57 protein-coding genes and 2 pseudogenes (2 of these 59 only partly in view) are annotated in these 54111 nt (G+C 70.7%); 27 read left to right on the forward strand and 32 right to left on the reverse strand.

Annotation, left to right across the window (positions count from 1 at the left end; genetic code table 11):
- Both ACSHXC_RS34850 and ACSHXC_RS34855 read left to right on the forward strand, forming a co-directional pair.
- Window positions 1-91, forward strand: the 3' end of a protein-coding gene (locus tag ACSHXC_RS34850; RefSeq protein WP_438295342.1) for a cytochrome P450. 1100 nt of this gene lie to the left of the window's left edge; only the last 91 of its 1191 coding nucleotides appear in the window; its start codon lies beyond the left edge, outside the window; its stop codon occupies window positions 89-91.
- Window positions 92-96: 5 nt separating this feature from the next.
- A complete protein-coding gene (locus ACSHXC_RS34855) occupies window positions 97-315 on the forward strand; it encodes a ferredoxin (protein WP_438295343.1) in 219 nt (72 codons plus the stop codon).
- A 52-nt stretch (window positions 316-367) separates the two neighbouring features.
- On the opposite strand, the gene ACSHXC_RS34860 is transcribed toward ACSHXC_RS34855, so the two are convergent.
- The 4 genes and pseudogenes from ACSHXC_RS34860 to ACSHXC_RS34875 form a co-directional block, all read right to left on the reverse strand.
- Entirely contained in the window at window positions 368-988 is a 621-nt protein-coding gene (locus tag ACSHXC_RS34860) for an L-threonylcarbamoyladenylate synthase (protein ID WP_344373947.1), read from the reverse strand.
- A gap of 105 nt (window positions 989-1093) precedes the next feature.
- Window positions 1094-2269, reverse strand: a complete 1176-nt coding sequence (locus ACSHXC_RS34865) for an alanine--tRNA ligase-related protein (RefSeq protein WP_438297005.1) — start codon at window positions 2267-2269, stop codon at window positions 1094-1096.
- 385 nt (window positions 2270-2654) lie between these two features.
- Window positions 2655-3914 (reverse strand): alpha/beta hydrolase family protein, encoded by a 1260-nt coding sequence (locus tag ACSHXC_RS34870; protein ID WP_438295344.1) that lies wholly within the window; start codon window positions 3912-3914, stop codon window positions 2655-2657.
- Between the two features lie 107 nt (window positions 3915-4021).
- Window positions 4022-5026 (reverse strand): annotated as a pseudogene (locus ACSHXC_RS34875) (zinc-dependent alcohol dehydrogenase family protein).
- Between the two features lie 166 nt (window positions 5027-5192).
- Here ACSHXC_RS34875 and ACSHXC_RS34880 point away from each other — a divergent pair.
- Window positions 5193-6116: an AraC family transcriptional regulator gene (locus ACSHXC_RS34880; protein WP_438295345.1), complete on the forward strand. Its 924-nt coding sequence runs from the start codon at window positions 5193-5195 to the stop codon at window positions 6114-6116.
- 401 nt (window positions 6117-6517) lie between these two features.
- On the opposite strand, the gene ACSHXC_RS34885 is transcribed toward ACSHXC_RS34880, so the two are convergent.
- The 4 genes from ACSHXC_RS34885 to ACSHXC_RS34900 form a co-directional block, all read right to left on the reverse strand.
- Window positions 6518-7018, reverse strand: coding sequence for a histidine kinase (locus ACSHXC_RS34885; protein ID WP_438295346.1), 501 nt, complete (start codon window positions 7016-7018; stop codon window positions 6518-6520).
- Between the two features lie 146 nt (window positions 7019-7164).
- Window positions 7165-8892 (reverse strand): TIGR03767 family metallophosphoesterase, encoded by a 1728-nt coding sequence (locus ACSHXC_RS34890; protein ID WP_438295347.1) that lies wholly within the window; start codon window positions 8890-8892, stop codon window positions 7165-7167.
- Window positions 8893-9147: 255 nt separating this feature from the next.
- Window positions 9148-9846: an alpha/beta fold hydrolase gene (locus tag ACSHXC_RS34895; protein WP_438295348.1), complete on the reverse strand. Its 699-nt coding sequence runs from the start codon at window positions 9844-9846 to the stop codon at window positions 9148-9150.
- The gene (locus ACSHXC_RS34900) at window positions 9843-10289 is read right to left on the reverse strand and encodes a MerR family transcriptional regulator (RefSeq protein WP_438295349.1); all 447 of its coding nucleotides are present in this window, start codon (window positions 10287-10289) and stop codon (window positions 9843-9845) included. The genes ACSHXC_RS34895 and ACSHXC_RS34900 overlap by 4 nt, the downstream gene beginning before the upstream one ends.
- Before the next feature lie 109 nt (window positions 10290-10398).
- Between ACSHXC_RS34900 and ACSHXC_RS34905 the strand changes: the two genes are divergently transcribed.
- Complete coding sequence (locus ACSHXC_RS34905) at window positions 10399-11187, forward strand: amidohydrolase family protein (RefSeq protein ID WP_438295350.1); 789 nt, start codon at window positions 10399-10401, stop codon at window positions 11185-11187.
- A 127-nt stretch (window positions 11188-11314) separates the two neighbouring features.
- Here ACSHXC_RS34905 and ACSHXC_RS34910 read toward each other — a convergent pair whose 3' ends face one another.
- On the reverse strand, window positions 11315-11911 hold the full coding sequence (locus ACSHXC_RS34910; RefSeq protein WP_438295351.1) for a DUF2867 domain-containing protein: 597 nt from the start codon (window positions 11909-11911) through the stop codon (window positions 11315-11317).
- Window positions 11912-12007: 96 nt separating this feature from the next.
- On the opposite strand from ACSHXC_RS34910, the gene ACSHXC_RS34915 reads away from it, so the two are divergent.
- Window positions 12008-12565, forward strand: coding sequence for a TetR/AcrR family transcriptional regulator (locus ACSHXC_RS34915; RefSeq protein WP_438295352.1), 558 nt, complete (start codon window positions 12008-12010; stop codon window positions 12563-12565).
- A gap of 78 nt (window positions 12566-12643) precedes the next feature.
- Here the strand turns inward: ACSHXC_RS34915 and ACSHXC_RS34920 are convergent, their stop codons facing one another.
- On the reverse strand, window positions 12644-13039 hold the full coding sequence (locus ACSHXC_RS34920; RefSeq protein ID WP_438295353.1) for an SH3 domain-containing protein: 396 nt from the start codon (window positions 13037-13039) through the stop codon (window positions 12644-12646).
- 197 nt (window positions 13040-13236) lie between these two features.
- On the opposite strand from ACSHXC_RS34920, the gene ACSHXC_RS34925 reads away from it, so the two are divergent.
- On the forward strand, window positions 13237-13914 hold the full coding sequence (locus tag ACSHXC_RS34925; RefSeq protein WP_438295354.1) for a peptidylprolyl isomerase: 678 nt from the start codon (window positions 13237-13239) through the stop codon (window positions 13912-13914).
- Window positions 13915-14008: 94 nt separating this feature from the next.
- Window positions 14009-14272, forward strand: coding sequence for a DUF6225 family protein (locus ACSHXC_RS34930; RefSeq protein WP_438295355.1), 264 nt, complete (start codon window positions 14009-14011; stop codon window positions 14270-14272).
- Window positions 14273-14446: 174 nt separating this feature from the next.
- On the opposite strand, the gene ACSHXC_RS34935 is transcribed toward ACSHXC_RS34930, so the two are convergent.
- The 3 genes from ACSHXC_RS34935 to ACSHXC_RS34945 all read right to left on the reverse strand — a co-directional run bounded on the left by ACSHXC_RS34935 (window position 14447) and on the right by ACSHXC_RS34945 (window position 17262).
- Entirely contained in the window at window positions 14447-15559 is a 1113-nt protein-coding gene (locus ACSHXC_RS34935) for an alpha/beta hydrolase (RefSeq protein ID WP_438295356.1), read from the reverse strand.
- A gap of 204 nt (window positions 15560-15763) precedes the next feature.
- A complete protein-coding gene (locus ACSHXC_RS34940) occupies window positions 15764-16720 on the reverse strand; it encodes an IS481 family transposase (RefSeq protein WP_438294072.1) in 957 nt (318 codons plus the stop codon).
- A 104-nt stretch (window positions 16721-16824) separates the two neighbouring features.
- A complete protein-coding gene (locus ACSHXC_RS34945; RefSeq protein ID WP_438295357.1) occupies window positions 16825-17262 on the reverse strand; it encodes a DUF4345 domain-containing protein in 438 nt (145 codons plus the stop codon).
- An 89-nt stretch (window positions 17263-17351) separates the two neighbouring features.
- On the opposite strand from ACSHXC_RS34945, the gene ACSHXC_RS34950 reads away from it, so the two are divergent.
- The gene (locus ACSHXC_RS34950) at window positions 17352-17957 is read left to right on the forward strand and encodes a TetR/AcrR family transcriptional regulator (protein ID WP_438295358.1); all 606 of its coding nucleotides are present in this window, start codon (window positions 17352-17354) and stop codon (window positions 17955-17957) included.
- A gap of 26 nt (window positions 17958-17983) precedes the next feature.
- On the opposite strand, the gene ACSHXC_RS34955 is transcribed toward ACSHXC_RS34950, so the two are convergent.
- Window positions 17984-19867 carry an ABC transporter ATP-binding protein gene (locus ACSHXC_RS34955; protein ID WP_438295359.1) on the reverse strand — a complete coding sequence of 628 codons (1884 nt, stop codon included), beginning with the start codon at window positions 19865-19867 and terminating at the stop codon, window positions 17984-17986.
- A 226-nt stretch (window positions 19868-20093) separates the two neighbouring features.
- Between ACSHXC_RS34955 and ACSHXC_RS34960 the strand changes: the two genes are divergently transcribed.
- Complete coding sequence (locus ACSHXC_RS34960) at window positions 20094-20993, forward strand: JmjC domain-containing protein (RefSeq protein ID WP_438295360.1); 900 nt, start codon at window positions 20094-20096, stop codon at window positions 20991-20993.
- Between the two features lie 111 nt (window positions 20994-21104).
- Here the strand turns inward: ACSHXC_RS34960 and ACSHXC_RS34965 are convergent, their stop codons facing one another.
- A complete protein-coding gene (locus ACSHXC_RS34965; protein WP_264197750.1) occupies window positions 21105-21236 on the reverse strand; it encodes a hypothetical protein in 132 nt (43 codons plus the stop codon).
- A gap of 204 nt (window positions 21237-21440) precedes the next feature.
- Between ACSHXC_RS34965 and ACSHXC_RS34970 the strand changes: the two genes are divergently transcribed.
- The gene (locus ACSHXC_RS34970; protein ID WP_438295361.1) at window positions 21441-24560 is read left to right on the forward strand and encodes a lantibiotic dehydratase; all 3120 of its coding nucleotides are present in this window, start codon (window positions 21441-21443) and stop codon (window positions 24558-24560) included.
- Window positions 24557-25825 carry a lanthionine synthetase C family protein gene (locus tag ACSHXC_RS34975; protein ID WP_438295362.1) on the forward strand — a complete coding sequence of 423 codons (1269 nt, stop codon included), beginning with the start codon at window positions 24557-24559 and terminating at the stop codon, window positions 25823-25825. Before ACSHXC_RS34970 ends, ACSHXC_RS34975 begins: the two co-directional genes overlap by 4 nt.
- A 171-nt stretch (window positions 25826-25996) precedes the next feature.
- On the opposite strand, the gene ACSHXC_RS34980 is transcribed toward ACSHXC_RS34975, so the two are convergent.
- Both ACSHXC_RS34980 and ACSHXC_RS34985 read right to left on the reverse strand, forming a co-directional pair.
- Window positions 25997-26296 (reverse strand): hypothetical protein, encoded by a 300-nt coding sequence (locus ACSHXC_RS34980; protein WP_438295363.1) that lies wholly within the window; start codon window positions 26294-26296, stop codon window positions 25997-25999.
- A 162-nt stretch (window positions 26297-26458) separates the two neighbouring features.
- Entirely contained in the window at window positions 26459-26704 is a 246-nt protein-coding gene (locus ACSHXC_RS34985; RefSeq protein ID WP_438297007.1) for a chaplin, read from the reverse strand.
- Window positions 26705-27004: 300 nt separating this feature from the next.
- Here ACSHXC_RS34985 and ACSHXC_RS34990 point away from each other — a divergent pair, with 300 nt between their 5' ends.
- The 3 genes from ACSHXC_RS34990 to ACSHXC_RS35000 all read left to right on the forward strand — a co-directional run bounded on the left by ACSHXC_RS34990 (window position 27005) and on the right by ACSHXC_RS35000 (window position 28457).
- Entirely contained in the window at window positions 27005-27640 is a 636-nt protein-coding gene (locus ACSHXC_RS34990; protein ID WP_438295364.1) for a hypothetical protein, read from the forward strand.
- The gene (locus ACSHXC_RS34995) at window positions 27637-28068 is read left to right on the forward strand and encodes a hypothetical protein (protein ID WP_438295365.1); all 432 of its coding nucleotides are present in this window, start codon (window positions 27637-27639) and stop codon (window positions 28066-28068) included. Before ACSHXC_RS34990 ends, ACSHXC_RS34995 begins: the two co-directional genes overlap by 4 nt.
- Before the next feature lie 101 nt (window positions 28069-28169).
- The gene (locus ACSHXC_RS35000; protein ID WP_438295366.1) at window positions 28170-28457 is read left to right on the forward strand and encodes a hypothetical protein; all 288 of its coding nucleotides are present in this window, start codon (window positions 28170-28172) and stop codon (window positions 28455-28457) included.
- Window positions 28458-28536: 79 nt separating this feature from the next.
- Here the strand turns inward: ACSHXC_RS35000 and ACSHXC_RS35005 are convergent, their stop codons facing one another.
- Window positions 28537-29034, reverse strand: a complete 498-nt coding sequence (locus tag ACSHXC_RS35005) for an NUDIX hydrolase (protein WP_438295367.1) — start codon at window positions 29032-29034, stop codon at window positions 28537-28539.
- A 172-nt stretch (window positions 29035-29206) separates the two neighbouring features.
- Here ACSHXC_RS35005 and ACSHXC_RS35010 point away from each other — a divergent pair, with 172 nt between their 5' ends.
- From ACSHXC_RS35010 to ACSHXC_RS35020, 3 genes are all read left to right on the forward strand, one after another.
- Complete coding sequence (locus ACSHXC_RS35010) at window positions 29207-29551, forward strand: hypothetical protein (protein ID WP_438295368.1); 345 nt, start codon at window positions 29207-29209, stop codon at window positions 29549-29551.
- 335 nt (window positions 29552-29886) lie between these two features.
- Entirely contained in the window at window positions 29887-31362 is a 1476-nt protein-coding gene (locus ACSHXC_RS35015; RefSeq protein WP_438295369.1) for a condensation domain-containing protein, read from the forward strand.
- Window positions 31363-31559: 197 nt separating this feature from the next.
- Window positions 31560-32549 (forward strand): alpha/beta hydrolase, encoded by a 990-nt coding sequence (locus tag ACSHXC_RS35020; RefSeq protein ID WP_438295370.1) that lies wholly within the window; start codon window positions 31560-31562, stop codon window positions 32547-32549.
- Window positions 32550-32596: 47 nt separating this feature from the next.
- Here the strand turns inward: ACSHXC_RS35020 and ACSHXC_RS35025 are convergent, their stop codons facing one another.
- From ACSHXC_RS35025 to ACSHXC_RS35050, 6 genes are all read right to left on the reverse strand, one after another.
- Window positions 32597-33028: a hypothetical protein gene (locus tag ACSHXC_RS35025; RefSeq protein ID WP_438295371.1), complete on the reverse strand. Its 432-nt coding sequence runs from the start codon at window positions 33026-33028 to the stop codon at window positions 32597-32599.
- A 43-nt stretch (window positions 33029-33071) separates the two neighbouring features.
- Complete coding sequence (locus ACSHXC_RS35030) at window positions 33072-33461, reverse strand: nuclear transport factor 2 family protein (RefSeq protein WP_438295372.1); 390 nt, start codon at window positions 33459-33461, stop codon at window positions 33072-33074.
- Window positions 33462-33717: 256 nt separating this feature from the next.
- Complete coding sequence (locus ACSHXC_RS35035; RefSeq protein ID WP_438295373.1) at window positions 33718-34368, reverse strand: hypothetical protein; 651 nt, start codon at window positions 34366-34368, stop codon at window positions 33718-33720.
- 91 nt (window positions 34369-34459) lie between these two features.
- Window positions 34460-35878 (reverse strand): FtsW/RodA/SpoVE family cell cycle protein, encoded by a 1419-nt coding sequence (locus ACSHXC_RS35040; protein WP_438297009.1) that lies wholly within the window; start codon window positions 35876-35878, stop codon window positions 34460-34462.
- Window positions 35879-36093: 215 nt separating this feature from the next.
- The gene (locus ACSHXC_RS35045) at window positions 36094-37452 is read right to left on the reverse strand and encodes a cytochrome P450 (RefSeq protein ID WP_438295374.1); all 1359 of its coding nucleotides are present in this window, start codon (window positions 37450-37452) and stop codon (window positions 36094-36096) included.
- A gap of 249 nt (window positions 37453-37701) precedes the next feature.
- Window positions 37702-39249 carry an MFS transporter gene (locus tag ACSHXC_RS35050; RefSeq protein WP_438295375.1) on the reverse strand — a complete coding sequence of 516 codons (1548 nt, stop codon included), beginning with the start codon at window positions 39247-39249 and terminating at the stop codon, window positions 37702-37704.
- A gap of 308 nt (window positions 39250-39557) precedes the next feature.
- Between ACSHXC_RS35050 and ACSHXC_RS35055 the strand changes: the two genes are divergently transcribed.
- Both ACSHXC_RS35055 and ACSHXC_RS35060 read left to right on the forward strand, forming a co-directional pair.
- Window positions 39558-40871, forward strand: a complete 1314-nt coding sequence (locus tag ACSHXC_RS35055; protein ID WP_438295376.1) for an AAA family ATPase — start codon at window positions 39558-39560, stop codon at window positions 40869-40871.
- Window positions 40868-42211: a vWA domain-containing protein gene (locus tag ACSHXC_RS35060; RefSeq protein ID WP_438295377.1), complete on the forward strand. Its 1344-nt coding sequence runs from the start codon at window positions 40868-40870 to the stop codon at window positions 42209-42211. The genes ACSHXC_RS35055 and ACSHXC_RS35060 overlap by 4 nt, the downstream gene beginning before the upstream one ends.
- Before the next feature lie 24 nt (window positions 42212-42235).
- Here ACSHXC_RS35060 and ACSHXC_RS35065 read toward each other — a convergent pair whose 3' ends face one another.
- On the reverse strand, window positions 42236-43048 hold the full coding sequence (locus ACSHXC_RS35065; protein ID WP_438295378.1) for a class I SAM-dependent methyltransferase: 813 nt from the start codon (window positions 43046-43048) through the stop codon (window positions 42236-42238).
- 177 nt (window positions 43049-43225) lie between these two features.
- Entirely contained in the window at window positions 43226-43951 is a 726-nt protein-coding gene (locus tag ACSHXC_RS35070) for a dienelactone hydrolase family protein (protein WP_438295379.1), read from the reverse strand.
- A gap of 163 nt (window positions 43952-44114) precedes the next feature.
- Here ACSHXC_RS35070 and ACSHXC_RS35075 point away from each other — a divergent pair, with 163 nt between their 5' ends.
- The 5 genes from ACSHXC_RS35075 (at window position 44115) to ACSHXC_RS35095 (ending at window position 46960) form a co-directional block, all read left to right on the forward strand.
- On the forward strand, window positions 44115-44633 hold the full coding sequence (locus ACSHXC_RS35075) for a DUF6817 domain-containing protein (protein WP_438297011.1): 519 nt from the start codon (window positions 44115-44117) through the stop codon (window positions 44631-44633).
- A gap of 202 nt (window positions 44634-44835) precedes the next feature.
- Window positions 44836-45051 carry a hypothetical protein gene (locus tag ACSHXC_RS35080; RefSeq protein ID WP_438295380.1) on the forward strand — a complete coding sequence of 72 codons (216 nt, stop codon included), beginning with the start codon at window positions 44836-44838 and terminating at the stop codon, window positions 45049-45051.
- Window positions 45052-45127: 76 nt separating this feature from the next.
- Window positions 45128-45706, forward strand: coding sequence for a hypothetical protein (locus ACSHXC_RS35085; protein ID WP_438295381.1), 579 nt, complete (start codon window positions 45128-45130; stop codon window positions 45704-45706).
- Window positions 45707-45833: 127 nt separating this feature from the next.
- Complete coding sequence (locus ACSHXC_RS35090) at window positions 45834-46397, forward strand: cysteine hydrolase family protein (RefSeq protein WP_438295382.1); 564 nt, start codon at window positions 45834-45836, stop codon at window positions 46395-46397.
- A gap of 11 nt (window positions 46398-46408) precedes the next feature.
- Complete coding sequence (locus ACSHXC_RS35095) at window positions 46409-46960, forward strand: hypothetical protein (RefSeq protein WP_438295383.1); 552 nt, start codon at window positions 46409-46411, stop codon at window positions 46958-46960.
- Window positions 46961-46964: 4 nt separating this feature from the next.
- Here the strand turns inward: ACSHXC_RS35095 and ACSHXC_RS35100 are convergent, their stop codons facing one another.
- The 3 genes from ACSHXC_RS35100 to ACSHXC_RS35110 all read right to left on the reverse strand — a co-directional run bounded on the left by ACSHXC_RS35100 (window position 46965) and on the right by ACSHXC_RS35110 (window position 49359).
- Window positions 46965-47960: an FAD binding domain-containing protein gene (locus tag ACSHXC_RS35100; RefSeq protein ID WP_438295384.1), complete on the reverse strand. Its 996-nt coding sequence runs from the start codon at window positions 47958-47960 to the stop codon at window positions 46965-46967.
- Complete coding sequence (locus tag ACSHXC_RS35105) at window positions 47957-48547, reverse strand: (2Fe-2S)-binding protein (protein ID WP_438295385.1); 591 nt, start codon at window positions 48545-48547, stop codon at window positions 47957-47959. Before ACSHXC_RS35105 ends, ACSHXC_RS35100 begins: the two co-directional genes overlap by 4 nt.
- 104 nt (window positions 48548-48651) lie before the next feature.
- Complete coding sequence (locus ACSHXC_RS35110; protein WP_438295387.1) at window positions 48652-49359, reverse strand: SDR family NAD(P)-dependent oxidoreductase; 708 nt, start codon at window positions 49357-49359, stop codon at window positions 48652-48654.
- A gap of 102 nt (window positions 49360-49461) precedes the next feature.
- On the opposite strand from ACSHXC_RS35110, the gene ACSHXC_RS35115 reads away from it, so the two are divergent.
- Window positions 49462-50292 (forward strand): helix-turn-helix transcriptional regulator, encoded by an 831-nt coding sequence (locus ACSHXC_RS35115; RefSeq protein ID WP_438295388.1) that lies wholly within the window; start codon window positions 49462-49464, stop codon window positions 50290-50292.
- A 268-nt stretch (window positions 50293-50560) separates the two neighbouring features.
- On the opposite strand, the gene ACSHXC_RS35120 is transcribed toward ACSHXC_RS35115, so the two are convergent.
- Window positions 50561-50992, reverse strand: a complete 432-nt coding sequence (locus ACSHXC_RS35120) for a nuclear transport factor 2 family protein (RefSeq protein ID WP_438297013.1) — start codon at window positions 50990-50992, stop codon at window positions 50561-50563.
- A gap of 105 nt (window positions 50993-51097) precedes the next feature.
- Here ACSHXC_RS35120 and ACSHXC_RS35125 point away from each other — a divergent pair, with 105 nt between their 5' ends.
- Window positions 51098-51667: a PadR family transcriptional regulator gene (locus ACSHXC_RS35125; RefSeq protein ID WP_438295389.1), complete on the forward strand. Its 570-nt coding sequence runs from the start codon at window positions 51098-51100 to the stop codon at window positions 51665-51667.
- Window positions 51668-51789: 122 nt separating this feature from the next.
- Window positions 51790-52700 (forward strand): annotated as a pseudogene (gene nadE, locus ACSHXC_RS35130) (ammonia-dependent NAD(+) synthetase).
- Between the two features lie 8 nt (window positions 52701-52708).
- Here the strand turns inward: nadE and ACSHXC_RS35135 are convergent.
- Complete coding sequence (locus ACSHXC_RS35135; protein WP_438295390.1) at window positions 52709-52987, reverse strand: hypothetical protein; 279 nt, start codon at window positions 52985-52987, stop codon at window positions 52709-52711.
- A gap of 95 nt (window positions 52988-53082) precedes the next feature.
- A protein-coding gene (locus ACSHXC_RS35140) for an efflux RND transporter periplasmic adaptor subunit (RefSeq protein ID WP_438295391.1) crosses the window boundary here: on the reverse strand, window positions 53083-54111 show its 3' portion. 303 nt of this gene lie beyond the right edge of the window; 1029 of the gene's 1332 nt are visible here — the last part of the coding sequence; the start codon falls outside the window, past its right edge; the stop codon is at window positions 53083-53085.

Here is a 54111-nt window from a genome sequence, read left to right on the forward strand (position 1 = left end):
CCGCTTCCCCGGGCTGAAACTGGCCGGCGACGTGACCTGGAAGTCCGAGATGCTGGTCCGTGGCCCGCGCGTCATGCCGGTCGCGTGGTGACCGCCATGACCTGGACCGTACGCGTGGACCCGCAGCTCTGCCTGGCCTCGGGCATGTGCGCCGGAGCCGCCCCGGACGTGTTCGCGCTGGACGGCGAGCACGCGCGCGTGCTGCCGGACGGGATCGAGCCGGACGAACGCATCCTCGACGTCGCCGACGCCTGCCCCGCCCAGGCGATCACGGTGCACGACGGGAGCGCCGTCATTGGGCCCCGCCGCGACTGACCGACGCCGCGACTGACGATGCCGCGGTGAACGGGTGCCCGGGCGCGGGCGACTACTCGAAGCGTGAGGTGTCGCCGGCTCCCCGGCGCACGATCTCCATCTCTCCGCCCGAGAAGTCGATGACGGTCGTCGGCTCGGTGCCGCAGTCCCCGGAGTCGAGGACCGCGTCCACCACGTGGTCGAGGCGCTCCTTGATCTCCCAGCCCTGCGTCATCGGCTCGTCCTCGTCGGGCAGGAGCAGCGTGCTGGACAGCAGCGGTTCGCCGAGGTCGGCGAGCAGGGCCTGAGCGACGGCGTGGTCGGGGATCCGCACCCCGACCGTCTTCTTCTTCGGGTGCAGCAGCTGGCGCGGCACCTCCCTCGTCGCGGGCAGGATGAAGGTGTAACTGCCGGGCGTCGCCGCCTTGATGGCACGGAACACGTCGTTGTCGATCTGCACGAACTGACCCAGCTGCGCAAAGTTCTGGCACACCAGGGTGAAGTGGTGGCGGTCGTCCAGCTCGCGGATCGACCGGATCCGGTTGATGCCGTCTCGACTGCCCAGCTGGCACCCCAGCGCGTAGCAGGAGTCCGTCGGGTACGCGACGAGCGCGCCGGAACGGATGCTGTCCGCCACGCTGCTGATGGTGCGCCGCTGGGGGTTCTCGGGGTGCACGTCAAAGTACTTTGCCATCCGCCGAGTCTAAGGTCCGGGCGCCTGGGGGCCGGAGCGCCCGGTTCCGGCGGTTTCCAGGTGTCGGCGCGGGGCCGCGCCCCCAACGCGGTCCCGCGCCGAGGGTCATCCCGGCGTGCCGCCCCGGAGGCCGAGTACGAGGTCGCGGGGGAGGCCGTGGGTGTCGTGGAGGTAGCTGTAGTGGTCCTCGGTGAGCGGGCCGGAGTAGCGGGGCTGGGACAGGACGCGGCGGCCTCGTTCGAGAAGCCGGGTGAAGCGCCGCTCCTCGTCGGCCAGTACGTCGCGGACCGGGCCGGTGTTCCCGCGCTGCCCGAAGTGGTCCAGCGTGTGCCGGACCAGGTCCTCGGGCAGATCGCCGAGCGTGCGGGACGGATCGACCCGCCACAGGGTGGTGAGCACCCGCCGGATCAGCCGCCGCAGGACATATCCGCGCCCGGTGTTGGACGGCAGGACACCGTCGCCGATCACGACGATGCTCGACCGCAGATGGTCGCAGACCAGCCGCAGCGACTGCTCTTCCAGCCGCCAGAGCGAAGGCAGCGAGCCCAGCCACGGCTCGAACAGGTCGGTCTCGAAGACCGATCCCTTGCCCTGGAGGAAGGAGACGAGCCGTTCGAGGCCGAGCCCGGTGTCGACGTTCGGCCGGGGCAACACGTCGAGGGTGCCGTCGTCGCGGCGGCGACAGCGCATCATCACGTGGTTCCATACCTCCACCCATCGCTTGTCTCCGGTCGGTGTGGACCGCGGTGGTGTCTCTCCCGTCCAGATGAAGATCTCCGAGTCCGGACCGCAGGGACCGGTGGGGCCGTTGGACCACCAGTTCTCCTCAGTGGTCAGCTCGACCGGCACCCCGAGCTCCTGCCACAGGTGCAGCGATTCGGTGTCGGGGCCCGAGTGCTCGTCGCCGCCGAAGACCGTGGCGTACAGCAGTCCCGGATCGATACCGAAGCCGTTGACCAGCAGGTCGTGGCCCCAGCCGAGGCTGTGCGAGCTTCCGTAGTCGCCGAGGGACCAGGTGCCGAGCATCTCGAAGACCGTCAGGTGGATGTTGTCTCCGACCTCCTCCAGGTCGGTGGTGCGAAGGCAGCGCTGGACGTTGACCAGGCGCCGGCCGAGCGGGTGGGGCCGGCCCTCCAGGTAGGGGGTGAGCGGATGCATGCCGGAGGTGGTGAACAGCACGGGGTCACCGGGCGGCGGCAGCAGGGACGACCCCGTGATGCGCCGGTGGCCCCGGTCCTCGAAGTACTCGACGAAGGTGTGGATGACACGCTCGGTGTTCATGGTGTTCATGGCTGCGGTTCCTTGGCTGTGGGGCAGCCGGAAAGGGACCGCGGACATGGGACGCGACAGAGATCCAGCAGCAGGAATCCAGGACTGGGATTCCGGACCATGAATCCGACGATCCACCGGCGGGCCGTTTCCGGTCGCCGGGGGAGTGGGGAATGAGGTCAGGCGGCGGCAACCGGCGAGCTGGTCGCTCGCGCGGTGGCGCTGTCGATACGGCTGATGACCTTCATGCCGTCCACGGTAACGGGCAGGTGGCCGGCTTGCACACGTATTCCTTTCGGGGCGGTGGAGCGGTCGCTGTTGTGGTCAAAGGCCGCGGTCAGCGGCGCTTGGTGGCACCCGGCCCCGCCACGGGGCCGGGCCGGCGGGCTGCGAGGGGCTACTTCACGAACCGCACCTCGGGGAAGCGGGCGGAGGGGCCGTCGAGCAGGTGCCGGTTCTGCCCGCGCAGCCATCGGTCGAAGAAGGCCGTGATGTAGGCCTCCTGCGCGGCCACCGAACGCTCCGGTTCGACCGTGCCTATGGTGGCGGCGACGGTCTGCGCGGAAAGCCCCAACTGGCGTGCCAGTTGCGGTATTTCGGACTGCATGTCGGTGTAGCTCGCATGCTCGGCGCCGGTGAGCGTCAAGTCCCTGAGCCACCCCTTGCTGTGCTGCCACACCGCGTCCCAGGATGCGACCGTGTGGTGGTCGTTGCCCTCCTTGCCCATCAGCAGCAGGGGCCGGTCGACGCCGTCCGTCCCGACGGAGGACGGGTTGGCCGGGTCGTCGTCGCGCTGGGTGTAGCCCATGACGCCGTCCAGGTTGGCCGCGGCCTTGATCCTGGGATCGTCGTGCATGGTCTGCGCGGCCGTGAACCCGCCCGCCGACTGCCCGAACATCCCCACGGCGTTCAGGTCGAGCGCGCCCCGCAGCCGGCCGGGCAGCCGTCCCAGCTGGTCCAGTACGAACCGGGTGTCGGCGACCCGTACCGCCACGGTCTTCTTCAGCAGCGCGGTGACCTGTGCCTTTCCCGCCTTGTCGGCCTTCTCGAACTCCTGGGGCAGTACCGTCTTCTCCACCCGCCCGCCCGGGAACTCGACCGCGGAGGCGTCATAGGTGTGGTCGATCATCACCACCACGTAGCCGCGCGAGGCGAGCTCGTCGCACAGGGTGGTGCCCAGGGTGCGGGGGTCCCCGACGCCCGGCGAATAGAGCACCACCGGGAAGCCCTGCGCGCTGTGCCATGCGACCGGTGCTTCCGTATGGGCGTGGCTTCGGGTGGCCGCCCAGTCCGCCCGGCCCTTGGGTATGTCCGTGAGATTGTTCAGCGCATCGAACCCCGCTGCCTCACCCGGCAGCATCTGCGGAGCCCGCGCATGCCCGGACACGTCCCGCGCCGGGTAGCGGATGCTGACCATCAGTTCGCGGTGCGGTTGCGAGCCCACCCAGGGGTCGGGGCGGCCGCGGTCGGTGAGGTGCAGGGAGGTCGTGCCGACCGGATACGCACCCGTCGGCGCGGGCAGCGACATCCGCGCCGGGGCCGACGGGCCCGGCGGTGCGGCGGGCGCCGCGACGGCCGCGGAAGCGCACGTCAGGCACGCGGCGACAGCCAGCGCGGCGGTGGACAGGAATACTCTGCGGGAAGACGAAGTGGTCATGGATCAAGGCTGGCGCAGCCGCCCCCTTCCCACCATCGTGGAGCCCCCCGCTTCGGGGGTTCGGATTTTCCGAACCCCCGTGACCTTCCCGGTCCTTGGCGCCTACCTCATACCCGCACCACGATCTTCCCGGTGTGGGTGTTGGACTCCATCAGCCGGTGCGCGTCGGCAATGCGTTCCAGGCCGTCGAAGGTCTCGGCGATCACGGGTTCCAGCGCGCCGCTCGTCAGGCCCGAGCCGATGAAGGCGGCGGCACGGCGGCGGAATCCCGGGTCACGGGTGAGCGCACCATTGGCGTACGTGTGGACGGTGAGCGGCCAGTTCATCGACAGCTCGATAGGGCGCCGGTCCAGCCAGCCGTACAGGACCGCCGTTCCACCCGGCGTCAGGGCGTCGCCGAGGGCCGCGAAGCCCGGGCCGCCCACCGCGTCGAAGACCATCCGGGCGCCCGTGCCGCCCGTGATCCGCTTGACCTCCTCCACCAGGTCCTCGGTGTCCGTGGTGATCACATGGGCCGCGCCTAGCTCCACCAGCCCCCGGCGCTTGGCCTCGCCGCGCGTGGCGGCGATGGGGATCGCTCCCAGTCGCAGGGCCGTTTGGACAGCGGCCGTACCGACACCACTGGACGCCCCCGTGATCACCACATGGTCGCCGGGGGCGAGCCCGCCGGTCTACACCATGCCGCCGTACGCGGTTGTGTAGGTCAGCCACATAGCAGCGGAGGCCACCGCGTCCACACCGTCCGGGCTGCGCACCACGGACTCCTCGGGCAGGACGATGTGTTCGGCATACACACCGTGGACGCCGAAGTCGAAGTTGGCCGCGGACATCACCGCGTCGCCCGGTGCGAACGCGGTCACCTTCTCGCCGACCGACTCGACCACCCCGGCCGCCTCGTAGCCGAGCCGGGAGCCGGGCAGCGTCGGCGGGTAGTAGTAGGAGCCCGCGCGGAACAGGGCTTCGGCCCGGTTCAGGCCGATCGCCTCCACCCGGATGAGGACCTCGCCGGGCCCGGGCTGCGCCAACGGCACGTCCTCGACACTCAGCACCTCGGGCCCGCCCGTCTCATGGAAGAGCACGGCTCGGGTGAACGTCCTCTCATCAAGCGTCATGGGTGCAGGGGGAGTTGGCGCATGGGTCTCTGGGCTGCTCGCTGCGTTGTTGGTAGTCATGGGAATGACCGTACGGACGGGGTGAGAGACGATCCATATCCAAGAACCTCCCGTTCATGTCCGATCGTCTTCCACTCGTCTCCGGCTGCTGCGCTAGGGTGCCGTGATGGACGTACTGAGTGATGCGATCGCCGCCATGCGCACCGGGCGCCCGCATTCGTCGCGCACCGTCAAGCGAGGGCCCTGGGGTGTGCGGTTTCCCTCCTCCGACGGTGCCGGATTCCATGTGGTGCTCCAGGGCTCGGCCTGGCTGCTGCCGCCCGACGGCGGCGAGCCCGTGCGGCTCGGGGTCGGCGATGTCGTCTTCCTCGCCCACGGATACGGCCACGCCCTCGCCGACCATCCCGAAACACCCCTGGAGGAAGCCGAGTTGGAGCCGGACGGCTCCTGGCCGAGGCTGCGTCACCGCGGGCCGGTCCGGGGCGACGACACGCTCATGCTGTGCGGCGCCTACCGGTTGGACAAGGCGCGGGCCCACCCGCTGCTCACCGACCTTCCCCCTTACATCCACCTCCCGGCCCGCCTCGGTGCCCACGACCGGCTGCGGGCGGCCGTCGACCTGCTCGGAGCCGAACTGGCCGACCCCCAGCCCGGATCCGATGCCATCGTGCTCGCACTCCTCGACACCCTGTTGCTGTATTTGCTGCGCAGTTGGTGGCTGGCCGAGCGTCCCGAGGGGCCGACCGGGTGGGCGGCCGCCCTGAACGACCCGGCCATCACGGCCGCGCTGCAGGCCATGCACAGCGACCCGGCCAGGCCCTGGACCGTCCAGGAACTCGGCACACGCGCTTCGCTCTCCCGCGCCGCCTTCGCCCGCCGGTTCACGGCGCTCGTGGGCCGGCCCCCGCTCGCCTATCTGACCTGGTGGCGTATGACGACGGCGGGCCGACTGCTGCGGGCGAGCGACGCCCCGCTGGGAGCGGTGGCCGAACAGACCGGGTACGCCTCGGAGTTCGCCTTCGCGAAAGCATTCAAGCGGGAGTACGGCGTGGCGCCCGGCCGGTACCGCAAGCAGGCGAGCACGGCCTGATCCATCAGTGGTGGCAAGGCCGGCCCGGCGAGTGAGGGGGCTCACCTGGTGGGGGGAGTGCCAGGGAACCGCCGTCCCACTCGCCGGGCGCCTTCCCGGTGGCGGCGCAGGCTGCCTGGAACTCCCGCGACGGCTGCCCTGCCAGTGATGGTGCGCACCGGGAGCGGGTGGTGGTGCGTTCGGGGCCGAGCGGCCGGGACCGCTCTTGCTGCCAGGAAGACCGGTCTCTCGTTTCTGCCCTCACCATCGCAGCGGGCAGGGGCCGTGTACAGGTCGATTCTGGACGGGGATGGACGGCGCTCCGTCTGCCCGGGATCCTCAACTCACGCCATCTGTACGGCTGTTGAGCGTGTCGTACGAGCTGCGTTCGCGGCGTGGACGTGCGAAGCCTCCTGGGCGGGTCAAGCCTTCTCGGTGTCCTGGGCGGCCCGCTCGGCCGCCTCGACCTGGGCGGCGAACTCCTTGGCGGACAGGCGTTGCAGGGTGCCGTCGTGGCGCCGGGCCAGCTCGTCGGCGGGCTGCTGTGAGGACTCGTGCAGATCGACGACCAGCATGGCCATGCCGTCCTCGACCCTGCTGCTCAGCACGATGAGGCCGGCTCCGTCCTCCAGCAGCTGACGGTTCTCCGCCGCGTTGGCCAGCGTGGCTCCCGCCGCGCTGCCCAGCAGTACGCCGATCGGTCCGCCGAGCAGCCCCACCAGGCCGCCGACCAGACCGCCGCCCACTGTGGGCACCCCGGCGCCGCGCACATGGTTGTCCGGTACGTCGAGCAACCCCTCGGCCGAGCGCTCCAGAATGGCCGCCTGGCGCAGCCCCGGCAGTGACACGGCCTCCGCGAAGGCCGACCGGCAGCGCGCCGGATCGGTGAACGAGACCAGCAGAACATGGTGGGTGTCCGCCATGGCGGGTGTACTCCCTCGTCGTGTGACGCGCGGCTGTCGGCACTCCCAGTGGAACGCCCGCCCGACGGCCCCGCCAGGTGGGCACGGCCGTCGGAGAACCGGGCCGCTCACCGCGGGGCCGTCGAGCGCTCGCGGGGGCCGTGCCGCTACTTGCCCGGGTGCGCCAGGATCAGCTCGGTGTTGTGGTCGGCGGAGGAGCCGAGCTTGGCGGCCGGGGTGGCGTACGGGTCGTTGTACGACAGCTCGCGGTACAGGGCCGCCAGGCCCCGGTCGGAGGTGTCCGCGAAGTCCGTCGTATAGGGCGCGGCGGATTCGATGAGGGTGGTGAACAGCGACAGGGTGCCGTCGCCGTTGTCGGCTATCTCGATGATCCGGGCGTGCTGCGGGTAGTCGACGTGGGACGCGGTGTTGATCTCCCAGAAGGCACGCTCGGGGACCGCGTGGCCGTGCGGGGTGATGCGGTTCTCGTGGGTGTGGCCGTTGACCCAGGCCACCACGTTCGGATAGCGCTGGAGCAGCGAGACCAGGGCATTGCCGTCATGGCGCCCCTCGAAGGGGTGGTACGGGTCGGGCAGCAGGTTGCCCATCGTGGTGCTGGTGTGGTGGCTGAACAGGACGATGAGCGAGTCGCTCGACCCGCCGCGCACCACGTGCCCGTCGGTGTCGTACCAGCGGCTGCTGTGCGACTTCAGCACCGACTCGAGCCAGTTGAGCTGAGCCGTGCCGAGTGAACCGTCCGCGAAACCGGCCCTGTTGGTGGTGTCCAGGCTGATGCCGAGCACGCCGGCCGCGAGCGGGAACGTGTAGTACAGGTGCCCGCTGCTCGCCGCGTCCGAGGTGAAGCCGTGGCCGACCGGCCCGGCGCCGGTGTACGCCGGGTTCAGGTGCGCCTTGGCGAACTCGGCCGGGGTGAAGGGGCGACGGCGCTCGTCGGGGGTGACCTTGCGTATCGCACCGCCGTTGCCGAGCAGCTTCCCCAGCAGGATCACGGCTTGGGCCGGGTCGTGCCGCAGGGCGTACGCGAGCTTGGCCGCGGTGGCGTCGTCGCAGCCCTCGATCTTCCGGTCCCCGGTGTACAGGTCGCCCAGAAGGCCGAGGTCGGGCAGGCTGCCCTCGATGCTGTCGTCGTGGTTGCCGACGGTCGTGTACCAGGGCACGCTCAGGCCCGGAGCGTTGAAGGGGCGGCCCGCGCCCGACAGGAAGCCGGGGATCTGCGGGAGTCCCTTGGCCTTGTAGGTGTCCTGGAAGGACGACTCCGGGTTCCAGTAGTCCGCGTTGCCCGAGTTCTGCACGCCCTCGTAGCGCGAGGGGTCGCCGCTGCTCGGGGTGATCCGGCCGCCGCTCATGACGGACAAGTACCAGTCGAGCTCGATGAGTTCATGGTTGTCGGTGTTGTCGCCGGTGGCCATCACCATGCCGAACGGCAGCCCCGTGTACGGGCCTTGGCGCACCGAGTTGACCCGCTCGACCAGCGACGAGGCACCCCGCACCGTCAGGGCTTCCTGCGGGCGGTGCGCGCTGTCGTTGTACTGGGCCAGGTACTCGAACCGCACCGGCGACTCGGTGTCCGCCAGGTGCAGGTCGGTGAACTGGACGAAGGAGGCGAGCCCGGTCCGGCGGTCGTCCCGGCCCGAACCCGCCGCGGCCAGCTCGCCGCGGACCACGAGCGGCCAGCCCGGGCCGGCCACGAGGCGCTTGTACGAGCCGCTGCCCACCGGTATCGCGGCCTGCTCCAGCGTGGTTCCGCCGACCCGTACCGCCCGCGCGGCCGTGGCCGCCAGCGCCCGGTCCTGCGCCGTCGCCGACCACAGAGCGGCCCCTGCGGCAACGGCGGACATCCTGGAAACGAACTGACGGCGGTTCATCCCGCGCATGGGTATCCCCCTGGTGGCACTGGCAGTTGAGGGCACGGCAGCTTTCGGCCACGACCGTGCGGCCACACACTACTGGCGGGTAGCTGTATGTACAGGTGCTGGGAGGAAACTTGAGGGAAACAAATCGGGGAGCGTGCGTCTGGAGCGGCACGCGGGCCGCACCCTGGAGCTCACCACATGGCGCGCACTACGCCGCGCAGCCCGTGCCCGCTACGGGCGTAGACCATCGCCGACCATGGGCGGGGCCCGCTGCCGTCACCTCCCCGCTTCGTCCAGGAGTATCCGGGCCAGCTCGGCCGGCCGGGAGAACATGGGCCAGTGGCCGGTGTCCATTTCGGCCAACCGCCAATGCCTGCTGGTGAGCAGCGCGGCCACGCCGTCGCTCGGCTCGGCTCCGTCGAGCAGGCACTTGATGTACGTCGCCGGGAGTTCGCCGAGCGGGCGGGTCAGCACGGCGGGCTCGGTCAGCGTGGCGCCCGGGTGCGGCGTCGAGCCGTCGACGATCCGGGTGATCTGCTCCGTGCTCAGCCCCTGGCCCTCGAAGTCCGGCTCGGTGAGCGGCGCCCAGAAGCCGCCGTTCTCGGCTATGGATGCCTCCACCGCGGCCTGCCAGTCCAGACCGCCGGACACGAACGAGCTGCCGTCGGCCGGGACGTTGGAGTCGACGAAGACGACCCGCGCCAAGCGGTCACCGATCCGCTCGGCGGCCTGACCGACCGGAATGCCCGAATAGCTGTGCCCGACCAGTACGACATCGCGCAGATCGAGGCGCTCGACCTCGCCGACGATGTCCTGGACATGGGTCTGCTGCCCAGCCGGCACACCCTGCTTCTCGGCGAGGCCGGACAGCGTCAGCGGGTGGACGCCGTGGCCGCCCGCGAGCAGCGGCGGCGCCACCTCGTCCCACGCCCACGACCCGAGCCACGCTCCCGCGACCAACACGAAATTCGTCATGGCTCCACCGTAGAGGCGGGGTCTGACAACCGGCCCTGTGCCGACTCCTGGGCCCGCTCCCGCACGGGGGCCGGCTCGGACTCCACCGAGCCCAGAGCCCCTTCCGCGGCGGCGATGGTCCGCACCAGGGTCTCTCGCGCCGAGGCGATCCGGGCCGACCGCTCGTCCAGCGCGCTCAACTGCCCACGCAGAGCGTCCAGTACGCCGGGACACGGCATCACCGCGGCGTCCGCGGTTGTACAGGGAAGGACCTGGCGAATGACGCGGGTCGGCAGTCCCGCAGCAAGCAGCGCTCGGATCCGCAGCACGGACTCCTCGGCGGCGCCATCGTAGAACCGGTAGCCATTGGGCCGGCGCTGCGGCCTGAGCAGGCCCATCCGCTCGTAGTAGCGCAGCAGGCGCTCGCTGGTCCCGGTCCGTTCGGCCAACTCACCGATGAGCACGCCCGCTCGTCCTTCCGCGCTTGACCTTCCAACAGTGTCAAGGAGCAACAGTGGGCCGGCCGGCCGCATTCCCCCGGCCCGCGTTACCGCGTCACCGGGAGGACGAACAGTGATCATCGACGCCCATGGGCATGTCCACGACCCGGTGGAGACCCACCTGCGGCTCCTGGACGAGGCAGGCGTGGACCGGACGGTGCTCTTCGGCACCCGGCCCCACCCCGAGCGGGCCACCGACCTGCCTTCCCTGCGCCACGAGATGAGCGCCCTGGACCGGGCCCTGAGCGGAAGGGGCGACCTCAACGACGGATACCGCACCGCGCGGCGCGAGCTGGACGAGGCGCTTGCCGCGCACCCGGAACGCTTCATCGGGTTCGGTTCCGTGCGCCTGGACCTGCCCGCGGAGGAGATCGCGACGGCGGTCGAGCGCGACATCGTGGGAGGCCGGCTGTACGGCATCGGAGAACTCACCCCGCCTCCCGGGCAGGCCGGCCGGCTCGCCCCGGTACTGGAGGCCGCGCACGACCACGGCGGGCTGCCCGTCGTCGTGCACGGCTTCGCCCCGACCACTGCCGAGGACCTGCACACCCTGTCCGAGCTCGCCGCGCGCTACCCGAAAGTGCCGCTGATCGTGAGCCAGCTCGGCGGGCTCAACTGGATGACCGCCGTCGAACTGGCCCGGGACACCCCGAACATGTACCTGGAGCTCTCCACCGCCCACATCGTCTTCGCGGTGAAGCTGGCCATCCAGGAACTCCCCGAGCGCACCCTCTTCGGCTCGGACGCGCCCTACGGCGACCCCCTGCTCGCCCGCACCACCGTCGAGCGCGTGACCCCGCCCGGGGAGCTGCGCGACCTCGTCCTCGGCGGAACCCTGGGCCATCTGCTCGGAATCCTCTGATCCGGCGCCGCCACCAGGGCGCTCCCCGGCGAGCAGGCCGAGAGAGCGACGGAGCGGTACGCCTGCGCACCGGTGCCTCGTCACCGCCAACCGCCCGAATCGGCCGGGGTGCCGACTGCCCAAGTCGTCAACCGGGCGGGTTCTCACGGGAGTTGGACTCCCACTCGGCCCCGATCGACCGGATCAGCGCCGGGTACACCCAGACGTACCGGAAGGGCTTGATGGCTGCCATGTACAGCGTGCCGAGGAGTCCGTTCGGCTTCACCAGGACGGCCATCTGGCCGTGGTAGCTGCCCGATCCGTCCGGGACCCAGCCGATGTGCAGCACCGCCTGCACCGTCTTGTTGGCCACCTCGGCCGCCCACTCGTCGTGCGTCTGGTAGACGGAAGTGAACGGGAGTGACCGGAAGGCGGGCCCCTGCGGCCCCTCGCGGAGGTCCGCCGGAAGCCGGTCGCGCAGGGTGCGTACCCGGGTGCCCACGCCTTCGCCGGGCTTGTCCCAGCCGAACAGTTTGCCCAGCTTCCGTCGGACCGCGAAGAGGAAGCGCTGTACGGGGGAGGAGTCACGTGCGTCGTTGCCACTCGTGAACTGGCGTACCAGGCGGTCGAGTTCGTCCGGTCCGCCCGGTGTCGGCAGTGCCCACACGTCTTCGAGTGTGAAGTCGGCCGCGATCTCGTGGATCCGCCAGGGGCGGGACGTGTGCGCGGTTGCGGGGAGTTTCATGAACGAGCCCCTATCTATACGATGCCGTATAGATCGAGGCTAGCACCGGTTGTACGGCACCGTATGGACAGGGGTCGGCGTGAGAGGAGACACGGCATGGGTGCGACTCGCACGCCGCGGGGGAAGTGGATCGAAGAGGGGCTGCGGGCGTTGTCCGCCGGCGGCCCGGAGGCGGTCAGGATCGAGTTGCTCGCGCAGGCCCTCGGTGTCAGCAAGGGCGGCTTCTACGGCTACTTCAAGAACCGGGACGCACTGCTCACCGAGATGCTCGACACCTGGGAGCGTGAGGTGGCCGAAGCGGTGATCGAGCGGGTCGAGAGTGGCGGGGGAGACGCCAGGACCAGGCTGGAGCGGCTGTTCGCCATGGCCACCGGGGGCCGAGGTCCCACGATGGGGGTCGTGGCCGAGCTCGCGATCCGGGACTGGGCCCGGCGCGACGACGACGTCGCCCGGCGGCTCCGGCGTGTGGACAACCGCCGGATGGAGTACCTGCGCTCGCTGTTCGGTGACCTCTGTTCCGACGAGGGCGAGGTCGAGGCCCGCTCGATGCTCGCCTTCTCGCTGCGTATCGGCGAGCACTTCATCGCCGCCGACCACGCGGGTCGCAGCCGCGCGGAGGTCATGGAGCTGACCCGGGAATGGCTCCTGAGGTAGCCGTCCACTGCCGCAGGACCTGAAAGGCGAGGGCGCCAACAGCCGCTTGCCATACGGCTGTTGGCGCCCCGTGTCAGCTCATCTGCAGTACGGCACGCGGCTGAGGTTCTGCACATAGCGTGCCGAGACCCAGCCCTGCTTGCCTGCTCCGAGCTTGTACCAGAGCCTGTTGCCGCCCACGCTCTGGCCGATCTTCTTGCACTCCGGCGCGGTGGCCATGCCGTTGGGCAGCAGGCCGATTCGCTTGGAGGTGGTGCTCGGTTCCTGGCGGATCCACACCCCGCCCTTGGCGACGACCTTGCTCATGGGCTGGGCCGCCGGTGCGGCGGCGGGCGCCTGCTGAGCCGAGCCGCTGACGGGCTGCGGCGTCGGATTCGCCGCCGAAGCACCGCCCGCGCTGAGCAGGATTCCCGATCCTGCGAGTGCCGCCACCGCGCTCGCGGTGACGATCCTGCGCATTCCAGATACGTACACGCTTTGCCCCTTTCATTCCTTTTGCGAATGTTACTCCCCATAAGGCAGTCAAGGGTGGCGACCCGTTCTACTGGGATCGAAGAACTTCCTTAATGTGTAAGTCGGTTGATGTGCCAATAGGAGTTTCCCGTGGTGTCCCGGGGTGGAAGGGATGATGCGGCCATGCCATGCTCATCCCTCCGGAAGGAAGCCCTCCAGTGCTCCGCAGACAAGGCGCGTTGCTTGCCGCCGTCGTTCTGATACCGCTCGCCACGGCAACGCAGGCCGGTGCCGCCACGGGAACGCAGGCCGCCCCGGCACAGCCGGCCGCCGCGTGCACCTACACCCCGGCCGTCCCCGCCGACAACTACAAGGGGATACCGGACTTCGACCCGGTCAAGGCCGCCCGGCCCTTCAACGCCACCCTGCGCACCAGCCAGGGCGTCATCACCTTCAAGGCGCTGACCGACAAGGCTCCGTGCACCACCAACTCCTTCCGCTTCCTTGCCGAGAAGCGCTACTTCAACGGCACCCACTGCCACCGGCTCACCACCGCGCGGCTGTACGTGCTGCAGTGCGGCGACCCGACCGGCACGGGCAGCGGCGGCCCCGGATACTCCTTCCCGGACGAGAACCTCACCGGTGCCACCTATCCGGCGGGCACGGTGGCGATGGCGAATGCCGGGCCGAACACCAACGGCAGCCAGTTCTTCTTCGTCTGGAAGGACACCAAGCTGTCGCCCGCCTACACGCCGTTCGGCCAGGTCACCTCCGGGCTCGACGTCCTGCAGAAGATCGCGGCGGGCGGCGAGGACGACCAGAACGGGCCGGGCGACGGCTACCCCACGCTGCCGGTGAACATCAAACGCGTCGACATCAAGCGGGGCAACCACTGACCGGGGCCCCCGACCAGTAGGCCAAGCGATTGCCGTTGCGTTTTCGCTGGCGAGGGAGCGCGGGGCGCGGCGGGGGCGCGGCTACTCTCCGCCCATGACGGACACCTATGACCACACCCCGCAGGTATGGACCGCAGGCCGCTTGCGGGAAGCTCTCGCCGGCCTGTCCGACGACACCCCCATCCACATCGCCGTCGCGGACGGCCCCGGCGACTTCGAGGGCTACAGCGAGTACGCCCTCGTCGACCTAGAGCCGGTCGAGAAGGACTTCGGCGAGGACTCGGATGCCAGGACCGAAGTCGAGTACACGCTGTTCGCCGACTACAAGGCCGGCCAGTACCACGTCGACCTGGTCTGACCCGCCCCACCGCGTACGGGCCGGGGGCAGGCGGTTTCCTTGCCGCCTGCCCCCGGCCCACCCGTACCCCTCAGGAGCGGAAGTCGCGCTCCCAGCGGCCGTGGTCCGGGCCGGAAATCACGTCGGCGACAGGCGAGTCGGACGTGTGGAGCAGGTGGTTGTTCCCTCGGCGGCTCAGTCGGCGGCGAGGCGGGCGCTCAGCCATTCCAGGGTGGGCGGGATCTCCCGGAGCCAGGTGTTGAAGTTGTGGCCGCCGGAATCGAGCGTGATCGAGGAGACGTGTGCGGGCCGCTTGACCTTCGCGATGAACTTCTGGGTCTCCTTGAGGTTGCTCTCGCCCTGCTTGGACGTGGTGACCAGGAACGACGAGTTGCCCTGGGGCAGATGGTCGAGGCTCCACAGGAGATCGGACCGCTTCTCCTCGTGCTTGTTCCCGTGGAAGAGGTCACCCGAGTCCGAGTCCACCTCGGGCTGGTAGTCCGCGGACAGACCGGCCCCGGCCGCGTACGCCTCCGGGTGCTGCAGGGCGATCTTCAGCGCGCAGTAGCCGCCCGTCGAGTCGCCGATGAACCCCCAGTTCTTCGGCTTCGTGCCGACGCGATACGTACCGGAGATCGCCTTGCGCACGTCGTCGGCGAAGAACGTCTCCGTCTGGGGGCCGCCCGGGATGTCGATGCACTGGGTGTTGCGCGGCGGGGCGACGGTGGGCCGCATCATCACCAGGATCATCGGCTGCGTCTTCTTCTCCTTGGACAGCGTCCACGCCGTCTTCGGGTAGTGCAGCCCCTTGATGAGGTTCTCGGCGGTCCCCGGGAAGCCGGTCAGCACCACGGTGGCGGGGAAGGACTTCTTCTCGTACCCCTTCTGGAAGTACTCCGGCGGCAGATACACATAGGCCGGGGTGACTATCCGGGACTTCGCCCCCTGCACCGTGACCCGCTGCACCTCGCCGCCGATGCTCGGCTTTCCCGCGCCCGGGACGTCGACCTTCTGCTTCCCGTCGACCTTCACACCCGGACTGGCGGCCGCCTTCGCGTCCAGGACCCCCACGCCGTCCTGCCGGCCGAACAGATCGGCCCACGAGTCGTAGAAGAGGAACGACTTGTTGGCCGCGAGACCCACGGAGGAGAAGAGGAGCAGCTGGACCGCGCACATCAGGCCCACCCGCGCGACTACCGGCCGCCACCCCTGCCGCGCCAGCCGGGGCCACAGCCACACGACGACGAGGGACAGGAGCACCGTGCAGAGCACGGCCAATGTCAGAACGGTGGTACTTGTGAGCCCCATGGATCAAGAACACTCTCTGCACGAGATCGTCCTGGACGCGGCGCCCGGCGGCCACCGTCCAGCCGCACCGACTCGGGGGTGCGCACCGAACTAGACCGGTATCCGGCGCGATCCGTTGCCTCGTGATCACCAACCTTTCGGAGGCGTACGGTATGTGCCGAAATTGGTCAGCCGTTCAGGTGTCCGGTCGGCCCGTGCGTGGCCCTAGGTGTATTGACTCGCAGGGTTGTTGACGCGGGTGATGGGCGGGTGTCCGTCGAGTGCGGTGTGGCAGCGGTGGTGGTTGTAGGTGTGGAGGAAGTCTGTCAGGGCCGCTGTCCGCTCGTCGTTTGAGGTGTAGGGCCGCAGGTAGGCCCACTCGTCCAGCAGGGTGCGGTTGAAGCGTTCGACCTTGCCGTTGGTCTGCGGCCGGTAAGCGCGCGTGAGTTTGCCGGTCGCGCCGAGGTCGGTAAGGACGGCTTTCCAGGCCAGGCCCTTGCGGTAGGCCCTCGCATTGTCCGTCAGGACCCGCTCGATGCGGGGGATGCCCTGGCTGTGGAAGAACGCGGCCGCGCGGGTGAGGAAGCCCGCGCAGGTCGCGACCTTCTCGTCAGGGTGGACCTCGCTGTAGGCCAGGCGGGAGTGGTCGTCGACGGCGGAGTGGATGTAGTCGAAGCCCATGGCGGAGCGGGTTGCCCGGCCGGCCTGACGGCCCAGGGTCTTGTGGCCGCCGCCGTCGGGGATCCGGCCGAGTTTCTTGACGTCGACGTGGATCAGCTCGCCTGGGCGGTCGCGTTCGTAGCGGCGGATCACGGTGCCGGTCGGGCGGTCGAGCCAGGAAAGCCGGTTCAGCCGGTGGCGGGTGAGGATCCGGTGCACAGTGGATGCGGGCAGTCCCACGATTGGGCCGATCCGGGCGGGCCCGAGCTTGCGGGTCCGCCGCAGGCCACAGACCCGCTCTTCCAGTGCGGCCGGTGTCCGGTGCGGGGTTGTGGCCGGTCTGCTGGGCCGGTCGGCCAGGCCCGCGTCGCCTTCGGTCTTCCAGCGTCGGACCCATTTGTGGGCTGTGGGCCGGGATATGCCCATCTCGGCCGCCACATGCGCGACAGGACGGCCGGAACGGACACGTTCGACCAGCAGCCGCCTGCCGTGCATGGTCAGGCGGGCATTACGGTGGGACACGAAGACCTCCGTGCGTGGTGTGGAGCCTAGACACCTCCACCACACCGGAGGTCTTCGCCATGATCAAGACCAACCAGCGTTAACAACGCTCGTGATCAATACACCTAGGGCGTAGGGCGGGCCGCGGCGCGGGACGACTCCTCGGCCTTCCAGCGGCGGGTCGCCACTTCCCGTTCGTCGGCGGCCGACAGCCAGAAGTAGAGCGGGGGCAGCGCGAGTTCGATGCCCATCAGGACCAGCTGGAACCAGTTCGGGCGGCCGAGCGCCGCCCATGACAGGAGCCGACCGGCTCCGCCCAGGAAGAAGATCCCGGCGAGCAGGCGTACGACCCTGGACGGGATCGGCGACTGCCGCGCCACCCAGATCCAGGCGAGCCCGTACCCGAGGAAGATCGCGCCGAAGAACCGCATGAGGCTGTCGACGGTCGGTCCCGGCGAGCCCGCGCCGGGCACCAAGTCCATGCCTGTGGCGAGGTGTTCGGCGCCGATCAGCACATCGGCGATGCCCATCGTCCACGAAAGCCACTTGAGGAGCCTGGCCATGGTGTGGTCCCCCTTCGCCTTAGTAGGCACATGTCTACTAAGGCGAGGATAGGTTCGCCAGTAGACACGCGTCAAGTAACCTGGGTGGCATGACCGCGCGCCGCAGGCTGAGCCCCGACGAGCGCCGCAAGGAGTTGCTCGACGTCGGAGCCGACCTGTTCGCGGCGAAGCCCTACGACGACGTGCTCATGGAGGACGTGGCCGAACAGGCCGGAATCTCCAGGGCGTTGCTCTACCGCTACTTCCCCAACAAGAGCGCCCTGTTCGCCGCCATCTACCGGCAGGCGGCCGCCCGGCTGCTCGACGGCACACCGATCGACCCCGCGGAGTCGCTGCTCGAACAGCTCTCCGCCGGGCTCGACGTCCACTTCGACTACTTCGCCGCCAACCGGCACACGGTGCTCGCCGCGAACAGGGTGCTCGCGGGCGACCCGGTGATCCAGGCGATCATCAACGACGAGCTGGCCGAGCTGAGCCGGCGCGTCCTTGACGCGACCGGACTCGAAGGCCCCGCCAGGGACACGGTCTCCGCCGTCCTCATGAGCTGGCTGGTGTTCGTCCGCGCGCTGTGCGTGGACTGGCTGACCAACGAAGCGTTCTCCCGGGCGGAGCTGCACGACATGTCGGTGGGCGCCCTGCTCGGAGCCCTGGGCGCCGTCACCGATGTCGACCGGTTCCTCGGCGCCGGGGGCTGACGGCGCCGACGACCCCGTGGCGCCGGTCAGCCCAGCGCGGGCGCGCCGCCGGGGCGCTCGAACTGTGTGCGGTACAGCTCCTCGTAGCGGCCGCCGAGTTCGAGGAGCTCGTCGTGCGTGCCGCGCTCCGCGATCCGGCCGTCCTCGACGACCAGGATCAGATCGGCGGAGCGCACCGTGGAGAGCCGGTGCGCGATCACCACCGCGGTACGGCCCTCCAGCGCCTCGCCGAGTGCCTCCTGCACCGCGGCCTCGGACGTGTTGTCGAGGTGGGCGGTGGCCTCGTCGAGGATGACCACACGCTGGCGGGCCAGGAGCAGGCGGGCGATCGTCAGACGCTGGCGCTCACCGCCCGAGAGCCGGTAGCCGCGCTCGCCGACCACCGTGTCGAGCCCGTCGGGCAGCGAGGCGACCAGGCCGTCCAGGCGGGCCCGGCGCAGCGCGTCCCACAGGTGCTCCTCGTCGGCGTCCGGGCGGGCGAGCAGCAGATTGGCGCGGACCGACTCGTGGAAGAGATGGCCGTCCTGGGTGACCATGCCGATCGTGTCCCGGATCGAATCGGCGGTCAGATCCCGTACGTCGATGCCGCCGAGCCGCACCGTGCCCTCGTCCGCGTCGTACAGCCGCGGAAGGAGCTGGGCGACCGTCGACTTGCCGGCGCCGGACGACCCGACCAGGGCCACCATCTGGCCCGGCTCGGCCCGGAAGGACACACCGTGCAGCACCTCGGTGCCGCCCCGGGTGTCCAGGCTGGAGACCTCTTCGAGCGAGGCGAGGGAGACCTTGTCGGCGGACGGGTAGCCGAACCGCACGTCGTGGAACTCGACCGACACCGGGCCCGGCGGCACCTCCCGGGCCTCCGGCTTCTGGGCGATGAGCGGCTTCAGGTCGAGCACCTCGAAGACCCGCTCGAAGCTGACCAGCGCGCTCATGACCTCCACGCGTGCCCCGGCCAGCGAGGTGAGCGGCGCATACAGCCGGGTCAGGAGCAGGGCGAGGGAGACGACCGAGCCCGCTTCGAGGGTGCCGCGCAGCGCGTAGTAGCCGCCGAGCCCGTAGACGAGGGCGAGCGCGAGGGCCGACACGAGGGTGAGGGCGGTGATGAACGCGGACTGCGCCATCGCCGTACGCACCCCGATGTCGCGCACCCGGCCGGCCCTCGCGGCGAACTCGGCGGACTCGTCGGCGGGCCGCCCGAACAGCTTGATCAGGGTCGCGCCGGGGGCCGAGAACCGCTCGGTCATCCGGGTGCCCATCGCCGCGTTGTGCTCGGCGGCCTCCCGCTGGAGCCGTGCCATCCGGGTGCCCATGCGGCGCGCGGGCAGCACGAACACGGGCAGCAGAACGAGGGCGAGCAGTGTGATCTGCCAGGAGATGCTCAGCATCACGGCGAGCGTGAGCAGCAGCGTGACCAGGTTGCTGACCACGCCGGACAGCGTGTTGCTGAAGGCCCGCTGCGCGCCGATGACGTCGTTGTTGAGGCGGCTGACGAGCGCGCCGGTGCGGGTCCGCGTGAAGAACGCGACCGGCATCCGCTGCACATGGTCGAAGACGGCCGTGCGCAGATCGAGGATCAGCCCCTCGCCCAGCGTCGCCGACAGCCACCGGCTCACGATGCCGAGCGCCGCCTCGGCGACGGCGATCGCGGCGATGAGGAGCGCGAGCCGGGTGACGGTCCCGCTCTCCTTCCCGCCGACGATCGCGTCCACGACCCGCCCGGCGAGCAGGGGCGTGGCCACCGCGAGCAGCGCCGTGGCGACGCTCAGGACCAGAAAGAGGGCGATCCGCCGCCGGTGCGGGCGGGCGAAGGCGCCGATGCGGCGCAGCGTGGCCCGGTTGAAGGGCCGCTTGTCCTGCTGGGCGGTCATGACGTTGTGGAGCTGCGTCCACGCGGTGGCTTCCATACTCATACGAGGAACGTACGACCTCTACCGCACTTGAGGTCAACGGTTCGCGAGCCTGGGATCGACAGGTGGACGGTACGGGCCGACCCGGGCCGACGGCGGGTCAATGATCTCCCGGGCAGCTTCGTCGGCACCCACGGTGCCCGGCCGTCCAGGGGCGCACCCCCGGGGGCGTCCCGTAGGTTCGGCTCCGGGCGGCGCACCGGACCGCCCGCGTACCTGGGGAGAGACGATGAGCTGGGGAGTGCTTGACCGTTTGGTGGGGGAGCCCGAGCTGTTCCTCGACCGGTGCCGCCACGGCCGCCCGCATGTGTTCAGGCCGCCGAGCCTGCCCCAAGAGGCGCCCCGAACAAGGGAGTTGATGGAGGCGCTGAGCGGCGGCCTGATGCGCACGCCGTACGTCGAGATGGTGCGGGAGGGCGAGGTCGTACCGGCCTCGGAGTTCAGCACCGCCAGAGTCGTCGCCGGCCGGCCCGAGGAGGGCTTCGCCGACCCGGAACGGATCATGCGCCTGCTCGCCGAGGGAGCAACCCTGCTGCTGCCCCAACTCGACCAGTGGAACGCCTCGGTGGGCGCCCTGACCGCCCTGCTCTCCGAGGACCTGGGCCGCACGACCGAGGCGTTCTGCTTCGCCACCATGGCGGGCCGGCGCGGCCTCGACGTGCACCGGGACGACGCCGACGTGCTCGTCGTGCAGCTCGCGGGCCGCAAGGAGTGGACGGTCCACGACGCCCCGGCCGACGGCCACTGGCACCCGGGCCCCGTGCCGCACCCGGGCGAACCAGCCCTGCGCACGGTCATCGGCGCGGGCGACGTCCTGTACGTGCCGCGCGGCGCCCCGCACACCGCGACCGGCAACGAAGGCCTCTCCGTCCACCTCGCCCTCACCATCCGCGAAGCGACCACGAACCGCCTCCGCCAGACGCTCGCCGATCTCTTGACCGAGACGAGCGAGGGCCTCGCGCCCCGGCCTCTGACGGAACTTCAACTCATGGAGTGCGTAAGCGAGTTGATTGAAGCGGCGCGAAAGAGACTGGATGCCGTCACCCCCGAGCAACTGCTCGCGCGGGCACGTGGACAGCTGCCCACGGCGCCGCGCGCCGCACCGGTCGACTGGCCGACGGTCAATTGACCGGAGTCCGGGAACGCCGCGGCTGCGGAGAACCCTGTAGTTCTCCGCAGCCGCCACTGACACACGGTCAGGAAGAGACGCAGTGCCAGAAATAAATGCAGTGTCAGAAACTCAGATGCAGTAAGGGCGGTGGCAGGACCCCTCGCAGGAGATGCTGATGCCCGCGCTGTTCTGGGCCTCGCCCTCGGCCAGCACCTCGCGCACGTCGAGGTCGAACAGGTCCTGAGTCGTCTCGTTGGTCATGAGGAACTCCTCTCGTTTCGGCTGCGGATCTCGCAGCGAACGAATGGACGGTAGGCCGGGGGCGACTGGCCGCGTCAATGACTGTGAACAAAAGGGAAAGGGGTTCTGCATCATCGGGCACATTGGCTGCCCGGCATGGTCACAATTCCTCGAACCTCCGCTAGACAGGGGCGGATTACGGCATTCGTACGGCGAAGGGGAACTGTGGGCGGACAGCGCGCGGCACGACAGGAAAGGCTGTTCACGGCCGCTGAACCGGTACTTCTGCGGGCCCCCGCCCGGCCCGTACCCGAGCATCCCGACACCCCGGCGGGCCCGGCGGAGGCCGATCTCGCCGCCTATGTCGCCGAGGCCGCGGCCGACCCGCTGTTCCGGGAGGCGATCGAGGTGTCCAGCCCCTCGCTGGCCCAGGTCCTCGCCCGGGACACGCCGCCCACCGGGGACGCGCTGCGCCGCGCAGCGACCGCCGTCGGCCGCTACCGGCTGCGCATGACGACCCGGCCGACCCCCTTCGGGCTGCTCGCGGGGGTCGCGCTAGCCCGGTTCGGCGACAGCGCCTCGGTCCGCTGGGGCGACCGGCACCGCACCGCCGTACGCCCCGACCTCGGCTGGCTCGCCTCGGTCGTGGACCGTCTGCACCAGGACCCCGCGGTCCTGCCCGGCCTGCTCCTCGTCGCCGACCAGCAGCACGTCCTCCGCGGCTCGCGCGTGACACTGCCGTACGTTCCCACGAGCTCGGGCGACGTCAGGCGAGAGGTGAGCCTCCGTCATACACCGGCGGTGGCAGAGGCGTTGAGGCTGTCGGCCGAACCCGTCTCCTTCCCCGAATTGATGCGTCGGGTGCGTGCCGCCTTCCCGACCGCACCGGCCGAGGCCGTGACCCGACTCGTCCACACCCTCGCGCTGCGGGGCTTCCTGCACACCGACCTGATGCCGCCCCCGGACGCCGACGATCCGCTCGGCCACGTCATCGCACGCCTGCCCGGTGACTTTCCGCTGCGGGACGAACTCGACGCGATACGTGGTGACTTGCGGCAGTGCGAGGAACTGCCCGCGGGCGGAGAGAGGCTGAAGGCCCTGCGCTCGGTGCGGGAGCGCATGACCGGCGTGTGCCCCGCCGACCACGTACTCCAGGTCGATCTCGCACTGGATGCGGACGTGGTGTTGCCGCCGGAGGTGCGCGAGGAGTTCGAGCGGGCGGCCACCGTCCTGTGGCGCCTCTCGCCGCCGCGCACCGCGCCCGCGCATCTGCGCGCCTACCACCAGGCGTTCGTGGAGCGCTACGGCACCGAGCGCGCAGTGCCCCTCACCGAACTTCTCGATGAGGAAACGGGGTTGGGGCCGCCGCAGGGGTACGAGTACCCGAGGGGCGGCGCGGCCTTGACCCCCTCGGCCGGGTCCGCGGAGGACGACGCGGGGCGCGGCAGGCTGCTCGCCGAGCTGGCGGCCGGGGCGCTCGCCGACCGCGAGCCCGGGCAGCCGATGCCCGAGGTGGTGCTCGACGACGCGCTGCTCGACCGGCTGGCCGGACCGGGTCTGTTGTCGGAAACGGACGGGGAAGGCGCGGCGCACCGTGTCCCCGGTTCGTTCGAGCTCTACGGCGAACTCGTGGGCGATGGCGATGAGTTGAGGGTCGTGCTGTCTCCCGTCGTGGGCAGTGATGTGGCCGGAGCGACCTTCGGCCGGTTCGCCGGGCTCCTCGGCGGGGCCGGGCTCATGTCGGAGGTGGCCGGGGCCGGAGGCGACGGCCCCGTGCCCGTGCATCTGGAGTTCAGCCCGGCGCGGCCCCGGTACGCCAACATCACGCGCACCCCGCGCTGGCTCGGCCACCGCGTCGTCGTCAGCGCGTTCCCGGATGCGGGCGGACCTCAAGTCCTGCCGCTGGGCGACCTGTTGGTCACCGCCGACCTGGAGCGGCTGACGGTGCACTCCCGCAGTCTCGGCCGGCCGGTCGAGGTCAGGGCACATCACGTACTCAACCAGCGCACCGGCGCCCCGAACGCCGCCCGCTTCCTCCACGAGGTGTCGCTGACCGGGCACCGGCCCTGGCAGCCCTGGGACTGGGGCGCGGCCAACGCGCTGCCCGCGCTGCCCCGGGTGCGGTGCGGGCGCACCGTCCTGGCCCCCGCGACATGGCGGCTGGCCGTACCGACGGACGACTTCGACCAGTGGTGCGCCGGGCTGGCGAGCTGGCGGCGGCGCTGGAGTGTGCCGGGCCGGGTCCGGCTCGTCACCGGAGACCAGCGCATCAGCCTCGATCTCCAACTCCCTTGGCATCAAAGGCTGTTGTATGCGCATGCGCGGAGCGCGGAGCACTCGATCCTCCAGGAGGAACCGGCCGCCGGAGCGGACGGCTGGCTGCGCGGGCCCGACGGGTCCCGCACCGCCGAACTCGTCGTCGCCCTGCACGCCGTCCGACAGCCGGACAGCCGACGGCCGGTTCCGCTGCCGAGGCCGGTCCACCGGCCGGAGGGGCGGGCCGTCCTGCCCGGCGGCAACTGGCTCTACGCCCGCCTGGACGCGGCCGAGATCCGCCACGACACCCTCCTCGAAGAGCATCTGCCCCAGTTGCTCGCCGTCCTCCCCGGCCATGTGGACCGCTGGTTCTTCATCCGTTACCGCGACCCCGCACCCCACCTCAGGATCCGCTTCCACGGCGACGAACCGGGGCAGGTCGCGGCGCTGCTGCCCCTCGTTCGCGACTGGGCCGCCGACCTGTGCCGGGTGAACCTCGCGGCCGGGCTGAGCCTGGAGACGTACGACCCGGAACTGGAGCGGTACGGCGGCCCCGAGGCGATGGCAGCCGCCGAGCGCGTCTTCGAGGCGGACAGCCTCGCGGCGCTCGCCGGCATCGGAGCGCTGCGCGGATGCACCGGACCCGAACGCGACCTGCTCGCGGCCGTCAACTCGGCGGACCTGGCACGGCACTTGCTCGACGGCGCGGGCGGACCTCCGCCCGGCGTCTGGTTCCCGGCCGCCTTCGCCAAGTCCGAACGCGACCACCGCGCCTTCCGCGACCACCGCGCCGCCGTCCTGGGCGCGATCGGCCCGGACGGCCCCGCACCGGACGCGGCCCACCCGGCCCTGCGACAGGTGTGGAAGGAGCGTGCCGCCCGCTTGGCCGAGTACGGGCAGCTCCTCGCCGACCTGTACGCGCGCGACCCGGACCGGCGCCCGCCCGCCTCCGTCGCCGCCAGCCTGATCCACATGAGTCACAACCGGCTCATCGGCATCGACCCCGAAGCCGAACGCCGCGCCCACGCCCTGGCCAGAGGCGCCTTCGAAGCGCACGGCGCCCGAGCACGAGCCCAGGAGTCCAGATGAGGGAAAGTCTCTCCAGGGAGCGCGCCCGCGAGGTGCTCGATTCCGTGGCCGCCCGGCTCCGTACACCGGAGGCACTCCGGCCGGCCCGGGTCGACTCGCTCGCCGTCGGGCATCCGGGCATCGCCCTGCTCTTCACCACGCTGGCGGCGGACGGGGACGCCGAGGCCCGCTCGGTCGCCCACGCCCACCTCGCCGCCGCGATCCGGCCTCCGGGCGGGCTGCGCGCCTCCGGGCTGTTCGGCGGGACGGCGGCCGTCGCCTTCGCCGCCCGCGTCGCCGCGACCGGCCCCGACGCCTATCGCTCGCTCCTCGACACGGTCACCCCGCGCGTGGCCGAAGCGGCTGTGGAGCGGGCGCGTGCCCTGCGTGCGGGACGGGCCGCGGGCACGGGTGCGCTGTCACACCTGTACGACGCCGTGTCCGGCGCATCGGGCCTGGCCAGGCTGCTCCTTGCCCTCGACCCGCACGGCCCCGCACTGCGCGAGTGCCTGGAGGCCCTGGTCGACCTCGCCGAACCGGCCGTGACCCCGCACGGGACCCTTCCCGGCTGGTGGACGGCGGACGGCCCCGGAGCCCGAGGGCCGAACCCGGACTTCCCGCGCGGCCACCTCAACCTGGGCCTGGCGCACGGGATTCCGGGCCCGCTCGCGGTGCTTGCCCTCGCGCATGAGCAGGGCGTACGCGTGCGGGGCCACGCGGAGGCGATCGGCAGGTTCGCCGGGTGGCTGGCCGGTCGGGTGCACGAGGACGGATGCGGACCGTACTGGCCGCTGACCGTACGCGCCGAGGACGAGCTCGGCGGCGGCCGGCCCCCGAACCCGCCGACGCGGGCCGCCTGGTGCTACGGAACCCCGGGCGTCGCCCGCGCCCTGTTCCTGGCAGGACGCGCGCTGGTCGACAAGGAGTGGCAGGAGCTGGCCGGGCGTTCGATGCGCGCGGTCCTTGCGCGGCCCGTCGACACGCGGGCACTGGAGGGGCCGGGCCTGTGCCACGGCACCGGCGGGCTGTTGCAGATCGTGGCGCGGATGGCGTACGACATGGATGACGCGGAGTTGGCCGCTCAACTGCCGCTGTTGGCAGGTGAGTTGGTGGACGGGATGGAGGGGATGGAGGCGGTGGGCGACTTCGGCTTCCTCGAAGGGGAGGCGGGAGCGGCGCTTGCCCTCCATACGTATGTGGAGGGCGACCGGTCGGTGAAGGGTGGCCCGTCGCATCCTTCGGACCCTCGACTCATCGCCTGGGACGGGGCGTTACTCCTCGGGTAGCGGGTGTGGGGTCTGCGGGAGGGGAGCCAGACCCTGACAGCGGGGTGCTGCCAGGGCAACCGGCTTCTGACCTGTGGGAAGGGCGCTAGTTGTACGGGGTCTCGCAAAACTCGTGGGTGCCGTCCGGCCGCGGGCCCGCCCCGGCAGGCGTCGCAGGGCCGTCGAGGGTGCTCAGTGGTCGTCCCAGTGGCCGTCGTGGTCGGCATGACGGTGGCCGTCGTGGATGTAGTCGACATGGTCCCCGTGCGGTACGGCTACGTGTCCGCAACCCACATCGTGGCGGTGACTGTGGTTCTCGTGCACCGTGTGGGCGGTCGGCTCGCACTCGTCGGTGTGGCCGTCGTGGTCCCGGTGGAGATGTCCGTCGTGCACATAGTCGACATGGTCGGCATGGGGCACGGCCACATGGCCGCAGCCGGTGCCGTGCTCATGGGTGTGCTCGGCGTGCTCGGTGTGGGTGGCAGTCGACATGACGTGGCAGTCCTTTTCACTCGGATCCTCGCTGTCCCCCCTCGCGAGGGCGAGTCTGCTCCGGGTGGGGCGCGGATGCACGTCTGACGCGGGTCACGTCGGCGAATCGCCCCGGAAGCGCGGTGCGGTTCCGGGGCGAAACCGCTTGGCGGGCCCGGCGGATCAGTGGTTCGTGCAGCTGTTGTTGGAAGCCGGGTTGAGCAGCCCGATGACGTCGATGCTGTTGCCACACACGTTCACCGGGACGTGGATGGGGATCTGGATGACATCGCCGGACAGGACGCCGGGGGAGTTGTTGGCCTGACCGACGATCGGCGGCGGCTCGTTGGCGGCTGCGGCCCCTGCCGTGCCCATTACGGCCGTGGCGGCCAGGGCGGTTGCTGCGAGTGCGATACGAATACGCACGATTTCCTCCTACAGGTGAGGGGGTTCTCTCTGGCAGCGTCTCCGCGCTCGGGCCCCTGGGAAAGCCGCGTGGTCCGTTGGAGTGAATCCGCGATCACGAGGGTGGGTCTGTGGGCGCTCGGGATCAGGGCGCCCGTGGGCTGGACCGTGGCACCGCGGCGGCCCCGGCCCGGCTGTCCCACGGTCGGGCTGCCCGTACCGCAGGACGCTCGTCCGGTGCCGCGTTTATCCGGCCGCGTCGCGCCTACTCGCAGGGGGACAGCCCGGAGTGCGGGGCGTCCATCGACGGGAAGGCAGCAGCCCATGTCCAGTGGTGTCGTCATCATCCTGACAGCGGTGGCGGTGATCGTTGTCGTGGCGGTGGTTCTCGGCATGTTCGTCGCGCGCCGGGGCGGCCACGGCCTGCGCCGGCGCTTCGGGCCCGAGTACGAGCGGACCGTGGCCGAGCACAACGGCGATGTGAAGGCCGCCGAGAAGGACCTGGACGAGCGGGTCCGCCGGTACGGCGACCTGAAGGTCCTGCCTCCGACGGCCGAGGCGCGCGGCCGGTACTCGGCCGAATGGGCCCGGGTCCAGGAGGAGTTCGTCGACTCGCCGACGCGCGCGGTCTCCGACGCCGAGGCGTTGCTCGGCCGCCTCGCACAGGAGCGCGGCTTCCCCGACGGCTCGCCCGAGGAGCAGTTGGCCGCCCTCTCCGTCCACCACCCCCAGCACGTCGACGGCTACCGCCGGATCCGGGGTGTGGCCGAGGGTGCCGACGGGCGTCGTGCCAGCACGGAAGAGCTGCGCGAGACCCTCGTACAGGCCCATGAGTTCTTCGTGGTGCTGTGCGGGGAACGCCGTGGGCAAAGGGCCGGGCGCCCGGCGGGCCGCGGTGGCCGGCACGCGTCCCGGGGCGGCATGCGACACCACGACATCGCCCGAGGGAGCCAGTCATGACCCAGGCCGAGGGGCCCCGCCCCGATCAGCCGGTGTCAGAACACTCCGTACCCGATCCGTCCATGCCCGATCGGTCCGTGCCCGAGCAGCGTGGTTCTGAGCAGCAGGGTTCTGATCAGGTGGTACGGGAGGCCGCGCCCAGTGCTTCCGCGGAGGCCGACACCGTGCTGCCGTCGGAGGAGCGGGACAAGCTCCAGCTCAGGATCCAGCACACGGTCGGCGGCTTCGTCGACGAGCCCCGTTCCGCGGTCGAGGAGGCCGCCTCGGCGGTAGACGTGCTGGCCGAGCGGATCACGGAGACCCTCGGCCGGCGTCGTGGCAAGCTGCGGGCGTCCTGGCAGGACGCGTCCGGCGGCGCTGCCACGGAAGACCTGCGCCTGGCCCTGTGTGAGTACCGCAGGCTCGCGGAGCGCCTGCTGAGCCTATGAATCCCGACGCACTCCCGGTCCCCGCCGGTACACCGAAACAGTGGTACGCGCCCAGACGGGCCCTATCCGGTCAACCCACCTGTAAATACAAGGAGTTGGACATGTCCAGGCGCTATAGCGGTAATCCCTCGGCGACCGGCATCCTCATCATCGCGGACATCACGGCACTGATACTGATCCTCTGGATCGCCTTCTTCCTGGTCAACGCCAACACGGCGAACGACGTCGTCTCGTGGGTCCGGAACGCGGCGGACTGGCTCTCGGGCTGGTCGCGCGACATGTTCACCATCAAGTCCGACACGTGGCGCACGGTGGTCAACTACGGTCTGCCCGCGGCGGTCTACCTGCTGATCGGCCACGCGGTGGCAGGCCGGGTCAACCGTTCCTGACCGGCTGACCGGCTGACCGGCTGACGAGCCGGCGGAACGACGTGAACAGGGCGGTCCGACTCCTGGCCCATGCCCAGGGCTAGCCCATGCCCATGGCGAGATAGCGGTCGTAGGCGTCCCGGCTGTCCGAGACGAACGTCCAGCTCGCCATGGCCGTCCTCAATTCGTCGCTGGACAGCCAGCCGTGCCAGGCGACTTCGGACGCGTCCGGTGCGACGTCCTCCTTTTCCACGACGGTCTCGTACACCGAGAACCAGTAGGGGCTGAGCTCGCCGTCGCACAGGAACTTGAACAGCGGGCGCACCTCGGCCTCCACGCCCAGCTCTTCACGGAGCTCGCGGCGCGCCGCGTCCTCGTAGGGCTCGCCCACACCCACGGCTCCGGCCACCAGCCAGCTGTACTCGCCCGGGAACCGTGAACTGTTCTCGGGACGCCGGTGCACCAGATAGCGGCCGCTCGCATCGCGGCACAGCACCATGGCCATCCGGTACAGCCATCCCTGCCGTACGGCCTCGCCCCGCTCGACCACGCCGATGACGCGGTCCTGCTCGTCCACACGCTCTACCCGTTCACCCATGGGTAGATACTCCATGATCGGCTCCGAGCCATATGGGGCGCCCCCACATGTGGACGCCGGTGGTGCTCACTCTTTCGGCCAGGCCGGGCTGGCTCTCCAAACAAGGGTGTCGAAGAGTGGATCAGTGCATCGAGGGGGGCATCTGTGCCGTCGACCTGCTGAGGAGCGCTTCATGCGCCGTCGTGCCACCATCGCCGCGATCGCCCTGTGCGGCGCTCTCGCCGTGAGTTCCGCAGCCCCGGCATTCGCCGCCCACATGCCTGTTGTGTCCTCGCCGGGGCCGGCTGACGAGGCGACGGACCGCCGGCCCGGTGACGATCCCAAGGACGACATCAAGACCGAGCTGGCAGAGGTGAAGAAGAAGCTCGATCAGCTCGTCGCGGCTGCGAAGCGCGACGCGCAGAAGGAGGCGGCGGATACGAAGAAGGAAGCCGCGAAGGACGTCGCCGATGCCAAGAAGGAGGCGGCGGAGCCGCTGAAGGGCATTGCCTCCCTGGTCAAGGACACCAGGCGGTAGGCCAAGCCGTCGTCCGGGGCGTGATGGCGCGCAGGTCGGCGCATGCGACTCGATGGGGTGGTTCTGCGTGCCCGGGGCGCTCGTCCCCCGTTGGTCACCGCATGACCGTATTTGCTGAGCTGCGGTGCGCGGCCCCCGCTCTCCGTCCGAGGGCGCCGCGAACGGGAGTCTTGATGCGGGGCGTTGGGGCGGACGTACACAGGCGGAGGCCACTCGACTTCGTCGATCCGCCGTGCCCCATAAGGGGTTTGGCCACGTGGGCTCGGGAGGGGCCTCCAGCTCCTTCGGCCTGCTGCCCGCCCGTGTTCCCCGACAGCGTGTGAATGGAAGACTGCGTGCGAATTACCGACATTCACGGCTGCGAAGTCCGTCCCGGACGGCTGGTCGAGTGGAGTCTGGACCCCGTCATGGTCGAAGCGGCGACCAGCCAGCCCGATGACGCCAGGCCTCCCGCCTATGTGCAGGAATCACACATCCGGACGGCCCGGTCGGTGCGCCGGGACGGCCTGTTCGTGCCGACCTGGCTGGGTGCCGCGTTCGACATCCCGGGGCCCGTCGACCTCGATGTCCTCGAAGAGGCACTGCGAACCTGGACGCTCCGGCACGAGACGCTGCGCAGCGGCTTCCGCTGGGTCGGCGACGAGATGCGCAGGTTCACCGCGACGCCCGACGTCGTGGCACTGAGGCGCGAAGTCGTGGGCGACTTCAGCGACGGGCAGAAGCTGAGCCGCCACCTCCAGGACCGTTTCGATGTGGCGGCGGACGCGCTGGGCTGGCCGAACTTCCTGTACACGGCAGTGGTCAGGGACGAGTCGACCAGCGTCTACATGGCTTTCGACCACAGCAACGTCGACGCGTACTCGATCCAGCGCATCCCTTCCGAGGTCCACGAGCTCTACGTGGCGCGGGCCGAAGGGCGCGGCCAGGAGGCAGCCCCGGCCGGCAGCTATGTCGACTTCTGCGAGATCGAGCGGGCCAGCGCGGACCAGGTCGACGACACCCACGCGATCATCGCGCGGTGGCGGGAGTTCATCAGCCGCTGCGACGGCAGGCTGCCCGCCTTCCCGGTGGACCTCGGCCTCGAACCCGGCGGCAGGCTGCCCGAGCAGAAGCTCCTGTACGAGATGCTCGTGGACGACGCGGACGCCGCCGCCTTCTCGGCGTACTGCCGGCCGTTCGGCGGCGGGCAGGTCGGCATCCTGGCGGCCACCGGCCTCATCGTGCACGACATCGGCGGCGAACCCGTCTACCGCACTGTGGTGCCGCTCCACACCCGGGCCAAGTCGCGGTGGGCGGACTCCGTGGGGTGGTACGTCGGCGGTGCGCCGATCGAGGTTCCGGTCGCGCAGGCGCTGGGCTTCGACGACGCGCTGACGATGGTCCATGCCGCGCTGCGGGCCAACAAGTCCCTGGCCCACCTGCCGATCGCCCGCGTGCTCCGGCTGCTCGGCTCGGACTTCCGCCCCACGTCCCCCGACCTCTACTCGATCGTGTCGTTCGTCGACGCGCGGGACATCCCGGGGGCCCGCCAGTGGGACGAGCAGAAGGCGTACGCCATGCTCCGGGTGTCCTACGGCGACCAGGTGTGCGCGTGGTTCACCCGCCTGCACGGTGGGCTCCAACTGGCCGTCCGCTACCCGGACACGGCGATCGCGTACAAGAACATCCATCGCTATGTGGAGCAGCTCCGGGAACTCATCACCTCGGTCGCTCGCAACGCTCCGACGCGGCCCGCGCCCCCGAGGCCGCGAGGCGAGCACGCGCTTCCGGCACCCAGGCTGAGGCGCGACGCAACCCGCCTGCCGCTCTGACCCCCGCGAGAGCTTCGACGGCGTATCCACCTGCGGCAGGGCGCTCCACGGGTTCAGCCCACACGTGGTGAACCCACATGTGGGCCTGGAGCGCCTCTCGCGCCGGGTGGGGTGCGGCTGGTAAACCGTTGGAGCCGTCGGTCGCCGGACGGCTCGGTGCTTCCAAGAGAGCCTGGGGCTCACACAAAGGGGTCGGGATGCGTCGCGTACCGGTCATCACAGTTGTCGTCACGGTTCTGCTCGCCCTGCTGACCAGCGCCTTCACGGTGGGCACGGGCAGTGCCCGGGAACGGTCCGTACGCGCCGACGACGGAGCGCGGGTCGTCGCCGAACAGCGCGTCGGTCCCCGCCTGCTGGACCTCACCATCGACTCCCCGGCCCTGGGCACGACCGCCCACGTACGGCTGCTCACCCCGGACGGCTGGTCGCCCGGGAGACACTACTGGCCGGCGCTGTGGCTGCTGCACGGCTGCTGCGGGGGCTACGCCGACTGGACGAAGTACACCGACGTGGCCCAACTCACGGCACTTCGGCGGGTGTTGGTCGTGATGCCGGAAGCCGGCGCCGCGGGGTGGTACAGCAACTGGTGGAACTACGGCAAGGGCGGCGCGCCCCGCTGGGAGACCTTCCACCTCACCGAGGTCAGGCAGATCCTCGAACGTGGCTACGGCGCGGGCGGCCGGCGCGTCGCCGCAGGCCTTTCGATGGGGGGATTGGGCGCGCTGTTGTATGTCGCTCGCCACCCGGGGTTCTTCCGGGCAGCCGCGTCGTACAGCGGCACCGTGCACCCGCTGCTCCAGGTGCCCGGCGGGTTCGGCCCCGACTGGTTCCTGAACCTCGACCGGCAGCTGGGCGTCGACCCGTACGCGATCTGGGGTGATCCGGTACGCCAGCGGGCGGTGTGGGCCGAGCACGACCCCACCGTGCGGGCGAGTTCACTGCGCGGGCTGCCCGTCTTCCTGTCCTGCGGGAACGGGAAGCCCGGCGGACCGTACGATCCGCCGGGCACCAAGGACCCGAACGAGGGCTACTTCGAGCAGCAGAACCGGGCTCTTGCCGACCGGCTGCGCGCCCTCGGCAGCCCGGCCGTCACCGACTTCTACGGACCCGGCATCCATGAATGGCCGTACTGGCAAAGGGAGTTGCACCGCTCCCTGCCGATGCTGCTGGCCGCGCTGGGTGCCTGACGCCGACACATGGGCGGAGTTCGACGGTGTGGCCATGTGGTGGCGGCCTACCAGAAGAACCAGCCCGGTGTGGCGACGTAGTCCTGGGGGGTGTAGTCGCACGCACCTTCCGTGAACGGTGTGGCCGACAGCTGTGTGGCCAGCGCCTCCCCATGGGCGTCCACCCCGTCAGCCGCGACGAGGAGGGCGACCACGACGACGAGCCACACCAGGGGAAGCGCAGGCCGGTGGGAGTCCTTCGACTGCATCATGATCGCGCCGACCAGAGCAGACACCCCCGCTGCCGTCACCAGCGCGAGGGCCGTGAGTGTCAGATGGTCGAGGGCGGATGAGGCATGGCACAGGAGATAGCGGTGCCCGGAGGTGAACCTCGGAACACGTTCGGCGAGGGCTGCGGCACACAGCGCCCACCCGATCGCCACCACGTGCCCGGCCTTCAACTTCCTTATGAGGCCCGGTGGTGCGGTGCTGACGTTCATGATTCCCCCGAGGACGTCCGGGCCAAGCCGATGTGCCTTCTGCCTAGTTGAAGAAGGCGCTCATGCCGTCCACGTCGGACAGGTAGCTGTCGATCGCGGCGATCCTGCCGTCGCGGATGGTCAGCACGGTCGCCAGGTGCTCGTCGAGCTTGCGGCCGTCCGGCGTCTCCGCGGTGTTGTGCAGGGACAGGGTGACGCCGTTCTGGCCGGTCAGGATGTGGAGCAGCTCGGTGTTGAGGCCCCGGCCGACGATCTCCTGGAGCCGGTTGATGGCCGCGTCGACGCCGTGGATCGTGCCGGAGATGGTTCCGGTGCCGGGCATGCTCCAGGCCAGGTCGGGGGCCAGGACCGTGCGCATGGCTTCCCAGTCGTGCGCGCCGAACGCGCCGAGGAATCGTTCGGCCACCGTCACATCTGCTCTGTTGCTCGCCATCTCGTCGCACACTCCTGGGTCTTGGGCCGCCGGACTCAGGTGATCGTCCGGCAGCCGCGGGCATTGTTCTGCCCCGACGATAAAGGGTCCGACCTGCGGCCATGCGCCCGGAGGCCGGTGGGCTGACTACCGGGATGCCGCACAGCACGAAGAGGGCGAGAACGACCAGGACGATCACCGTCCGGGCGAGCGGGCCGAGCCGGCTGCCGCATCCGCGCGGGCGGTCCGGTGACTTTGCTCCGCCGGTGTCGAACGGCTACTGCTTCGCGGTGCAGATCACGTCGTAGGGGCGGCCGATCGCCATGGTCAACCGCATCGGCTCGGTGGTGCCGGCCGGGCACTGCGAGGTCTCCTTCGTGAGGTCGAGCACCTTGTACGTGTCCGAACCCCCGGAGGCGCAGGGGACTTCCTTCGCCGTGGACGTGACGCAGTCACCCTTGACCAGCTGGCCGCCGCCGGCGCCCGCGTCCCCGGGATGGTCGGCGGACAGGTTGCGTCCGCACACCGTCTTGGAGGGGATGCCGCCGCCCTTGCTCTTCGAAGAGCCGTAGCTGACGCTCACCTGGATGATCAGATCCGTACCGGCCGGGCACTGAATGGAGTCCGGCATGAAACTGGCCGGCTGGATGTCGAGGGCCTTGAAGGTCGCGCCCGAATCGCCGCAGCCGAACGCCTTGTAGCCGTTCGGCTTGTCATCGGGGTCGGGGCCGCCGCAGTCACCCACCTTCCACTCACCGCTGTCGTGGGAGCCGGACGAGGACGACGAGGACTTTCCCTTGTGGTCCCCGAAGAGCTTGGACGCGCCGAACCCGAGACCCAGGATCACCACGAGAACCACCAGGGCGGGGAGACATCCCCCTTTCCTGCGGCGCTGGTTGGGCGGGAGCGTGCTGCCCGGGTCGACCATGGTATTTCCCCTCCTGGGACTGGCGGATGACGTGACCACAGACGTGGACGCGGCATGGACACCTCATGGTTCCGGCCGCTCGTGGGGCGGCTCATCCCACCCCCGCGACCGCTCCGCGCGCACCGGGATTCGAGCGGCCGGACGCGACGTTGCTGCTGGAAGCCGGTTCGTGACGGCGCCGCGCGCTGTCGCTGATGCGGATCAACAGGGCCACCATCAGCCAGTTGGCCACCATCGAGGAGCCGCCCTTCGCGAGGAACGGCAGCGCCTTTCCGGTGAGGGGGATCAGCCCCATGACACCACCCGTCACCACGAACACCTGGAGTACCAGGGCGCCGGCCATGCCGGTGGCGAGCAGTTTGCCGAACGGGTCGCGGGCCAGCAGCCCGATGTGGAGGCCGCGCTGGGCGAGCAGCCCGTACAGGAGCAGGACGGCCATCACCCCGGCCAGGCCCAGCTCTTCGCCGACGGTGGTGAGGATGAAGTCGCTGTTCCCGGCGAAGCCGACGAGCTCCGGGTGCCCCTGGCCGAGGCCCGTCCCGGTGATGCCGCCGCTGCCGAAGCTGAAGAGGGCCTGCCCCAACTGGTTGGAGAGTCCCGCCTTCCGGCCCTCGGGCGTGAAGGCGTCCATCGGGTTCAGCCAGGCTTCGACCCGGCCGTGCACGTGCGGCTCCAGCGAACCGACCACCGCCGCCCCGACCACCGCCATCAGCAGACCGCACACCACCCAGCTGGTCCGCTCGGTAGCCATGTACAGCATGATCACGAACAGGCCGAAGAAGATCAGGGACGTACCGAGGTCGCGCTCGAAGATCAGCACCAGGAGGCTGAGCACCCAGATCGCCGCGATCGGCCCGAGCTGGCGGCCGGGTGGCAGCCGCATGCCGAGGAGGCGGCGGCCGGACAGGGCCAGCGCGTCGCGGTTGACCGTGAGGTAGCCCGCGAAGAACACCGCAATCATGATCTTCACAAACTCGCCGGGCTGCACGGACAGCGGCCCCAGCATGATCCACCGCTTGGCGCCGAACTGGTCGGCGCTGGAGAACGCGGGAGCCATCAGGAGCACCAGGGCGACGGCCATCATCAGGTAGAGGTAGCGCTGGAGCCGGCGGTGATCACGCAGAACCACCAGAAGGCCGACACAGACCGCCACGCCGATGGCCGTCCACACCAGCTGTCCGCTGCCCGCCTGGGCGATCTTCAGGCGGGGTTCGGCCGCGTACGTGACGTCCAGGCGGTGCAGCAGGACCAGGCCGAGCCCGGTGAGCAGCAGGGCGAGCGGCAGGAGCAGCGGATCGGCCCGCGCCGCCCAGCGCCGTACGGCCAGGTGCGGGACCAGCGCGAGCAGGAAGACGGCGACGGCGAACCCGGTGAATCCCGCGGGCAGCCGGCCCTGCATCGACAGGCCGGTGCAGGCATGGCCGCCGAGCGTGATCACGACGACGAAGCCGAGCAGCCAGGCTTCGGTACGCCGCCTGTTCGGCGCCTGGGCCAGCGCCGCGAACGACATCGTGTGCCCGAAAGCGTCCTCCTCGGACGCGCCGGACCGTGACCGGGACGCGTTGGTCGGTCCCCGCACGCGCACCACCTCCACCCGGAGAGCCGCAGGCCCGGGGATCCTCGCGCCGCCGCCGCTCGCGACGATCACGCGCTGGAGGACGGCAGGATGCGGGAGGCGGTTCCGGTTCCGGTTCGCGGCCGGGCCGGCCGGTGGGCTGGTGGGGGTCAGCCTTCCTCGGACGTGCTCCGAGGCCGGCAGGTCATGATCAGCCGGCCGGGGCCGAGGGTGCCGCGGACCTGGACCGTCATGGTGCTGCCGGGGTCGGGGTGCAGGCTCCAGCGGGTGCAGACCGTGGCCAGGGCCAGCGTCATCTCGATGAGGGCGAACTGGTCGCCGATGCATTTGCGGTTGCCGCCGCCGAACGAGACGAAGGTGCCCCGGGGCAGGCTGTCGGTGTTCTGGCCGATCCAGCGGTCGGGGTCGAAGCGGTCGGGGTCGGGGAACAGCTCGGGACGGTGCTGGAGGAGGTAGGCGCTGTACAGGAGAGCCGTCCCCTTGGGGAGGTGGCTTCCGGCGAGGGTGGTGTCGGTGGTGGTGACGCGGGTGAAGAACCAGCCCGCCGGATACATGCGCAGAACCTCGTTGATGACGCGCCGGGTGTAGGCCAGGCCGTCGAGGTCCTTCGTGGTGGCCGTACGGCCGGCCAGGGTCCGGTCGACCTCGGCGTGCACCTGCGCCTCGGCCTCCGGGTGCCGGCTGAGCAGCCACAGGGCGAACGCCAGGCTGTTGGCGGTGGTTTCGAACCCGGCGCCGATCATCACCATGAGCTGATCGCGGATGTCCACGTCGGTCATCGGCTCGCCGGTGTCGTCGTTGCGCGCGGCCAGCAGCATGGAGACCAGGTCGTCGCCGCCCGGGGAGGCCCGACGCTCGGCGATGATGCCGTCGATGGCGCGGTGCAGCCGGTCGCGGGCGCTGCGGTAGCGGCGGTTGGCGGGGGTGGGCAGCCGGTAGAGCGGGCCCAGCGGCAGCATGACGCGCTGGTAGGTGCCGTCGATCACGGTGTGCAGACTCTGCTGGACCTCGGCGACGGCCTCGTCCTGCGCTTCGGCGCCGAGCACGCTGCGGGTGACGATGCGCAGGGTCAGGGTGGTCAGCGCGTCGGTGACGTCCAGGCGCCGGCCGGGCCGCCAGCGAGAGGTCATGCGGTCGACCTCCTCGCCCATCACCACGGCGTACTTCTCGATCCGGTCGCTCTGGAAGGCGGGCTGCATCTGGCGGCGCTGCCATCGGTGCTCCTGCCAGCCCGCCATGGGCAGACTGCTGCCGAAGAGCACGCGCGCCTTGTCGAAGAACGGGCCGCCCTTGTCGAACGTGCGGGAGTCGGCCAGCATGCGATGGGCCGCGTCCGGTTCGCAGACGACGTACGCCGGCCAGGGGCCCATTCCGATGCGTACGAGGTCTCCGTGTGCGGGGAGCGAGGACAGGAACTCCAGCGGACGTGAATGGAGTTGCCATGCGTGGCCGAGCAGCGGCCAGCCGCCCGGGGCCTTTCCCGTACGCGAGGGAATCGTCGTGCTCACGGTGGGGCACCTCCGCAAGGAATCCGCCGACGGGGGCTCGAATCGTCCCCGGATCCCGAATATCCTCCCCACCCACGCGGCGCGAAACCCGGCGTGAAGCATCGTGGACGGCGCGACCATGCGCGCCCGCGCTGTGTCGTGCCGCTGTGCTGTGCGTGTGGGTCGTGCTTGTGTGGTGTCCCTCTGTTACGCCTCTGCTACGCACCGGAACCGCTCCGTCAGCGCGAGTTGGGGGGCGGAAAACGCGCCTCAGGTGGCGGTGGGCCTCGCGCCCTGGAGGCGTTCGAGGTCCGAGGGGCGTACCTGAATGGCGAGGAGGGCGATCAGCGCGGCCACCACGGCGAAGATCGCGGCCACGATGAAGGCCGTGGACACCCCGGACGTGAGCACCTGGTCGCTCCACGGGCGCGGCAGCCGGCCGGTGTGCTGGAACATCAGGCGCTGCGCCGGATCGGCCTGGCTCAGGAATTTCGGAACCTGGTCGGTCGCCTCGTTCCGGCTGGCCGTACCGAACACCGTGACCAGGATGGACAGACCCAGCGAACCGCCCACCTGCTGCGTGGCGTTGAGCATGCCCGAGGCGGCGCCCGCCTCGTGCGGAGGGACACCGGAGACGGCCATGAGCGTCAGAGAGACGAAGTTCAGGCCCATGCCCAGGCCGAAGACGAGGATCGGTCCCAGGATGCTCCCCAGATAGGTGGAGTGGATGTCCGTCTGCGTGAGCCAGGACAACCCGGCGGCGGCCAGGATCGCGCCCGTCACCATGAAGGGCTTGGGCCCGTATTTGGGCAGCAGTTGGGACGCCAGGCCCGCGCCCACGGCGATGATCGCGCTGACCGGCAGGAAGGCGAGACCGGCCCGGAGCGGGGTGAAGCCGAGCACGTCCTGCACGAACAGGGTGAGGAAGAAGAACATGCCGAAGATCGCGGCGGCCAGACTCAGCATGATGCCGTACGTGCCCGCGCGGTTGCGGTCGGCGAACATGTGCAGCGGGGTGATCGGCTGCTGCGAGCGCCGCTCCACCATGACGAAGGTGAACAGGAGCACCACCGCGGCGCCGAACGACCCCAGCGTGAACGGGTCGCGCCAGCCCTCCTGGGCAGCCCGGATGAACCCGTAGACCAGCGCGACCATGCCGAGCGTGGAGGTCAGCGCTCCGGCGAGGTCGAAGTGGCCGGAATGGCGTTCGGACTCCTTGATGTGCCGCGGGGTGGCCAGCAGGATCAGCACGGCGATCGGTACGTTGACGAACAGGACCCAGCGCCAGTTGAGCCATTCGACGAGGACGCCGCCCGCGAGCAGACCGATCGCGCCGCCGCCCGCGGAGACCGCCGCGAAGACACCGAACGCCCTGTTGCGTTCGAGGCCTTCGGTGAACGTAGTGGTGATCAGTGCGAGCGCGGTCGGCGAGGCGATGGCGCCGCCGACACCCTGGATCGCGCGCGCCGCGAGCAACTGGCCGGAGTTCTGCGACAGTCCGCCGAGCAGGGAGGCGATCGCGAAGAGCAGCACGCCGCACATGAAGACCCTGCGCCTGCCGACGATGTCACCGGTGCGCCCGCCGAGCAGGAGCAGCCCGCCGAAGGTGAGGGTGTAGGCGCTGACCACCCAGGCCAGGCCCGTGGTCGAGAAGTGCAACGCGCTCTGGATGTGCGGAAGCGCGATGTTCACGATGGTGACGTCGAGCACCACCATCAACTGGCACGAGGCGATCACCAGGAGCGCGACCCCCTTGCCGCCGCCTCTCTTGCCCGGGGCTGCGGTCTGGGTCGTGGGTGTCGGCTGCGAACTCGTCATGGCGGTTCTTGCCCTCGCGCGAGGGACCGTGGACGCTGACGTCCACCAATCGACCTTATGCCCCGGTAGGGGGCGTGACCAGTCGATCAAGGCCGTCGCATCGCCGACCTCGCCCCCGGGTCAGGGGTCAGGCGTGCGCCCTGCCCGGAACCAGGCCGATCAGGCGCGGGGGCATGCCTTCTCGTTGCCATCCGTCACCGTACGGAGCCGGCCATGTGGGACCGACGCTCGCACCCCCCGCCACACACAGCCCCGCTGACCGGCCCGCCCTGGGGCGCCCATGCCCCCGCACACGCGCTCAGCTCACCATGACCACATATGAACCCATAGGTGATGACCACATATGCCCACACGCGCCTCGCTCGCTGCCACTGACACCCGCCACTCCACCCCTGACCCCCCACACGCACCCCCACCCTCAACTCGACGTAGCAGGTGAGCTGTTGGCCCTGTTGCGGGACACCACCACCGAACCGCGTCCCGACACACAGCTTGAGGCACTCTCCCTGGCTGTCGCCGCCGACCTGCCCGTACTGCTGTGGGGTGAGCCGGGCATCGGCAAAACCGCGGCCCTGACCCAGTTGGCGGCGGCTCTGGACCTTCCGCTGACCACAGTGATCGCCAGTGTGCACGAGCCGTCCGACTTCTCCGGCCTGCCCATTGTCGGTGACGACCCCGCTGAACAGGGCGTTCCGATGGCGCCGCCGGACTGGGCGGTGCGCCTGGTCCGGGCCGGCCGAGGGCTGCTCTTCCTCGACGAGCTGTCCACCGCGCCGCCCGCCGTTCAGGCCGCGCTGCTCCGACTCGTACGGGAGCGGCGCATCGGCGCCCTTCAACTGCCGCCCGCCGTAAGGATCGTGGCGGCCGCCAACCCCCGGTCCTCGGCGGCCGACGGCTGGGAGCTGAGCCCGCCACTGGCCAACCGGTTCGTCCACCTCCAGTGGACCCACGACCACGAGGTCGTGGTGCGTGGCCTCGGCGGCACATGGCCCCGGGCCACACTGCCCCGGCTCGCCCCGCACATGCTGCCGGAAGCCGTCGGCTTCGCCCGCCGCGCGGTGTGCGGGCTCCTCGCCGCCCGCCCCAAGTTCGTCCACCAGCTGCCCAGCAACGAAACCCGCCGGGGCGGCCCCTGGCCCTCGCCCCGCAGCTGGGAGATGACCCTGTGCCTGATCGCCTTCGCGACCGCGGCCGGCGCCTCCCGCGACGTACTCTCCCTGCTGGTCAGAGGAACTGTGGGGGACGGTCCCGGCCTTGAGCTGCTCGCGAGCCTGGACCGGCTGGACCTCCCGGACCCCGAGGTGCTGCTCGCCGACCCGGCGGGCGCCGAGCTGCCCGAGCGGGGCGATCTGCGCCAGGCGGTGCTCGACGGTGTGGTGGCGGCCGTACGCCAACGTCCCGACAGGGCCCGCTGGGACGCGGCGTGGGCGCTCATGGCCCGGGCGGTGGAGAGCGGCGCCCCTGACCTGGTCGTCGTCCCAGCCACCACACTCGCGTCACTGCGCAGGGAGGACTGGGACGTACCGGCGTCGATCGAGCGGCTGGCCGGAGCGGTGTCCCTGTCCCGGCGGGCGGATCACGCGGCGGCCCGGGCGCGTGCCACCGCGAAGGCGAGCCGATGAGCAGCCCGGACGCCCCCGGGGCCCTGGACAACAGGAGGCCTCCCGGACCCTTGGACCACGCCAGGCCTTCCGGCCCCCTGGACCACGAGAGGCCTCCCGGCGCCCTCGACCTCGACAGGCTCTTCGCCGCCCGGCTGCACGCCGTCCGGGTCCGGCCCTACCTGGCCACGGCCCTGTTCGCCCTGCATCCGGTGGAGTCACGGAGCGTACCGACCATGGCCGTCGACCGGCACTGGCGGTGCTATGTGTCGCCGGCGTTCGTGGCGCGCACGCCAGTGGAGGAACTGGCGGGCGTATGGGTGCACGAGGTGTCGCACCTGCTGCGCGACCACCACGGGCGCAGCGACCGGCTCGCCCGCGAGCGCGGTCTCACCGGCCGGGGCGAACGCCTGCGGATGAACATCGCCGCGGACTGCGAGATCAACGACGACGTGTACGGCGACGGCCTCGTCCGGCCCGAAGGAGCTGTCGAGCCAGGGGCATTGGGGCTCAATACGGGCCAGCTCATGGAGGACTACCTGCTCAAGTTCGGTCTCGGGCCGACCACGCAGCTGATGGCGTGGCTCGACTGCGGCAGCGGTGCCGACGGGCTCAAGCGGGAGTGGGAGCTGGGGCCCGACGGGGCGCACGGCCTCAGCGAGCAGGAGCGCGACGCGGTCCGGTTCCGGGTGGCGCAGGGCATCCGGGGCCGACCCGGGACGGCCCCGGACGGGTGGCGGCGCTGGGCGGAAGAGGCGTTACACCCGCCGCAGCCGTGGCGTGAGCTGCTGGGCGCGGCGGTCCGCTCGGCGGTCTCCGGGGCGGGCGCGGGCGAGGACTACACATACGGCCGGCCGTCGCGACGCTCGGCCGGGATGCCCGGCGTGGTTCTGCCGAGCCTCCGGCGCAAGCCGCCTCGCGTGTCCGTGGTCATCGACACCTCCGGCTCGGTCAGCGACACCGAACTGGGCAGCGCGCTCCTGGAAGTTGCCGCGATCTCCCGCACCGTGGGCGGCCGTCGCGACCTGGTCAGTGTGCTGCCGTGCGACGCCGCGGCCCGCATCGTGCACCCGCTGTGCCGCGGCGAAGGAATTCCGCTGATGGGCGGCGGCGGTACGGACCTGCGCGAGGGCTTCGCCAGGGCGCTGCGGGCGCGGCCCCGCCCCGATGCCATCGTGATCCTGACCGACGGCCAGACCCCCTGGCCGGCCACCCGCCCACCGTGCCGGACGGTGGTGGGCCTGTTCCCGCGCCACCGTGCCGGCCCTGCGTGGAAGGAGCACGATCCCGACTACGAACCGGACACACCTCCCGCGTGGGCGCGGGTGGTCGAGATCGGGTCGGCTCCCTCCGGCCGGTGAGCCGTGGGGCCCGCTCAGTTCTCGTCAGCGGCGGGCGTGGGCTAGGAGGGCGGCGTGCGGGAGGACCAGACGCCCTGAGGGCTCGGCGAATTCGGCGCCGAGGAGGTCGAAGTGGCGCTTGATCTCACCGAGGGTGTGGTCCGGCTGGCTCGCCACGGTCTGCCCGATGGCGCCCACACCATCGGCGGCCCCACCCCACCATTCCTCCGTTTCTGTGTGGTGGTCCCACTGGATCGACTCACACACCACATCCTTCAGGCCTGCCGATGTGAGGAGCCCGGCCAGTCCGGCCTCGGTGCGGGGGAAGTCGTCCTCGGCGGCGAGCGCCGGGATGTGGGACGGCCGGACCGCGCCCGCGGCCTCGACGGCCCGGCCGAGCAAGGCCTGTCCGGCCGCGGCCGGTACGGACCAGATGGTCACCGCGATCCGTCCGCCCGGGCGCACGACACGGCGGAGTTCGGCCAGCGCGGCCCTCGGCCGCCCCACATGGTTGAGGACGAAGTTGCCCGTCGCGGCGTCGAACAGGCCGTCGGAGAAAGGGAGTTGAGGAAGTACGGCCAGGTGCATCTCGGCCGAGGGAACGGCCTGTGCCGCCAGCTCCACCATGCTGATCTCGGCGTCGACCCCGGTCACCCGCGCGCCCCGTGCGCAGGCGGCCGCGGCGACCGTGCCCGTCCCTGTCCCCACATCGAGGACCCGCACCCCGGACCTCACCCGAGCCGCGTCGAGCAGCCGGGGGACCGGATGGGCACACACCTTGCCGAAGCTGCCCGCGTACGCCTTGGCCCGCCCCGCCCAGATCCGCCGCTCGCCCGCATCGAAAGCCGTCGACTCCACCGGTTGTGCCCTCTCTCCGAACCCGCACCCCCACCAGGCGCATTCCGGCACCCTACGCGCGGGACGGGTCCCTACGTCGGGGCGAGCCACTCATGGGCATGCCTTGGCCGCGTTCTCGTACCGCTGCCGCCACCCGTCGTGTAGCACCCGGCAGTTGCGTCGCGGTCGCCGACCGGATCACTCCGTCACGGGCAGGCACTCGGTGAGCAGGCCGACGACATCGCGCCAGGCTCGCTGCGCGTGCTGTGGGTGGTAGCCGACGCCGGGGACCGTGGGGTGGTCGACCGGCGGGTGGTGGAAGGCGTGCAAGGCGCCGCCGTAGACCGCGAGGCGCCAGTCGACGCCCGCGGCCTGCATCTCGGCGGTGAACGCGTTCCGTTGCGCGGGCGGCATGATCGGGTCTTCCGACCCGACCCCGGCCCACACCGGGCAGCGGATGCGCGCCGCCTCGCCCGGTCGGCCCGTGGTAGTTGCGTTGACTGTCCCGATCGCGCGCAGGCTGACGCCGTCGCGCCCGAGTTCCAGCGCGATGGCGCCCCCGGTGCCGTAGCCGACGGCGGCGATCCGGTCGGGGTCGGTCCGCGGTTCGGTGCGCAACACGTCGAGCGCCGCATGGCCGATGCCGCGCATCCGGTCGGGGTCGGCGAGCAGTGGCAGGCAACGGGCCAGCATCTCCTCGGGGTCGCCCAAATAGCGCCCGCCGTGAAGGTCGAAGGCCAGCGCTACATATCCCAGCTCGGCGAGCGCATCGGCCCTGCGGCGCTCGACGTCGCTGAGCCCCATGCCCTCTGGTCCGAGCAGCACCGCGGGCCGGCGGTCGATACCGGCCGGGAGCGCGAGGTGCCCGATCATCGTCAAACCGTCGGCCGGGTACTCGACCGTACGCGCCGTAATCTTCGTCATGAGGCTGGACGGTAGTGATCGTCGAGCCCGGCCGGACCGGTGTTCACCGCCGGCGGAACAGCGCGGTGTGCCTCTGAACGGCCGCCCCGATACGGCCGTTTCGGGGGATTCCTCGCCGGGGAACGCGGGCAGGTGTACCGAGGTGACTGCCAAGGCGTTGGACATGCTGGCCGCGGCCGGGGCTGGGGAGATCAAACACCCGGGTGGCACCTTGCTGGCGCACCTGCGGCGGACCAGTGAGCTTCTGGCCTCGTGGGGTGCTCGCCCGGCACTGGTGGCGGCCGGGCTGTGTCATGCGTTCTACGGGACCGACGGGTTCCGGGTGGCGCTCCTCGACCTGGACCGCCGGGCGGAACTGGCCGAGGCGATCGGCGCGGAGGCCGAGGCCCTCGTGTACTTCTACGCCTCCTGCGATCGCGAGGCGTCCTATCCGGCACTGGCCGACGACAAGGGTGTGTTCGTCGACCGGTTCACCGGCGTACCCATGTGTCCGGATCTCGACGCGCGTCGGGACTTCGCCGAACTCACCGTCGCCAACGAGTTGGACATCGCGGTGGTGAGCCCGGGGTTCCACCCCGGCCAGGGCCAGGACCTGCGCGCCCTGTTCACCCTCTGGCGCCCGCTGCTCTCGGAGCCGGCGTGGGCACACTGCCGCCATGTGGTGGGTGCGACCGACGGCTGACCGGGCCGAGTGGGCAAGGACCCTGCTGATCTGTTGGCCGATTACCGTCACGGCGTGGCGCTGATCGATGGTGGAGGACCAGGTCACTCGCATAGGATCCGGCCGAGGGGGCACGACACACCGTCATGAAGCCTTCACACGCCATGCGACCGCTACGGGCACCAGCACTCCGTTGCCCTGGCCGACGGGGGGACGAAAACCTGTGGTCACGCTCTTCATATTCCTCGGCCTGCTCGCCGGGGCAGCGGTACTCCTCGTCGTGACGCTGCTGCGGCGCGGGAACTCCCGTACCGAGCACGCGGAGGGCCTGCTCATCGAGCAGCAGAGCCGAATCCAGGCACATAGCGACCGGGCCTCCTTCGGCACGTTCGCGGCGCACAACGCGCCGCCGACGATGACGGATCACTACCGCCGCTGACCAGCGGGGCTCGACTCGCTTGGGGAAGACTGACGGCTCCCACCGTGGCGTGGGGGACGATCGGGGGGGAATGGCGATGATCGCGGCAAGGTCAGTCCGGTTCGGGATACTGCCGGTGGCGCTGCTCGGCACGCTGGTGGCGGGGTGCGGTACGCAGCGGGCAGGGGAGGCCGCGGGTCCGGGCGTGCCCTCACGGAGCGCGAGCGCGGTGGCGCCGCCGAGCGCGCAGGCGGACCTTCCCTGTCCCGGCGAGAGCCCCACCCCTGCGCCGTCCAAGCCCACGGATGATTCGGGCCCGGCCGCGCAACCCGGCGACCACTATGCCGAGAACCACGGCTTCATGGTCCCCATCCCCCTGCACGGCCGGCAACGGTGTGACGGGCTCGCGGCCGTCACGCGCATCCAGCACGCACTCGAACCGCTGCGCAAGCGGGGCGACTTCGACCCGGCGAGCACGCGCGGTGCGCTCACCCGCCTCGGTTACGCCGCCGCCAAGGTGCAGTCGTACCAGGACGGCCCCACCGGGGTCGGCTTCCTCATCGACGCCTCGCCTATGTGTCTGGAGGGCAAGATGAGCAGTCGTGACACCAAGGCGGACGCCTTCGGCGGCTACCCCGACCACTTCGGCTGCGACCAGCCCAGAGGCGGCCACTGAACGCAAGGGGGAGGGCTCCCGGAGTCTGCCACTCACCTTGCTCAACTCCCCTGATTTACTGGGTGACGTGGCCTTGATTCCGGGATTCCTGGATTCCGATGAGTGGTGAAGAGGGGAGACGGTAGTCATGGGAAACAGCGCGCTGCTCGTGATGGATGTCCAACGGGACGTCGTGGACCTGGCCGACGACGGTTCCGGATACCTGCCGCGCCTTCGCAGAGCGATCGACGGTGCTCACGCGGCGGGCGTCCCCGTCATCTACGTGGTCACCGGGCTGCGACCGGGGCAACCGGAAGTCAGCCCTCGCAACAAGGTTCTCACTGCCGTCGTGCAGGCCGGACTCTTCACCCTGGGCGAGCCCGGCACGGAGATCCACCCCGCCATCGCGCCCCAGCAGGGCGACATCGTGGTGACCAAGAGGCGGGGGAGCGCGTTCTCGGGCAGCGACCTCGACCTGGCGCTGAGGGCTCGCGATATCGACAGCCTCGTGCTCACCGGCATCGCCACCAGCGGGGTGGTCCTTCACACCCTGTGCCACGGCAACGACCTGGACCTCCACCTCACCGTGCTGCCCGACGCCTGCCTCGACCTCGATCCCGCGGTGCACCGGTTCCTCATCGAGAGGCTGTTCCCGCAGTGGGCGGACGTCGTCACTGTGGAAGAGTGGGTCAAGGCGATCGCACCCCAGTAAAGGAACAGCAGTTGACCCCGTACTCCCTGGCGTTCTACATGGACGTCGTCACCACCGGAACCCTGCTCGGGCTGCGGCCCACAGACTCTCCCGACCGGGTCACCGAGGTTCTGGGGTCGCGCTTCGGCGAGAACAGCTTCGACCGGCAGAGCATGTGGCGTGACTACGGGCTGGTGGAGTTCTTCTGGGACCGTGCTCGCACCAATGACCCATGGAAGGGGCACCACTTCACCTTGCAGGTGCATCGCCTCGCCTACCGGAACCGCACCCTCGTGAGTGAGACATTCCGCGACCGGTACGGGCGGTTCACCCCCAGGCTTCGCTTCGACAAGCTGCGACGGCTGCTGGAGCGGCGCGGCGTGCCTCTCGTGGAGGTTCCGGACCCGGCGAACGCGCCGTATTACCGGACGTTCTGGCAGCCCGTTTCGAAGGTGGCCGTCATGGTCATCGCCGGCTACGACGAGTACAGCACCCCGGACAATCTGCGCGTCGGCGACGTGTACAGCATCGTGGCCCCGATGACCGACGCCGAAGTGGAGTGGCGGAGGGCCGGGGCCGCGTAAGGGCTCAGGTCTTGTGGCGCCCGACGGTCATCGAACCCAGCACCTCCCGGGCCATCGCCCGGGCGAGTTCCACCTTGTACGCGTTGTGCCGCAGCGGCACCGCGGTGGCCAGCTCCTCCTCCACCGCCTGCTCGACGGTCTCCGTGGTGGGCTTGGTGCCGAGCAGCGCGGCCTCCGTGCGGCGGGCGCGCCACGGACGGTGGGCCAGTCCGCCGAGGGCGACGGCGATGTGCTTCACCACACCGTGCTCCACGTGCACCATCGCCGCGACCGAGGCCAGCATGTAGGTGTCCGATGCCCGGTCCCGCGCCTTGCGGTAGCGGGAGTCGGCTCCCGTGGGCACGGGGGGCAGCAGCACGCTCGTGATGAGCTCACCCGGCCGGATCACGGTGTCCTGCTCGGGCCGGTCCTGCGGCAGCCGGTGGAACTCGGTCACCGGCACGGTCCGTACCCCTGCGGGACCCACCAGCTCGACCAGTGCGTCGAGCGACGCGAGCGCCACGGCCAGGTCGGACGGGTGGGTCGCCACGCAGTGCGGTGAATGGCCGAAGACGGCGTGATCGCGGTTGACGCCGTCCACCGCAGCACACCCGCTCCCCGGCACTCTCTTGTTGCAGGGCCTCGACAGGTCCTGGAAGTAGCCGCACCGTGTGCGCTGAAGGAGATTTCCGGCTGTGGTCGCCATGTTGCGCAGCTGGCCCGAAGCGCCGCTGAGCAGGGCCTGTGACAGCACGGGATACCGTTCCAGGACGACCGTATGAGTGGCGAGATCGCTGTTGCGTACGGTCGCTCCGATCTGCACCGAACCGTCCGCCCGCTCCTCGATCCGGTCGAAGGGCAGCCGGGTGATGTCGACCAGGATGTCGGGCCGCTCGACGCCCATCCTCATCAGGTCGATGAGGTTGGTGCCACCGCCGAGATAGCGGGCCTCCGGCCGCCCTCCGTGGAAGGCGGCCGCCTCCGCCGCGTTCCGGGCACAGACGTAGGAGAGCGGCTTCATGCGATCACGTCCTGTCCGGCTCCGGCCCTGCTCGGGTAGGCACCGCAGCGGCACAGATTGCCGCTCAGCTGCTCCAGGACCTCGGCGGCGGTCAGCAGTACGGGCACGTTCTCCGGCAGCTCCATGTCGGTGACGACGGAGGGCTGCCCCGCCGCCCCGTTCCGCGTCCCTCCGGGTGAACCCTGCTGGTCCGGTGCGCAGTAGCCGCACTGGTAGGCATCCCGGTCGGCGGAAGGCCGCCGCAGGGGATGGAGGCTGTCGTGCGCGCCCGGCGTGCCCGCGAGTCCCTCCACGGTGACGACCTCGCGGCCTTCCTGCGCGACGGCGAGGAGCAGACAGCTGACGACCCGTCGCCCGTCCAGCAGCACCGTGCATGCCCCGCACCGGCCGTCGTCACACCTCTTCTTCGAGCCGGTCAGACCCAGACTGTCGCGCAGAACCTCCTGGAGGGTGGCGCAGTGCTCCAGCTCGACCGTGTGCGTGGCGTCGTTGACCCGCAGCGTCACACGTGAGTCGGTCGCGCCCGGGCGGGCGGCCTGGGCGCCGGGCACCTGGCCGCCATCACTTCTGCCGTGCAGTGCTTCCATGGTTCACGGGCTCCTCGGTCCGGAGACGGCCAGCAGCCTGACCGCGTACCCACCCTCGTACAGCTCACCTCCCCCGGCATCTCGACGACCGGCGCACGGGTGGTCTACCAGGGGAGCGGGCCCTCGGCGTCGAAGTAACCGCCGGTCGGGCCGTCGGGGCCCGTCAGAGCCATGCGGACGATGATGTCGGCTCCCTGCTCGACTGTCTGGATGCCCGTGTTGCCGTTCAGGTCGGTCCTGGTGAACCCGGGCTCCACCGCGTTGATCCGCATGGCCGGGAACGCCTTCGCGTACTGCACGGTGATCATGTTGACCGAGGTCTTGGACGCCGGGTAGGCGACGCCCGGATAGCCGTACGCCGGTGAGGACGCGTCGGACACATGGGCCAGCGAGGCCAGGCCGCTGCTGACATTGACGATGACGGGGGCGGCGGAGCGGCGCAGGAGCGGGAGGAAGGCGTGGGTGACGCGGACCGTGCCGAAGACGTTCGTCTCGAAGAGCTCCCGCATGTGGTCGGCGGTCACGTCCGCCGCACCCACCACGGTGTTGCCCGCGCCGCGGACCTCGATGCCCGCGTTGTTGACCAGTACGTCGAGACCTCCGTCGGCCTCGACGGTCTTGGCCGCGGCTCGCACGGACGCCTCGTCGGTGACGTCGAGCCGGACGGTCCGCGCGCCGAGGCGTTCGGCGGCGAGTCGGCCGCGCTCCTCGTCCCGGCTGCCGATGTAGACGGTGTGTCCCGCGGCGACGAGCCGTCGGGCGGTCTCGAAGCCGAGCCCCTTGTTCGCTCCGGTGATCAGTGTGGTGGTCATGGCTTCATGCTGCGGCGCAAGCCCGGCGTCAGCCAGCAGCCCCCTCTTCCTGGGACTGCCGGTACCAGGACGATCCCCGGCCGGGCGGTGCACAGTGGGGGCATGGCGAGCACGGAGTTCGGACGGATGGTGCGGCACTTTCGCGAACGGGTCCCACCGGAGGCGGCGGGGCTGCCCTCGGGAGGTCATCGGCGTGCGGCCGGGCTGCGCCGCGAGGAGCTGGCGATGCTCGCCGGGATCTCCGTCGACTACGTGACCCGGCTTGAACAGGGCCGCGCGGCCAACCCGTCGGAGCAGGTCGTCGAGGCACTCGGCCGGGCGCTGCGGCTGTCCGCCGCCGAACGCGAGGCCCTGTTCCACGCCGCCGGACTCGTACCGCCGGGGCAGGGCACCGTGCCCGCCCACATCACGCCGGGCGTGCACCGCATGCTGGACCGGCTGAGCGGCACACCCGTCGCGGTCTCCGACGCGTCATGGACGCTGCTGCTCGCCAACCCGCTGTACACGGCGCTGATGGGGGAGCGGCACGGGCGCGACCGCAACGGCGCGTGGCGCGTCTTCGTCCGCCCGGACGGCCGGGTCCGCCACACCACGCAGTCCCGGCCGGCGATGGAGAGCGCGGTCGTCGCCGACCTGCGCGCGGCGGTCCGGCGCTATCCCGCCGACCAGCGGCTGCGGCAGCTGGTCGCGGACCTGCGCGCCCACAGTGACCGCTTCGCCGAGCTGTGGGACGCCGGGACCGTGGGCCACCACGAGGCGTCCCGCAAGACCATCGACCATCCCCAGGTGGGCCCCGTGACCCTGGACTGCGATGTGCTGTTCGTCGCGGGGAGCGACCTGCGCATCATGGTCTACACGGCCGAACCCGGCAGCCAGGACGCCGAACGCCTGGAACTCCTCGCGGTCCTGGGCACCCAGACCCTGGTCGGGTAGGCGCCACCCGAGCGGCCCGTCGGCGAGTTCGCGTCGACGTTCCCGGGGGCGAGGGCGATCACCGTGGCGCGGTGCGCGCAGGCGGCCGGGGCGGCGGCCCCGGAACGGCCGGCGTACGTATGCGTCGGGCCGTGTCCGGATCGTGCGGTCCGGGCCTTGCGGTGGCTCAACGTTCCCGGGGTGTTCGCCGGGTTCATCGGCGACGCACGCTACTTCGGCGTGTGCCGCACGGACGACCTGGTCGGCAGCGGGCAGGCGGTGCCGGCGCCTATTGCTCGGCGGGCGCCGGTACGAGGCCGTCGGCGATCAGGCCGGCCAGCACGGCCTGACCCAGGGTGTGCACGGCGGACTGAGGGCGGACCATCACGGTGAACTCCTTGATCCGGCCCTCCTCGTCGAACTGGAGCAGATCGATGCCGTGGATCTGCCTGCCGTCCACGGTGGCCCGGAACGGCAGGATCACCGACGGAGCCTCCTCGCCGTCGGCGCTGGTCTCGGCCGCGCCCTCGAAGTGCCCGATGTAGCGCAGGTCCTCGAAGGTGCGCACTAGGACCCCGAAGAGCCCGAGCACCATCGCCTTGCCCTCGAAGGGGACGAACTTCACCGGGCTGTAGAGCCGGACGTCTTCGGTGAACAGGTCGTCCAGAACCGTGAGATCCCGCTTCTCCACGGCGGTGCGGAAGCGTTCGGCGGTCTGCATGTCCATGACTGGTATCTCCATGCCCTCTCCGATACTCAACAATCTGACTAGTCAGTTTCTTGAGTATGATGCAGCGACGGACGAGGAAAGGGAAGGGGTGCTCCGATGGCTTTGCGGCATGCCGTCCTCGCGGCACTGCTCGACGGCGAGTACAGCGGCTACCAGCTGGCCAAGGCGTTCGACATCGGCGTCGCGAACTTCTGGCACGCCCTTCCCCAGCAGCTGTACGCCGAGCTCACCAAGCTGGAGAAGGACGGGCTCGTCGCGGGGCGCCAGGTGGTCCAGGAGACCCGGCCCAACAAGCGCCTCTTCCGGGTCACCGCCGCCGGCCGCGCCGAGCTGGAGAACTTCGCAAAGGCCACGTCGAAGCCCTCGTTCATCCGCGACGACCTGCTCGTCAAGGTCCAGACCGCCGACCGCATCGGCACCGCATCGGTGATCGCACAGCTCGAAGAGCGGGCCTCGGCTGCCGACGCGAAGATCGGACTGCTCGGCGCGCTGCTGCGGCAGCTCAGGGGTGACGCGGACGAGGAGGAGTTCCTGCTGCGCGGCGAGCGCATCGGCCCGTATCTGACGTGCCTGCGCGGTCTGGCTTTCGAGGAGGAGCACCGCGACTGGTGCCGGCGGATCGCGGCCGTCCTGAAGAAGCGGCTGACGATCAAGGCCGAGCGGTGAGTACGTACGCGGACGGCAGCCGGTGACAGGTGGTCCCCGCGCCCGACCTGCCGGAGCCCGGCTTGGTTAGGGTGGGTGCCGCAGCACTTCATGAGCATGATGAACCGGAACAAGGAGCAGACGTGAGCGAGCCGGCGTCCATCGCCCTGCAGCAGGAGATCGCCCGGGAGCTGGAGGTCGCCGAGACCTTCGACGCCGAGCGGGAGATCGAGCGCCGGGTGGCCTTCCTCGCCGAGCGGCTGACCGCCACCGGTCTGCGCTCCCTCGTCCTCGGCATCAGCGGCGGTGTCGACTCCACCACGGCGGGCCGACTGTGCCAGCTCGCCGTCGAGGTCAGGACTCCCTCGTCCTCGGCATCAGCGGCGGTGTCGACTCCACCACGGCGGGCCGACTGTGCCAGCTCGCCGTCGAGCGGGCCCGGGCCGCCGGGCACGAGGCCCGCTTCTGCGCGATGCGGCTGCCCTACGGTGTCCAGGCCGACGAGCACGACGCCCAGGTCGCGCTCTCCTTCATCCGGGCCGACCACGTCCTGACCGTGGACATCAAGCCCGCCAGCGACGCCGCGCTCCAGGCCTCGCTGACCGCCGGTGTCGGCTTCCGCGACGAGGCCCACCAGGACTTCGTGCACGGCAACATCAAGGCCCGCCAGCGCATGATCGCCCAGTACGCGGTGGCCGGTGCGCAGGGCGGCCTGGTCGTCGGCACCGACCACGCCGCCGAGGCGGTCTCCGGCTTCTTCACCAAGTTCGGCGACGGCGCCGCCGACCTGGTCCCGCTGACCGGCCTCACCAAGCGCCGGGTGCGCGCCGTCGCGGACGCCCTGGGCGCGCCCGCCGAACTGGTGTGGAAGACCCCGACCGCCGACCTGGAGACCCTCGACCCGGGCAAGGCCGATGAGGACGCGCTCGGCGTCACGTACGACGACATCGACGACTTCCTGGAGGGCAAGCCGGTCGACGAGCGGGCCTTCGAGACGATCGTCAACCGCTACCGCCTCACCGACCACAAGCGTCGGCTGCCGATCGCCCCCTGACCGGTGTCCTACTGAAGGTGGTGCTGCTCCACCAGCACGCCGGCGATGAAGGCCAGCGCCGCCACGATGCCGACGGCCAGCAGCAGCGTCAGCCACGGCAGTTCGCGCCACGGCACGGCGGGGCGCTCCTTCACCTCGCCCGGCTGCACGGCGGTGCCCGTCGCGGGAGGCGCCGCGCTCTCTTCCCCGGCCGCGGGCTGCACCGCGGTGAGGGCGGGCGAGGCGGCCGTCGCCGGCTCGGGGTCCTGGCCGCCGGTCTTGGTGAACGCGTCACCGTCTCGGACCATGTCTTCGGTACTCCCTTGTTCCTGATGTGGGTGCGATCGTGAGGGAAACGCCACGAGCGGGCCTTGTGCGGCCCGCTCGTCGACTCGCCCCGGCCCTACGGTGCGACGGTGGTGATCCGCACTTTCTGACCCTGCGTCAGACCGCTGGTGATCTGGGTGTTGGTGTCGCTCTCGACGCCCACCGTCACCTGTGCGGAATGTGTGGTCCCGTCCGCTCCGACCACGGTGACCGTGCGCTGGTTGCCAGTGCCGCTCAATGCCGCCGTCGGCACGAACAGGGCGTCGGACGCCTCGCCCGCGACGATCTGGACGCTGACTCCCTGCCCGGTGTGGAGGTCCTTGGTCGGGCCCATGATGTCGAGGGTCACCGGGTACTGGGCGGTGGCGCCGGTGCCGCCGTTCACGGCGAGCGTGCTGACCGACAGGACCCTCGCGTTGAGCACGGTGGTGGACTGGGCGGTCAGGGTGACCGTGGCCGCCTGGCCCGGCTTCAGCCGGAGCGCGTCGGCCTCCGAGACGTTGGCCTTCACCTGCATCCCGGTGGGGTTGGTGAGGACGATGAAACCGCTCGGCGCGGCCGGGGTGCCGCCCGCCGCGGCGCCGCCGGTGGTGCCGGGGGCCGGCGGTGTGCCAGGGGCGGCGCCCGCTCCTGAGGTGTACGTCGTGCCGATCACCGTCTGTCCGACCGTGGCGCCCACCGAGGCGACCGTGCCGTCGACCGGTGCGGTCAGCACGGTCCCGTCGAGCGTGCGCTGCGCGGTGTCCAGCGCGGTCTGCGCCTGGGACACCTGTGCCTGGGCCTGGACGAGCAGGTTGGGGTCCACGGAGGGGTTCGCGACCGGGACCGCGTAGGAGACGTTGTGGGCCGACAGCGCTCCGATCCCGCCGATCGGCCCGGGGGGAGTGGAAGCCGAAGCGCTCGCGGACGGCGAGGGCTTCCCGCTGGGTGAGGACGAAGCGCTGGGGGACGGCGACGCGGGGTGGCTCGGGCCGCCTGACGGGTTGGGGCCGCTACTGGCCGGCGGGCTTGCCGGCTGGCCCTCCTGCACCTTGGAGAGGTTCGCCTTGGCGGCCACCAGCGCCGTCTTCGCCTGGGCGAGCGCCTGGCGCGCCGCGGTGTCGTC

The sequence above is a fragment of the Streptomyces sp. HUAS TT7 genome, assembly GCF_051550175.1.
Taxonomy (GTDB): Bacteria; Actinomycetota; Actinomycetes; order Streptomycetales; family Streptomycetaceae; genus Streptomyces.

Bases quoted from the DNA above. Each gene is read 5' to 3' on its own strand.
- ACSHXC_RS34870 (WP_438295344.1), bottom strand. From the start codon at position 3,914: ATGACCACTTCGTCTTCCCGCAGAGTATTCCTGTCCACCGCCGCGCTG.
- ACSHXC_RS35085 (WP_438295381.1), top strand. From the start codon at position 45,128: ATGATCGCGGCAAGGTCAGTCCGGTTCGGGATACTGCCGGTGGCGCTG.
- ACSHXC_RS35105 (WP_438295385.1), bottom strand. From the start codon at position 48,547: ATGGAAGCACTGCACGGCAGAAGTGATGGCGGCCAGGTGCCCGGCGCC.
- ACSHXC_RS35120 (WP_438297013.1), bottom strand. From the start codon at position 50,992: ATGCAGACCGCCGAACGCTTCCGCACCGCCGTGGAGAAGCGGGATCTC.
- ACSHXC_RS35030 (WP_438295372.1), bottom strand. From the start codon at position 33,461: ATGGCGAGCAACAGAGCAGATGTGACGGTGGCCGAACGATTCCTCGGC.
- ACSHXC_RS35100 (WP_438295384.1), bottom strand. From the start codon at position 47,960: ATGAAGCCGCTCTCCTACGTCTGTGCCCGGAACGCGGCGGAGGCGGCC.
- ACSHXC_RS35035 (WP_438295373.1), bottom strand. From the start codon at position 34,368: ATGGTCGACCCGGGCAGCACGCTCCCGCCCAACCAGCGCCGCAGGAAA.
- ACSHXC_RS34935 (WP_438295356.1), bottom strand. From the start codon at position 15,559: ATGGGGCTCACAAGTACCACCGTTCTGACATTGGCCGTGCTCTGCACG.
- ACSHXC_RS34990 (WP_438295364.1), top strand. From the start codon at position 27,005: ATGTCCAGTGGTGTCGTCATCATCCTGACAGCGGTGGCGGTGATCGTT.
- ACSHXC_RS35125 (WP_438295389.1), top strand. From the start codon at position 51,098: ATGGCTTTGCGGCATGCCGTCCTCGCGGCACTGCTCGACGGCGAGTAC.
- ACSHXC_RS34950 (WP_438295358.1), top strand. From the start codon at position 17,352: ATGACCGCGCGCCGCAGGCTGAGCCCCGACGAGCGCCGCAAGGAGTTG.
- ACSHXC_RS34885 (WP_438295346.1), bottom strand. From the start codon at position 7,018: ATGGCGGACACCCACCATGTTCTGCTGGTCTCGTTCACCGATCCGGCG.
- ACSHXC_RS34930 (WP_438295355.1), top strand. From the start codon at position 14,009: ATGACGGACACCTATGACCACACCCCGCAGGTATGGACCGCAGGCCGC.
- ACSHXC_RS35115 (WP_438295388.1), top strand. From the start codon at position 49,462: ATGGCGAGCACGGAGTTCGGACGGATGGTGCGGCACTTTCGCGAACGG.
- ACSHXC_RS34915 (WP_438295352.1), top strand. From the start codon at position 12,008: ATGGGTGCGACTCGCACGCCGCGGGGGAAGTGGATCGAAGAGGGGCTG.
- ACSHXC_RS34865 (WP_438297005.1), bottom strand. From the start codon at position 2,269: ATGAACACCGAGCGTGTCATCCACACCTTCGTCGAGTACTTCGAGGAC.
- ACSHXC_RS34960 (WP_438295360.1), top strand. From the start codon at position 20,094: ATGAGCTGGGGAGTGCTTGACCGTTTGGTGGGGGAGCCCGAGCTGTTC.
- ACSHXC_RS35135 (WP_438295390.1), bottom strand. From the start codon at position 52,987: ATGGTCCGAGACGGTGACGCGTTCACCAAGACCGGCGGCCAGGACCCC.
- ACSHXC_RS34955 (WP_438295359.1), bottom strand. From the start codon at position 19,867: ATGAGTATGGAAGCCACCGCGTGGACGCAGCTCCACAACGTCATGACC.
- ACSHXC_RS35040 (WP_438297009.1), bottom strand. From the start codon at position 35,878: ATGTCGTTCGCGGCGCTGGCCCAGGCGCCGAACAGGCGGCGTACCGAA.
- ACSHXC_RS35090 (WP_438295382.1), top strand. From the start codon at position 45,834: ATGGGAAACAGCGCGCTGCTCGTGATGGATGTCCAACGGGACGTCGTG.
- ACSHXC_RS34980 (WP_438295363.1), bottom strand. From the start codon at position 26,296: ATGTCGACTGCCACCCACACCGAGCACGCCGAGCACACCCATGAGCAC.
- ACSHXC_RS34860 (WP_344373947.1), bottom strand. From the start codon at position 988: ATGGCAAAGTACTTTGACGTGCACCCCGAGAACCCCCAGCGGCGCACC.
- ACSHXC_RS35060 (WP_438295377.1), top strand. From the start codon at position 40,868: ATGAGCAGCCCGGACGCCCCCGGGGCCCTGGACAACAGGAGGCCTCCC.
- ACSHXC_RS34855 (WP_438295343.1), top strand. From the start codon at position 97: ATGACCTGGACCGTACGCGTGGACCCGCAGCTCTGCCTGGCCTCGGGC.
- ACSHXC_RS35050 (WP_438295375.1), bottom strand. From the start codon at position 39,249: ATGACGAGTTCGCAGCCGACACCCACGACCCAGACCGCAGCCCCGGGC.
- ACSHXC_RS34890 (WP_438295347.1), bottom strand. From the start codon at position 8,892: ATGCGCGGGATGAACCGCCGTCAGTTCGTTTCCAGGATGTCCGCCGTT.
- ACSHXC_RS34910 (WP_438295351.1), bottom strand. From the start codon at position 11,911: ATGAAACTCCCCGCAACCGCGCACACGTCCCGCCCCTGGCGGATCCAC.
- ACSHXC_RS35025 (WP_438295371.1), bottom strand. From the start codon at position 33,028: ATGAACGTCAGCACCGCACCACCGGGCCTCATAAGGAAGTTGAAGGCC.
- ACSHXC_RS35070 (WP_438295379.1), bottom strand. From the start codon at position 43,951: ATGACGAAGATTACGGCGCGTACGGTCGAGTACCCGGCCGACGGTTTG.
- ACSHXC_RS35000 (WP_438295366.1), top strand. From the start codon at position 28,170: ATGTCCAGGCGCTATAGCGGTAATCCCTCGGCGACCGGCATCCTCATC.
- ACSHXC_RS35005 (WP_438295367.1), bottom strand. From the start codon at position 29,034: ATGGGTGAACGGGTAGAGCGTGTGGACGAGCAGGACCGCGTCATCGGC.
- ACSHXC_RS34895 (WP_438295348.1), bottom strand. From the start codon at position 9,846: ATGACGAATTTCGTGTTGGTCGCGGGAGCGTGGCTCGGGTCGTGGGCG.
- ACSHXC_RS35010 (WP_438295368.1), top strand. From the start codon at position 29,207: ATGCGCCGTCGTGCCACCATCGCCGCGATCGCCCTGTGCGGCGCTCTC.
- ACSHXC_RS34965 (WP_264197750.1), bottom strand. From the start codon at position 21,236: ATGACCAACGAGACGACTCAGGACCTGTTCGACCTCGACGTGCGCGAG.
- ACSHXC_RS35020 (WP_438295370.1), top strand. From the start codon at position 31,560: ATGCGTCGCGTACCGGTCATCACAGTTGTCGTCACGGTTCTGCTCGCC.
- ACSHXC_RS35110 (WP_438295387.1), bottom strand. From the start codon at position 49,359: ATGACCACCACACTGATCACCGGAGCGAACAAGGGGCTCGGCTTCGAG.
- ACSHXC_RS35075 (WP_438297011.1), top strand. From the start codon at position 44,115: ATGCTGGCCGCGGCCGGGGCTGGGGAGATCAAACACCCGGGTGGCACC.
- ACSHXC_RS34945 (WP_438295357.1), bottom strand. From the start codon at position 17,262: ATGGCCAGGCTCCTCAAGTGGCTTTCGTGGACGATGGGCATCGCCGAT.
- ACSHXC_RS34880 (WP_438295345.1), top strand. From the start codon at position 5,193: ATGGACGTACTGAGTGATGCGATCGCCGCCATGCGCACCGGGCGCCCG.
- ACSHXC_RS34975 (WP_438295362.1), top strand. From the start codon at position 24,557: ATGAGGGAAAGTCTCTCCAGGGAGCGCGCCCGCGAGGTGCTCGATTCC.
- ACSHXC_RS34995 (WP_438295365.1), top strand. From the start codon at position 27,637: ATGACCCAGGCCGAGGGGCCCCGCCCCGATCAGCCGGTGTCAGAACAC.
- ACSHXC_RS35055 (WP_438295376.1), top strand. From the start codon at position 39,558: ATGACCACATATGAACCCATAGGTGATGACCACATATGCCCACACGCG.